The organism is Micromonospora sp. NPDC049203 (genome assembly GCF_043197215.1).
Taxonomy (GTDB): Bacteria; Actinomycetota; Actinomycetes; order Mycobacteriales; family Micromonosporaceae; genus Micromonospora.
In genome coordinates this window covers 787,335-842,929 of record NZ_JBICSV010000002.1, presented here as the reverse complement: position 1 = coordinate 842,929, position 55,595 = coordinate 787,335, and the positions used below count along the sequence as shown (strand labels likewise).

The 55,595-nt window shown below is 72.8% G+C and carries 57 protein-coding genes and 1 pseudogene (2 of these 58 cut by a window edge); 35 read left to right on the top strand and 23 right to left on the bottom strand.

Features of this window, described 5'->3' with window-relative positions; genetic code table 11:
* Together secG and ACGFIA_RS08225 are read left to right on the top strand one after the other, a co-directional pair.
* Nucleotides 1-17, top strand: the 3' portion of a protein-coding gene (gene secG / locus ACGFIA_RS08230; RefSeq protein ID WP_091420428.1) for a preprotein translocase subunit SecG. The gene continues 244 nt to the left of window position 1, outside the view; only the last 17 of its 261 coding nucleotides appear in the window; its start codon lies beyond the left edge, outside the window; its stop codon occupies nt 15-17.
* A gap of 130 nt (nt 18-147) precedes the next feature.
* The gene (locus ACGFIA_RS08225) at nt 148-492 is read left to right on the top strand and encodes an RNA polymerase-binding protein RbpA (RefSeq protein ID WP_018788218.1); all 345 of its coding nucleotides are present in this window, start codon (nt 148-150) and stop codon (nt 490-492) included.
* A 65-nt stretch (nt 493-557) separates the two neighbouring features.
* Here the strand turns inward: ACGFIA_RS08225 and pgl are convergent, their stop codons facing one another.
* From pgl to tkt, 6 genes are all read right to left on the bottom strand, one after another.
* Nucleotides 558-1,328: a 6-phosphogluconolactonase gene (gene pgl, locus ACGFIA_RS08220; RefSeq protein ID WP_357381026.1), complete on the bottom strand. Its 771-nt coding sequence runs from the start codon at nt 1,326-1,328 to the stop codon at nt 558-560.
* Between the two features lie 69 nt (nt 1,329-1,397).
* Nucleotides 1,398-2,414 (bottom strand): glucose-6-phosphate dehydrogenase assembly protein OpcA, encoded by a 1,017-nt coding sequence (locus tag ACGFIA_RS08215; protein WP_357381028.1) that lies wholly within the window; start codon nt 2,412-2,414, stop codon nt 1,398-1,400.
* Nucleotides 2,411-3,925 carry a glucose-6-phosphate dehydrogenase gene (gene zwf / locus ACGFIA_RS08210; protein WP_357476893.1) on the bottom strand — a complete coding sequence of 505 codons (1,515 nt, stop codon included), beginning with the start codon at nt 3,923-3,925 and terminating at the stop codon, nt 2,411-2,413. Before zwf ends, ACGFIA_RS08215 begins: the two co-directional genes overlap by 4 nt.
* Before the next feature lie 50 nt (nt 3,926-3,975).
* Nucleotides 3,976-4,251 carry a hypothetical protein gene (locus ACGFIA_RS08205; protein WP_393259193.1) on the bottom strand — a complete coding sequence of 92 codons (276 nt, stop codon included), beginning with the start codon at nt 4,249-4,251 and terminating at the stop codon, nt 3,976-3,978.
* 102 nt (nt 4,252-4,353) lie between these two features.
* Nucleotides 4,354-5,532, bottom strand: coding sequence for a transaldolase (gene tal, locus ACGFIA_RS08200; protein ID WP_357476896.1), 1,179 nt, complete (start codon nt 5,530-5,532; stop codon nt 4,354-4,356).
* 16 nt (nt 5,533-5,548) lie between these two features.
* Nucleotides 5,549-7,687: a transketolase gene (tkt, locus tag ACGFIA_RS08195; RefSeq protein WP_393259191.1), complete on the bottom strand. Its 2,139-nt coding sequence runs from the start codon at nt 7,685-7,687 to the stop codon at nt 5,549-5,551.
* Nucleotides 7,688-7,950: 263 nt separating this feature from the next.
* Between tkt and ACGFIA_RS08190 the strand changes: the two genes are divergently transcribed.
* The 3 genes from ACGFIA_RS08190 (at nt 7,951) to ACGFIA_RS08180 (ending at nt 10,387) form a co-directional block, all read left to right on the top strand.
* On the top strand, nt 7,951-8,910 hold the full coding sequence (locus ACGFIA_RS08190) for a heme o synthase (RefSeq protein WP_357381036.1): 960 nt from the start codon (nt 7,951-7,953) through the stop codon (nt 8,908-8,910).
* A 219-nt stretch (nt 8,911-9,129) separates the two neighbouring features.
* On the top strand, nt 9,130-9,462 hold the full coding sequence (locus ACGFIA_RS08185) for a hypothetical protein (RefSeq protein ID WP_349876021.1): 333 nt from the start codon (nt 9,130-9,132) through the stop codon (nt 9,460-9,462).
* Between the two features lie 10 nt (nt 9,463-9,472).
* On the top strand, nt 9,473-10,387 hold the full coding sequence (locus tag ACGFIA_RS08180) for a RimK family alpha-L-glutamate ligase (RefSeq protein WP_393259189.1): 915 nt from the start codon (nt 9,473-9,475) through the stop codon (nt 10,385-10,387).
* 26 nt (nt 10,388-10,413) lie between these two features.
* Here the strand turns inward: ACGFIA_RS08180 and ACGFIA_RS08175 are convergent, their stop codons facing one another.
* Both ACGFIA_RS08175 and ACGFIA_RS08170 read right to left on the bottom strand, forming a co-directional pair.
* On the bottom strand, nt 10,414-12,081 hold the full coding sequence (locus tag ACGFIA_RS08175; RefSeq protein ID WP_393259187.1) for a right-handed parallel beta-helix repeat-containing protein: 1,668 nt from the start codon (nt 12,079-12,081) through the stop codon (nt 10,414-10,416).
* A 72-nt stretch (nt 12,082-12,153) separates the two neighbouring features.
* On the bottom strand, nt 12,154-13,116 hold the full coding sequence (locus ACGFIA_RS08170) for a COX15/CtaA family protein (protein WP_357476911.1): 963 nt from the start codon (nt 13,114-13,116) through the stop codon (nt 12,154-12,156).
* A gap of 98 nt (nt 13,117-13,214) precedes the next feature.
* Between ACGFIA_RS08170 and ACGFIA_RS08165 the strand changes: the two genes are divergently transcribed.
* The 12 genes and pseudogenes from ACGFIA_RS08165 to ACGFIA_RS08110 all read left to right on the top strand — a co-directional run bounded on the left by ACGFIA_RS08165 (nt 13,215) and on the right by ACGFIA_RS08110 (nt 27,264).
* Nucleotides 13,215-13,991 (top strand): metalloregulator ArsR/SmtB family transcription factor, encoded by a 777-nt coding sequence (locus tag ACGFIA_RS08165; RefSeq protein ID WP_091420402.1) that lies wholly within the window; start codon nt 13,215-13,217, stop codon nt 13,989-13,991.
* The gene (sufB, locus tag ACGFIA_RS08160) at nt 13,988-15,418 is read left to right on the top strand and encodes a Fe-S cluster assembly protein SufB (protein WP_013287447.1); all 1,431 of its coding nucleotides are present in this window, start codon (nt 13,988-13,990) and stop codon (nt 15,416-15,418) included. The genes ACGFIA_RS08165 and sufB overlap by 4 nt, the downstream gene beginning before the upstream one ends.
* 60 nt (nt 15,419-15,478) lie before the next feature.
* Nucleotides 15,479-16,621 (top strand): Fe-S cluster assembly protein SufD, encoded by a 1,143-nt coding sequence (gene sufD, locus ACGFIA_RS08155; RefSeq protein WP_357381048.1) that lies wholly within the window; start codon nt 15,479-15,481, stop codon nt 16,619-16,621.
* Nucleotides 16,621-16,965: a non-heme iron oxygenase ferredoxin subunit gene (locus ACGFIA_RS08150; RefSeq protein ID WP_013475890.1), complete on the top strand. Its 345-nt coding sequence runs from the start codon at nt 16,621-16,623 to the stop codon at nt 16,963-16,965. Before sufD ends, ACGFIA_RS08150 begins: the two co-directional genes overlap by 1 nt.
* Nucleotides 16,965-17,738, top strand: a complete 774-nt coding sequence (gene sufC, locus ACGFIA_RS08145; RefSeq protein ID WP_018788235.1) for a Fe-S cluster assembly ATPase SufC — start codon at nt 16,965-16,967, stop codon at nt 17,736-17,738. The genes ACGFIA_RS08150 and sufC overlap by 1 nt, the downstream gene beginning before the upstream one ends.
* 8 nt (nt 17,739-17,746) lie before the next feature.
* Nucleotides 17,747-19,051: a cysteine desulfurase gene (locus ACGFIA_RS08140; RefSeq protein WP_357476918.1), complete on the top strand. Its 1,305-nt coding sequence runs from the start codon at nt 17,747-17,749 to the stop codon at nt 19,049-19,051.
* Entirely contained in the window at nt 19,051-19,524 is a 474-nt protein-coding gene (gene sufU, locus ACGFIA_RS08135; RefSeq protein ID WP_073831445.1) for a Fe-S cluster assembly sulfur transfer protein SufU, read from the top strand. The genes ACGFIA_RS08140 and sufU overlap by 1 nt, the downstream gene beginning before the upstream one ends.
* Complete coding sequence (locus ACGFIA_RS08130) at nt 19,521-19,976, top strand: metal-sulfur cluster assembly factor (RefSeq protein ID WP_393259184.1); 456 nt, start codon at nt 19,521-19,523, stop codon at nt 19,974-19,976. Before sufU ends, ACGFIA_RS08130 begins: the two co-directional genes overlap by 4 nt.
* Nucleotides 19,977-20,485: 509 nt before the next feature.
* Nucleotides 20,486-21,111 (top strand): annotated as a pseudogene (locus ACGFIA_RS08125) (LysE/ArgO family amino acid transporter).
* 351 nt (nt 21,112-21,462) lie between these two features.
* The gene (locus ACGFIA_RS08120) at nt 21,463-25,167 is read left to right on the top strand and encodes a M12 family metallo-peptidase (RefSeq protein ID WP_393259182.1); all 3,705 of its coding nucleotides are present in this window, start codon (nt 21,463-21,465) and stop codon (nt 25,165-25,167) included.
* A gap of 84 nt (nt 25,168-25,251) precedes the next feature.
* On the top strand, nt 25,252-25,890 hold the full coding sequence (locus ACGFIA_RS08115; protein ID WP_357381057.1) for an acVLRF1 family peptidyl-tRNA hydrolase: 639 nt from the start codon (nt 25,252-25,254) through the stop codon (nt 25,888-25,890).
* A gap of 162 nt (nt 25,891-26,052) precedes the next feature.
* A complete protein-coding gene (locus ACGFIA_RS08110) occupies nt 26,053-27,264 on the top strand; it encodes a hypothetical protein (protein WP_357381059.1) in 1,212 nt (403 codons plus the stop codon).
* 67 nt (nt 27,265-27,331) lie between these two features.
* Here ACGFIA_RS08110 and ACGFIA_RS08105 read toward each other — a convergent pair whose 3' ends face one another.
* Nucleotides 27,332-28,246 (bottom strand): neutral zinc metallopeptidase, encoded by a 915-nt coding sequence (locus tag ACGFIA_RS08105; protein WP_357381185.1) that lies wholly within the window; start codon nt 28,244-28,246, stop codon nt 27,332-27,334.
* A 247-nt stretch (nt 28,247-28,493) separates the two neighbouring features.
* On the opposite strand from ACGFIA_RS08105, the gene ACGFIA_RS08100 reads away from it, so the two are divergent.
* Entirely contained in the window at nt 28,494-30,101 is a 1,608-nt protein-coding gene (locus tag ACGFIA_RS08100; protein WP_357381061.1) for an ABC-F family ATP-binding cassette domain-containing protein, read from the top strand.
* Between the two features lie 117 nt (nt 30,102-30,218).
* Here ACGFIA_RS08100 and ACGFIA_RS08095 read toward each other — a convergent pair whose 3' ends face one another.
* On the bottom strand, nt 30,219-30,812 hold the full coding sequence (locus tag ACGFIA_RS08095) for a cadmium resistance transporter (protein WP_357474531.1): 594 nt from the start codon (nt 30,810-30,812) through the stop codon (nt 30,219-30,221).
* Nucleotides 30,813-31,295: 483 nt separating this feature from the next.
* On the opposite strand from ACGFIA_RS08095, the gene ACGFIA_RS08090 reads away from it, so the two are divergent.
* The 3 genes from ACGFIA_RS08090 (at nt 31,296) to ACGFIA_RS08080 (ending at nt 34,449) form a co-directional block, all read left to right on the top strand.
* Nucleotides 31,296-31,523, top strand: a complete 228-nt coding sequence (locus ACGFIA_RS08090; RefSeq protein ID WP_007072022.1) for a helix-turn-helix domain-containing protein — start codon at nt 31,296-31,298, stop codon at nt 31,521-31,523.
* Between the two features lie 43 nt (nt 31,524-31,566).
* On the top strand, nt 31,567-32,334 hold the full coding sequence (locus ACGFIA_RS08085; RefSeq protein WP_357381065.1) for an enoyl-CoA hydratase/isomerase family protein: 768 nt from the start codon (nt 31,567-31,569) through the stop codon (nt 32,332-32,334).
* Nucleotides 32,335-32,466: 132 nt separating this feature from the next.
* Nucleotides 32,467-34,449 carry an ABC transporter ATP-binding protein gene (locus ACGFIA_RS08080; RefSeq protein ID WP_357381187.1) on the top strand — a complete coding sequence of 661 codons (1,983 nt, stop codon included), beginning with the start codon at nt 32,467-32,469 and terminating at the stop codon, nt 34,447-34,449.
* Here the strand turns inward: ACGFIA_RS08080 and mug are convergent.
* From mug to ACGFIA_RS08050, 6 genes are all read right to left on the bottom strand, one after another.
* Nucleotides 34,446-35,066 carry a G/U mismatch-specific DNA glycosylase gene (mug, locus tag ACGFIA_RS08075; protein ID WP_357381067.1) on the bottom strand — a complete coding sequence of 207 codons (621 nt, stop codon included), beginning with the start codon at nt 35,064-35,066 and terminating at the stop codon, nt 34,446-34,448. The genes ACGFIA_RS08080 and mug overlap by 4 nt on opposite strands.
* A 94-nt stretch (nt 35,067-35,160) precedes the next feature.
* Nucleotides 35,161-35,922, bottom strand: coding sequence for an SDR family oxidoreductase (locus ACGFIA_RS08070; protein ID WP_357381069.1), 762 nt, complete (start codon nt 35,920-35,922; stop codon nt 35,161-35,163).
* Nucleotides 35,923-35,953: 31 nt separating this feature from the next.
* The gene (locus tag ACGFIA_RS08065; protein ID WP_357381071.1) at nt 35,954-36,400 is read right to left on the bottom strand and encodes a hypothetical protein; all 447 of its coding nucleotides are present in this window, start codon (nt 36,398-36,400) and stop codon (nt 35,954-35,956) included.
* The gene (locus ACGFIA_RS08060) at nt 36,397-37,215 is read right to left on the bottom strand and encodes a DUF692 domain-containing protein (RefSeq protein ID WP_357381073.1); all 819 of its coding nucleotides are present in this window, start codon (nt 37,213-37,215) and stop codon (nt 36,397-36,399) included. The genes ACGFIA_RS08065 and ACGFIA_RS08060 overlap by 4 nt, the downstream gene beginning before the upstream one ends.
* Nucleotides 37,212-38,126 (bottom strand): TIGR04222 domain-containing membrane protein, encoded by a 915-nt coding sequence (locus ACGFIA_RS08055; RefSeq protein WP_393259177.1) that lies wholly within the window; start codon nt 38,124-38,126, stop codon nt 37,212-37,214. Before ACGFIA_RS08055 ends, ACGFIA_RS08060 begins: the two co-directional genes overlap by 4 nt.
* A 103-nt stretch (nt 38,127-38,229) precedes the next feature.
* Nucleotides 38,230-38,802: a TetR/AcrR family transcriptional regulator gene (locus tag ACGFIA_RS08050; protein ID WP_194803152.1), complete on the bottom strand. Its 573-nt coding sequence runs from the start codon at nt 38,800-38,802 to the stop codon at nt 38,230-38,232.
* Between the two features lie 105 nt (nt 38,803-38,907).
* On the opposite strand from ACGFIA_RS08050, the gene ACGFIA_RS08045 reads away from it, so the two are divergent.
* The 3 genes from ACGFIA_RS08045 (at nt 38,908) to ACGFIA_RS08035 (ending at nt 41,577) form a co-directional block, all read left to right on the top strand.
* Nucleotides 38,908-39,753 carry a carbon-nitrogen hydrolase family protein gene (locus ACGFIA_RS08045; RefSeq protein ID WP_357474521.1) on the top strand — a complete coding sequence of 282 codons (846 nt, stop codon included), beginning with the start codon at nt 38,908-38,910 and terminating at the stop codon, nt 39,751-39,753.
* 59 nt (nt 39,754-39,812) lie between these two features.
* Nucleotides 39,813-40,457: an HAD family hydrolase gene (locus tag ACGFIA_RS08040; protein WP_357381080.1), complete on the top strand. Its 645-nt coding sequence runs from the start codon at nt 39,813-39,815 to the stop codon at nt 40,455-40,457.
* Between the two features lie 193 nt (nt 40,458-40,650).
* Complete coding sequence (locus ACGFIA_RS08035; protein ID WP_393259174.1) at nt 40,651-41,577, top strand: serine protein kinase RIO; 927 nt, start codon at nt 40,651-40,653, stop codon at nt 41,575-41,577.
* Between the two features lie 46 nt (nt 41,578-41,623).
* Here ACGFIA_RS08035 and ACGFIA_RS08030 read toward each other — a convergent pair whose 3' ends face one another.
* Entirely contained in the window at nt 41,624-41,872 is a 249-nt protein-coding gene (locus ACGFIA_RS08030; protein ID WP_357381084.1) for a DUF2630 family protein, read from the bottom strand.
* Nucleotides 41,873-42,173: 301 nt separating this feature from the next.
* Here ACGFIA_RS08030 and ACGFIA_RS08025 point away from each other — a divergent pair, with 301 nt between their 5' ends.
* The 8 genes from ACGFIA_RS08025 to ACGFIA_RS07990 all read left to right on the top strand — a co-directional run bounded on the left by ACGFIA_RS08025 (nt 42,174) and on the right by ACGFIA_RS07990 (nt 50,476).
* Complete coding sequence (locus tag ACGFIA_RS08025) at nt 42,174-43,511, top strand: cytochrome P450 (RefSeq protein WP_357381189.1); 1,338 nt, start codon at nt 42,174-42,176, stop codon at nt 43,509-43,511.
* Nucleotides 43,508-44,383, top strand: a complete 876-nt coding sequence (locus ACGFIA_RS08020) for a terpene synthase family protein (protein WP_393259171.1) — start codon at nt 43,508-43,510, stop codon at nt 44,381-44,383. The genes ACGFIA_RS08025 and ACGFIA_RS08020 overlap by 4 nt, the downstream gene beginning before the upstream one ends.
* Complete coding sequence (locus tag ACGFIA_RS08015; protein WP_393259169.1) at nt 44,380-45,939, top strand: prenyltransferase/squalene oxidase repeat-containing protein; 1,560 nt, start codon at nt 44,380-44,382, stop codon at nt 45,937-45,939. Before ACGFIA_RS08020 ends, ACGFIA_RS08015 begins: the two co-directional genes overlap by 4 nt.
* An 80-nt stretch (nt 45,940-46,019) precedes the next feature.
* The gene (locus ACGFIA_RS08010) at nt 46,020-48,503 is read left to right on the top strand and encodes a nitrate- and nitrite sensing domain-containing protein (RefSeq protein ID WP_393259167.1); all 2,484 of its coding nucleotides are present in this window, start codon (nt 46,020-46,022) and stop codon (nt 48,501-48,503) included.
* A gap of 64 nt (nt 48,504-48,567) precedes the next feature.
* Nucleotides 48,568-48,993: a roadblock/LC7 domain-containing protein gene (locus ACGFIA_RS08005; RefSeq protein WP_357381092.1), complete on the top strand. Its 426-nt coding sequence runs from the start codon at nt 48,568-48,570 to the stop codon at nt 48,991-48,993.
* Complete coding sequence (locus ACGFIA_RS08000) at nt 48,990-49,379, top strand: DUF742 domain-containing protein (RefSeq protein ID WP_357381094.1); 390 nt, start codon at nt 48,990-48,992, stop codon at nt 49,377-49,379. The genes ACGFIA_RS08005 and ACGFIA_RS08000 overlap by 4 nt, the downstream gene beginning before the upstream one ends.
* Nucleotides 49,360-49,968, top strand: a complete 609-nt coding sequence (locus ACGFIA_RS07995) for an ATP/GTP-binding protein (protein ID WP_357381096.1) — start codon at nt 49,360-49,362, stop codon at nt 49,966-49,968. Before ACGFIA_RS08000 ends, ACGFIA_RS07995 begins: the two co-directional genes overlap by 20 nt.
* Nucleotides 49,969-49,996: 28 nt before the next feature.
* Nucleotides 49,997-50,476 carry a GNAT family N-acetyltransferase gene (locus ACGFIA_RS07990; RefSeq protein WP_393259164.1) on the top strand — a complete coding sequence of 160 codons (480 nt, stop codon included), beginning with the start codon at nt 49,997-49,999 and terminating at the stop codon, nt 50,474-50,476.
* Between the two features lie 9 nt (nt 50,477-50,485).
* Here the strand turns inward: ACGFIA_RS07990 and ACGFIA_RS07985 are convergent, their stop codons facing one another.
* Nucleotides 50,486-51,334 carry a LysR family transcriptional regulator gene (locus ACGFIA_RS07985; RefSeq protein WP_357381099.1) on the bottom strand — a complete coding sequence of 283 codons (849 nt, stop codon included), beginning with the start codon at nt 51,332-51,334 and terminating at the stop codon, nt 50,486-50,488.
* Nucleotides 51,335-51,429: 95 nt separating this feature from the next.
* Between ACGFIA_RS07985 and ACGFIA_RS07980 the strand changes: the two genes are divergently transcribed.
* Nucleotides 51,430-52,161 (top strand): SDR family oxidoreductase, encoded by a 732-nt coding sequence (locus tag ACGFIA_RS07980; protein WP_357381101.1) that lies wholly within the window; start codon nt 51,430-51,432, stop codon nt 52,159-52,161.
* 10 nt (nt 52,162-52,171) lie between these two features.
* Here the strand turns inward: ACGFIA_RS07980 and ACGFIA_RS07975 are convergent, their stop codons facing one another.
* Together ACGFIA_RS07975 and ACGFIA_RS07970 are read right to left on the bottom strand one after the other, a co-directional pair.
* Entirely contained in the window at nt 52,172-52,948 is a 777-nt protein-coding gene (locus ACGFIA_RS07975; RefSeq protein ID WP_357381103.1) for a hypothetical protein, read from the bottom strand.
* Nucleotides 52,949-52,975: 27 nt separating this feature from the next.
* Nucleotides 52,976-53,452 carry a YfbM family protein gene (locus ACGFIA_RS07970; RefSeq protein ID WP_357381105.1) on the bottom strand — a complete coding sequence of 159 codons (477 nt, stop codon included), beginning with the start codon at nt 53,450-53,452 and terminating at the stop codon, nt 52,976-52,978.
* An 80-nt stretch (nt 53,453-53,532) separates the two neighbouring features.
* On the opposite strand from ACGFIA_RS07970, the gene ACGFIA_RS07965 reads away from it, so the two are divergent.
* Nucleotides 53,533-53,937, top strand: coding sequence for an SRPBCC family protein (locus ACGFIA_RS07965; RefSeq protein ID WP_357381107.1), 405 nt, complete (start codon nt 53,533-53,535; stop codon nt 53,935-53,937).
* On the opposite strand, the gene ACGFIA_RS07960 is transcribed toward ACGFIA_RS07965, so the two are convergent.
* Nucleotides 53,906-54,652, bottom strand: coding sequence for a TetR/AcrR family transcriptional regulator C-terminal domain-containing protein (locus ACGFIA_RS07960; protein ID WP_357381109.1), 747 nt, complete (start codon nt 54,650-54,652; stop codon nt 53,906-53,908). The two genes, ACGFIA_RS07965 and ACGFIA_RS07960, sit on opposite strands and share 32 nt — an antisense overlap.
* Before the next feature lie 96 nt (nt 54,653-54,748).
* Between ACGFIA_RS07960 and ACGFIA_RS07955 the strand changes: the two genes are divergently transcribed.
* Nucleotides 54,749-54,979 (top strand): hypothetical protein, encoded by a 231-nt coding sequence (locus ACGFIA_RS07955; protein ID WP_357381111.1) that lies wholly within the window; start codon nt 54,749-54,751, stop codon nt 54,977-54,979.
* A gap of 143 nt (nt 54,980-55,122) precedes the next feature.
* Here the strand turns inward: ACGFIA_RS07955 and ACGFIA_RS07950 are convergent, their stop codons facing one another.
* Nucleotides 55,123-55,329, bottom strand: coding sequence for a hypothetical protein (locus tag ACGFIA_RS07950; RefSeq protein WP_357381113.1), 207 nt, complete (start codon nt 55,327-55,329; stop codon nt 55,123-55,125).
* A gap of 83 nt (nt 55,330-55,412) precedes the next feature.
* Nucleotides 55,413-55,595 carry the final stretch of a trypsin-like serine peptidase gene (locus ACGFIA_RS07945; protein ID WP_393259159.1) on the bottom strand. It continues 783 nt past the right edge of the window, so only the last 183 of its 966 coding nucleotides appear in the window; its start codon lies off the right edge, out of view; the stop codon is at nt 55,413-55,415.

The window sequence follows — 55,595 nt, the reverse complement described above, 5'->3', positions numbered from 1 at the left end:
TGGCCAGCGGCACCTGAGTCGGCGCTGAGAAGCGTACAATCTGCGCGCGGTCCGTCACGGACCGCGCGCAGTTTTGTTTCTCCGCGCGTCGCCCGTCGCCCACCCCCTCCGGCGGCGGTCCCCTCCGACGACAGGGAGCGAGCAACAGTGCCCAGCAACAACGTCATCCGCGGCACCCGCATCGGGTCCGCCCCCGAGCGGTTCGACCAGCGGGTCGAGCCCGCGCCGCGCCGCCCGGTCGTCTACTGGTGCCGCCACGGGCACCGGGTCGAGTTCCTGATCGCCGCCGAGGCGGAGACGCCCGCCACCTGGGAGTGCCCGCGCTGCGGCGAGCCCGCCGGCCCCGACCCGGGCGACCCGCCGGGCCGCCAGCGCGCCGAGCCGTACAAGACCCATCTGGCGTACGTGCAGGAGCGGCGGACGCCGGAGGAGGGTGAGGCACTGCTCGCCGAGGCGCTCGACGCGCTGCGGCGTCGCCGCGGCCGGGCCTGACCCGAGGTGTTAAGAAGGGGCCCCTTCTCTACCGGAGACGTTAAGAAGGGGCCCTTCCTTACACCTCAGCGGAGACTGCGCAGGCGGGGCGGCACGTTGGCCGCCGCGGCCCGGTCGAGCAGCCAGAGGGTACGGGAGACGCCCCGCACCCCGGCGGCCGGCAGCTGCACCGGCCCCGCCCCGGCCAGCGCCATGCCGACCGCGCGGGCCTTGTCCGCCCCGGCGGCGATCAGCCACACCTCCTCGGCCGTGTTGATCGTCGGCAGGGTCAGCGTGGTCCGCACCGGCGGCGGCTTCGGGCTGCCCCGCACCGCGCTGACCGGCCGGTTGTCGTGGTGCACCGGGTGCTCGGGGAACACCGACGCCACGTGCCCGTCCTCGCCGACGCCGAGCATCAGCACGTCGAAGTGCGGCACGAGCGCGTTCCCGGGCCGGGCCGCCGTCGCGAGTTCCCGCGCGTACCCGGCCGCTGCCGCCTCCGGGTCGTCGCCGGCCGGGCCGTCCGACGCCGGCATCGGGTGCACCCGGGCCGGGTCCAGCGGCACCGAGTCCAGCAGCGCCGCCCGCGCCTGCGTCTCGTTGCGTTCCGGGTCGCCGGCCGGCAGGAACCGCTCGTCGCCCCACCACACGTCGACCCGGGACCAGTCGACCGCGTCCCGGGCGGGCAGCTGCCCGACCGCCCGGTACACCGCCGCGGCGATCCGCCCGCCGGTCAGCACCACCGACGCCTGGCCACGCTCGGCCTGCGCGTCGAGCAGCTTCACCACCAACCGGGCCGCCACCGCCTGCGCGAGCAGGTCGGGGCCGGCGTGTACGGCGACACTCGCCTCAGTCATCCGTCGTGCCCTCGTGTTCCGACCGCCCACCGGCGGTCTCCTGTGCCTTCGACCGCCCGGTCCGGGCGGTCACTCGTTAGCTGTCGCGCCCGCGTGCGCGGTCACGCCGGCCTCGGCCCGCCGGGCGGTCGCCGGATCCTTCCACACGTGCACCCGCTGGGCCGGACGCTGGTCGAGCCCGGTGATCCCGGCCGCGGCGCCGAGCGCCTCCGCGTACACCTGGTCGGCGTCCAGACGGCGCAGCTCCTCGGCCAGTTCGTCGCCGAGCGGCCGGCGGACCAGCGGCAGCGTGCGGTCCTCCTGGCCGGTACGCCGGAACACCGCGATGCTGTCGTCCCGGGTCAGCGTCAGCTCGTCGCCGTTGGCGCAGCGCAACTGCACCTGGCGCATCCGCGGGAACTCCTCGGTGGCGGTCATGACCGGGTCGATGCCGAGCCGGGCGTTGAGCCAGCCGCGCATCAGCGCCGCCGTCGGGTCCGACGGGGGCGCCACCACGCTCGCCTCGGTGACCCGGGCCTGGGTGGTGTCGAACGCGCCCGCCACGAGCGTGCGCCACGGGGTGATCCGGGTCCACGCCAGGTCGGTGTCGCCGGGAGCGTAGTCGTGCGCCCGCTGCCGCAGCGCGGCGATCGGGTCGGCTGCCTGCGCCGCGTCGGTGATCCGCCGGTCCGCGACCACGCCGAGGAAGTCGGTGGAGATCTCCGCCGGCGGTTCGCCGTGCCACCACGTCACCACCGGTACGTCCGGCACCAGCAGTGGCATCACCACCGACTCGGCGTGCAGCGCGAGCCGCCCGTACATCCGGGTCACCACCGCCTCGCACGGCCCGAGCCGGCCACCCACGACGATCTCCGCGTCCAGCCGGTTGCGGTCCCGCTCCACGTCGGAGCGCACCACCACGAGCAGGCGGCACGGATGCGCCGCCGCGGCGATGGTGGCCGCCGCCTCGGCCTCGCGTACCCGCTTCTCGTCCACCACCACGATCAGCGTGAGCGCCATGCCGCTGGCCACCCCGCCCGCGCTGCGCCGTTCCGCGGCCAGCGCCTTGACCACCTCGTTGCCGGTGGTGTCCCACAGCCCGATCATGCTCTTCTCCAAGCCCGGCCCTCGCGGGCCAGCATCTCGTCGGCGGCGCGCGGCCCCCACTCGCCGGCCCGGTACGGCTCGGGTGTGGTGCCCGCCCAGGCGTGCTCCAGCGGGTCGACGACCTGCCAGCTCTGCTCCACCTCGGCGGCGTCCGGGAACAGCGTCCGGTCGCCGATCAGCACGTCCAGCACCAGCCGCTCGTACGCCTCGGGGCTGGACTCGGTGAACGCCTCGCCGTACTGGAAGTCCATCGCGATGTCGCGGACCTCCATCGTGGTGCCCGGCACCTTGGAGCCGAACTTCAGCACCACGCCCTCGTCCGGCTGCACCCGGATGACCAGCTGGTTGGGGCCGAGGGACTCCATGTCGGCGGCGTTGAACGGCAGGTGCGGCGCCTTCTTGAACATGATGGCCACCTCGGTGACCCGCCGGGGCAGCCGCTTGCCGGCCCGGATGTAGAACGGCACCCCGGCCCAGCGGCGGTTCTGGATGCCCAGCTTCACCGCCACGTACGTCTCGGTGGTGGAGCCCTCCGGGACGCCCTCCTCCTCCAGGTAGCCCTTGGCGCGCTCGCCACCCACCCAGCCGGGCAGGTACTGGCCGCGCACGGTGTCCTCGGCGACGTCCCGCGGCACGGTGATCGCCTTCAGCACCTTGAGCTTCTCGGCCCGGATCTCGTCGGCGTCGAAGCTCGTCGGCTCCTCCATGGCGACCAGGGCGAGCAGCTGGAGCAGGTGGTTCTGGAGCACGTCGCGGGCGGTGCCGACGGAGTCGTAGAAGGCCGCGCGGGTGCCGATGCCGACGTCCTCGGCCATGGTGATCTGCACCGAGTCGACGTACTTGGAGTTCCACAGCGGCTCGAACAGGTTGTTCGCGAAGCGCAGCGCCAGGATGTTCTGGACCGTCTCCTTGCCCAGGTAGTGGTCGATCCGGAACACGTCCTGGCTGGTGAAGACGTCGTCGACGAGGTCGTTGAGCGCCTTGGCCGAGGGCAGGTCGTTGCCGAACGGCTTCTCCACCACCACCCGTCGCCAGCCGCCGGACTTGGCGTTGTCCGCCATGCCGGTGCGGGCGAGCTGCTTGAGCACCACCGGGAAGGCCGCCGGGGGGATGGAGAAGTAGAAGGCGGCGTTACCGGGGATGCCGTGCGAGTCGCGCAGCTCGTCGAGCGTGGCGGCGAGATGGTCGAACGCCGCGTCGTCGTCGAACGAGCCGCCGACGAACTTGATGTTGCCGGCCAGCCGGGCCCACACCTCCTCCCGCCACGGGGTACGGGCGTGCTTCTTGGCCGCCTCGTGCGCCACCGACTCGAAGTCGCCGTCGCCCCAGTCCCGGCGGGCGAAGCCCAGGACCACGAAGCCGGGCGGCAGGAGCCCCCGGTTGGCCAGGTCGTAGACCGCCGGCAGCAGTTTCTTGCGGGCCAGGTCGCCGGTCACCCCGAAGATCACCAGGGCACACGGCTCGGGGATCCGGGGCAGCCGCCGGTCCTGCGGATCGCGCAGCGGGTTCACCGGGCCACCTCCTCCTGCGTCTCGGTCCGCTGATTCCAGGTCATTGATCGTCACGTGCGTGTCCGTCCGGCCGTGTGAAGGAGCGGGGCGGCACCCGCCGCCCGCTCGGTCAGGTGCAGCACCTGGCGCTCCCGGCCGGCCAGGGCCCGCCGGTCGCCGGCGGCCCGGGCCGCCTGGAGCTGCGCGAAGGTGTACGGACGGCCGGGCCCGCCCAGATCATCGGTGACCGCACCGGTGATCTGGAGGCGCCGGCCGTGCGGGTCGGTGTGTGCCGGCCGGCGCGGTCCGCGGCCGGCGGTGACCGGCCGTCCGGCGGCCGGGGTCACGGCGTCACCTCGGGCTCGCTCACCGGCAACCACCTCACCCGTTCCACGGTACGGCGCGACGCGTCCCGGGGCCCGGCCCCGGGACGCGTCGGACGCCGTCGGTCACGCGTTGCCGCCGGCCTGCTGGGCCGCCTGCGCGTTCTTCCCGGCGGCCCGGTGCGGGCTACCCGAGCCCTTGGCCGCCTCGGCGAGGGACTTCTTGACCCCCTCCAGCAGCTCCACCCAGCTCGCCTCGAACTTCTCCACGCCCTCGCGCTCCAGCGTGGCGATCACGTCGGACAGGTCCACGCCCACCGCCAGCAGGTCGTCGAAGACCCGGCGGGCGTCGTCGTACGCGACGGTGACGGTGTCCGCCTTCGTCTCGCCGTGCTCGGCGTACGCGTGGACGACCGGTTCCGGCATGGTGTTGACGGTGCCGGGCGCGATCAGCTCCTCGACGTAGATGACGTCCCGGTAGTCCGGGTTCTTCGTCGAGGTGGAGGCCCACAGCGGGCGCTGCGGGTGGGCGCCCGCGTCGGCCAGCTTCTGCCAGCGCGCCGAGGAGAACACCTCGCCGTAGCGCTCGTACGCCAGCCGGGCGTTGGCCACCGCGGCCTTGCCGCGCAGCGCCTTGGCCTGGTCCGAGCCGATCTTCTCCAGCCGCTTGTCCACCTCGGTGTCGACCCGGGAGACGAAGAACGAGGCGACCGAGCCGATCTTCGACAGGTCGTGCCCGTTGGCCTTCGCCTGCTCCAGGCCGGCCAGGAAGGCCTCCATCACCTGCGAGTAGCGGTCCAGGCCGAAGATCAGCGTGACGTTGACGCTGATCCCCTCGGCGAGCGTCGCGGTGATCGCCGGCAGGCCCTCCTCGGTGGCCGGGATCTTGATGAACAGGTTCGGCCGGTCGACAAGCCACCACAGCGCCTTGGCCTCGGCGACGGTCTTCGCCGCGTCGTGCGCCGAGCGCGGGTCCACCTCGATCGACACCCGCCCGTCCACGCCGCCGCTGGCCTCGTACGACGGGCGCATCACGTCGCACGCCCACCGCACGTCGTACGTGGTGAGCATGCGGACCGCCTCCTCGACGTCCACGCCGCGTACGGCGAGGTCGCGAAGCTGCCAGTCGTACTCGTCGGCGTCGCTCAGCGCCTTGGCGAAGATCGTCGGGTTGGTGGTCACCCCGGCCACGTGGGACTCCCGGCGCAGCTTGTCCAGCCCGCCGGAGGTCAGCCGTACCCGGGAGAGATCGTCGAGCCAGATCGCCACCCCGGCGCCCTGGAGCTCCTTCAGCCTGTCGGTCATGACGCCCACGCTCCCCTCAGTTGCCGGTCGTGAAACCGGTGATGTCGCCCACCCGGGTCAGCGCCGCGTGCGCGGCGGCCACGATCCGGTCGGGGGTGAACCCGAACTGCTCGAAGAGCACGGTGTGCGGCGCGCTGGCGCCGTAGTGCTCGATGCTCACGCTCTCGCCGCTGTCGCCGACGATCGCCCGCCACGACATCGCGATGCCCGCCTCCACGCTCACCCGTGCCTTTACCCCGCGCGGCAGCACCGACTCCCGGTACGCCTCGTCCTGGGCGAAGAACCACTCCTGGCAGGGCATGGAGACGACCCGGGTGGGGGTGCCGTCGGCCTCCAGCCGCTCCCGCGCGGTGAGGCAGAGCTGCACCTCGGAGCCGGTGCCGACGATGATCACCTGCGGCTTGCCGTTCGACGCCTCGGCCAGCACGTACCCGCCCTTGGCCACGCCCTCGGCGCCGGCCAGCTCGGTGCGGTCGAGCGTCGGCAGCGCCTGCCGGCTGAGCGCCAGCGCGGTCGGCCGGTCGGTGTGCTCCAGCGCCTGCCGCCAGGCCCAGACCGTCTCGTTGGCGTCGGCCGGGCGGACCACGTCCAGGCCGGGAATGGCCCGCAGCGCGGTCAGGTGCTCGATCGGCTGGTGCGTCGGGCCGTCCTCGCCGAGGCCGATCGAGTCGTGCGTCCAGACGTAGGTCACCGGCAGCTTCATCAGCGCGGCCAGCCGTACCGCCGGGCGCATGTAGTCGCTGAACACCAGGAACGTGCCGCCGTAGGGGCGGGTGCCGCCGTGCAGGGCGATGCCGTTGAGGATCGAGCCCATGGCGTGCTCACGGATGCCGAAGTGCAGCGTGCGGCCGTACTCGTCGCCGGGGAAGTCCTTGGTGGCGTGCGTCGCCGGGACGAATGACGGCTCGCCCTTCATGGTGGTGTTGTTGCTCTCGGCCAGGTCGGCCGAGCCGCCCCACAGCTCCGGCAGCACCGGCGCCAGGGCCTCCAGGACCTTGCCGGAGGCGGCCCGGGTGGCGACGCCCTTGGCGTCCGCCGGGAAGGTGGGCAGCGCGTCGGTCCAGCCGGTCGGCAGCGTACGGGTGGCCATCCGCTCCCACAGCGCCTTGCGCTCCGGGTTTGCCTGCGCCCAGGCGTCGAACCGGGTGGTCCACTCGGCCTGCGCCTGCGCGCCGCGCTCCAGCACCTGACGGGCGTGCTTGAGCACCTCCTCGTCGACCTCGAAGGTGCGCTGCGGGTCGAAGCCGAGGATCTCCTTGGTGGCCTTGACCTCGTCCGCGCCGAGCGCCGAGCCGTGGATCTTGCCGGTGTTCTGCTTGTTCGGCGCGGGCCAGCCGATGATGGTGCGCAGCGCGATGAAGGACGGCCGGTCGGCCTCCGCCTTGGCGGCCAGCAGCGCCTGGTAAAGCGCCTCCACGTCCTCGTGGTAGTCGCCCTGGTCGGCGTCGCCGCTGCGCCAGTCGACGGTCTGCACGTGCCAGCCGTACGCCTCGTAGCGGGCCGCCACGTCCTCGCTCTTGGCGATGCGGGTGTCGTCCTCGATCGAGATCTCGTTGTCGTCGTAGATAACGCAGAGGTTGCCGAGCTGCTGGTGGCCGGCGAGCGCGCTGGCCTCGTGGGTGATGCCCTCCTCGATGTCACCGTCGGAGGCGATGCACCAGATGTCGTGCCGGAACGGCGAGTCGGCGCGGTCCGGCTCCGGGTCGAACAGGCCGCGCTCGCGGCGGGCCGCCATGGCCATGCCGACCGCGTTGCCGAGGCCCTGACCGAGCGGGCCGGTGGTGGTCTCCACACCCGGGGTGTGGCCGTGCTCCGGGTGGCCCGGGGTGAGCGAGCCCCACTGGCGCAGCGCCTTGAGGTCGTCCAGCGACAGCGGGTAGCCGGACAGGAAGAGCTGGATGTAGAGCGTCAGGCTGGAGTGGCCGGCGGAGAGCACGAACCGGTCGCGTCCGGCCCAGTTCGGGTCGGCGGGGTTGTGCCGCATGACCCGGTTGAAGAGCAGGTACGCCGCGGGGGCGAGGCTCATCGCCGTCCCCGGGTGGCCGTTGCCGGATTTCTCCACGGCGTCCATGGCCAGCACGCGGACCGTGTCGACGGCCCTGCGGTCGAGGTCGGACCAGTTGAGAGCGGGAAGCTCGGGTCGGTTGGCAGCCACGATGGTTGTGCTCCTCGGCAGATGGGCGGAACCCTCACTGATGACCCTATCGAGCGGTGCTAAACGTCCGCCCGGGGATCTCAGCATGCTGTTCTGTACGGATCGCGGACGTTCGGTCGTTCAACCCCAGGTGTGACGGCTCGCACCGTTGCCGGGTCCACGGGGCAGCGAAAACGACGCCGCGTAGTGTGTGGGGCGGTGTGTGGACCTCGAAGGGTCCGGGCCGAACGACCTCCCCCGCCGATGCCGGAAGGTGGCAATCCGTGAGCACGATCACCGAGCGCCCCGTCAGCAATCCTGCCGGGCAGCCGCCGGTGGGCACGGTGGCGGAGGCGCCGGCGAGCGGCCGGCGGGACGTACGCGCCGTGGTGGCGGCGTACGTGACGCTGACCAAGCCGCGGATCGTCGAGCTGCTGCTGGTCACCACCGTGCCGGCGATGATGCTGGCCCACGGCGGGATGCCGTCGCTGTGGCTGGTCGCCGTGGTGCTTGTCGGCGGGTCGCTCGCGGCCGGCGCGGCGAGCGTCATCAACTGCTACATCGACCGCGACATCGACCAGCTCATGCGGCGCACCAAGCGCCGCCCGCTGCCCGCGCACACCGTGTCGCCGCGCAGCGCGCTGATCTTCGGCCTGGTGCTGGCCGCCGTGTCGGTGGCGTTGATGGCGGTGGCGACGAACTGGCTGGCGACGGTGCTGACGGTGGCCGCGATCGCCTACTACGACCTGGTCTACACGCTGTGGCTGAAGCGCACGACGGCGGCCAACACGTTCTGGGGCGGCATCTGCGGCGCCGCGCCGGTGCTGATCGGCTGGGCCGCTGTCACCGGCTCGCTGGCGCCGGCCGCGTGGGGCCTGTTCGCCGTGGTCTTCTTCTGGCAGATGCCGCACTTCTACGCGCTGGCCATCAAGTACAAGGCCGACTACGCCCGCGCCGGGGTGCCGATGCTGCCGGTGGTGGCCTCGGTGCGGCGGGTCAACGCCGAGATCATCGGCTTCTCGTGGCTCACGGTGCTCTCCTCGCTGGCGGTCTGGCCGCTGGGGATGAGCCCGATCTACGGGGTGACGGCGCTCGTGGTCGGCGGGATCTTCCTGGTCGAGGCGCACAAGCTGTGCCGGCGCGCGACGCGCGGCGAGGCGGTCAAGCCGATGCGGCTGTTCCACTGGTCGACCACGTACCTGACCATCCTGTTCGCCGCCGTCGCGCTCGACGCGCTCCTCTGACCCGCCCGTCCGGCGGTTCATCAGAAATTTTTTTCGGGCATCCTCGGACGGGTGCAACCTGGACAGATTGTGACGATCCTGCCTGCCTGTTTTGCCCGCCTATAAGCGACATGTACGGGCAAATTACCTGTGCTTCTTCTTAAACCGATGGGTAATTGGCATCACATTCAGTTCATGGTTCTCGCACATCCGGGTGGAACTCTGCTTAGGCTTCGCGTCATGGCAGATGGTTCCGATACGACGCTGACGGCTGACAAGACCGCCGAGCAGGCCCCCAACGGCCTGGTCGCGGGCATCAAGTCGTTCGCCGCCGGGCACGGCGGCGCGAAGGCGGTCATCGAGTACGTCGGCAAGCGCGGCGCACGGATCGTCCTCGTGGGTTCCGACGGGGCATGGGCAGACCAGTTCGCCGACGGCACCGACGTCGCGCGGCAGGCCTGCGCCAAGGCCGGGGTCGACGTGGAGAACGCCTGGGAGCGTGAACTGATGGACCAGATGCGTCCGAGCAACGACCTGTGGCGGTCGATGGCCCGGCGCACGATGGCCCGTTGACATACACCGAATGACCAACCACCACCAGTCGACCCGGGGGAGACCCCGGGTCGCTTTCGTCACCTGCGCCGAGCTGCCCGACCTCGACCCGGACGACCGGCTCGCGCTCGGCCCGCTCGCCGCCCGCGGCGTCACCACCGAGATCGCGGTCTGGGACGACCCGGCAGTCGACTGGTCCGGGTACGACCTCGTCGTGCTCCGCTCCCCGTGGGACTACGCGCGGCGGCGGGACGAGTTCGTGGCCTGGGCGCGTACCGTGCCGGCCCTGGTCAACCCGGCCGACGTGGTCGCCTGGAACACCGACAAGCGCTACCTGTCCGAGCTGTCCGCCGCCGGAGCGCCCACCGTCCCGACGGAATGGGTCGAGCCGGGCCGGGTGTGGGCGCCACCGGCCGGGGGCGAGTACGTGATCAAGCCGGCGGTCAGCGCGGGCAGCCAGGACACCGGCCGCTACGACCTGACCGACGCGCAGCACCGCGAGCTGGCGGTGGCCCACGTGCGGCGGCTCTCCGACGCCGGGCGGGTCGCCATGGTCCAGCCGTACCTCGACGCGGTGGACACCGCCGGGGAGACCGCGTTGCTGTTCCTGGCCGGCCCCAGCGGCCTGGCGTTCAGCCACGCGATCCGCAAGGGCCCGATGCTGACCGGGCCGGACCTCGGCGAGGCCGCGCTCTACAAGGAGGAGCGGATCGACGCCCGCGCCGCCACGGCGGAGCAGCGCGCGGTGGCCGAGAAGGTGCTCGCGGTGGTGCCCGGCGGCCCGGAGCGGCTGCTCTACGCCCGCGTCGACCTGATCCCCGGTCCCGGCGGCGAGCCCGTGCTGGTCGAGCTGGAGCTGACCGAGCCGAGCCTGTTCGTCGGGTACGCCGCCGGCGCCCCGGACCGCCTCGCCGACGCGGTGCTCACCCACCTGGCCCGCCGCTGAGGCCGCCGGCCGGCTGACCGCGACGCTCAGTCGCGGTCGCTGTGGTTACGGGCCCAGCGGCCGCCGATCGGCGGCGTGTCCAGCCGCAGCGCGGCCTCGGTGCCGGCCAGGTCGTTGTCCTCGAACGCGCAGGAGACGCAACTGCCCGCCTCGGTGACCCAGATGCCGTACGCCTGGGTGTCGGCGTCCCGGTGCCAGATCCGGTTGCCGCGCACGGTGGCCGAGTCGAACGGCGCGGCGATCGTGATGCCGCCGCACGCCGGCGGAGCATCAGGCAGCTCGTACGCCGTGCCGGGCCCCGGCGTGGCCGCGCTCCAGCCGGTGGAGCCGTCCGGGCGTACCTCGGCCAGGGAGAGCCGGTCGGCGCTGTTGTCGGACACCACGGCGTCGCGGGAGCCGACCCGGACCACCTTTCCCCGGTGACCGCCGGGCGGCCAGTGCGCGTTGCCGTCGGTGACCTCGCGCGGGCCGTAGCGGACCGCGTCGCCGGAGCCGGAGCAGCCCGGCGCGGACCGGCGGCCGTTGTCCCGGATCCGGTTGCCGACGATCGACGTGTCCAGCATCGGCCTGTCGATCCGGATGCCGTCCAGCGCGTTCTCGCGGATGTCGTTGTCCTGGATCACCACGTCGGCCGCCGCGCCCCGGTAGCCGTGGCCCAGGTCGTGCTCGTGGTAGCCGAAGCCGCCGTTGCGGCTGATCCGGTTGCCCTGCACCGCGTACGGGCCGGGGGTGTTGCCCATGCTGATGCCGTCACCGACGTTGGAGTCGATCACGCAGCCGGTGAGCAGGCCACCGCGCCCGGCCACCCCGGCGGTGCCGTTGCCGGACACGTCGAAGCCGGCCTCCAGGTTGTTGGTCATGGTGCAACCGGAGACGATCAGCCCGTCCGCGCCCCAGTCGGAGATGCCGAACCGGTTGGCCTGGCTGTGGCAGCCGATGATCCGGATGCCGCGCGGCGGGGTCCAGTAGTCCTTCTGCAGCTCCAGGAAGATGCCGTTGGTGCCGTTGCCGATTGTGGTGCAGTTGGTGATGGTGAGGCGTTCCACGTCGCCCCAGCCGCCGATGCCGACGCCGATCCCGGCGCCGCCCATCTGGTCCTCGTTGTCCAGCCGGCCGCAGCCCACCGCGACCACGCCGTCGATCAGGCTGTCCTGGAGGAAGTCGCAGCCCAGCCCGGTCGCCCCGGTGTGGTGGATGTAGAGGTTGCGGAACACGCCGCGCACCACGTACTGCAGGCCCAGCCCCTTGGCCAGGTAGTCGTACGCGGTCTGGGCGACGCCGGAGCCGTCGATCTCGAAGTCGGCGAACGTGCAGTCGGTGATGTGCCGGTCCCGCTCCGCGCCGTGCTGCACGGTGGTCCAGAACGCGAGCGGGACCGGCGCGCTGCGGTTGCCCTCGTTGCTGAGCAGGAAGCGGGTCGCCGCCGGTCCGGCGCCGAGCAGCGAGACCCCGCTGCGCCAGACGGTGCCGGCGTCGCGGATCGAGTACAGGCCGGGCGGGCAGTAGATCACCCGCGCGCGGCCGTCGGCGTCGTAGCCGGTGCCGAGGTGGTCCACCAGCGCCGCCAGTGCGGGCTGGTCGTTCGTGACCCCGTCGCCGGTGAGGCCGTGCTCGCGGGCGTCGCACCACAGCGGCGCCCCGGCGACCGGGGTCAGCCGCTGCGGGGCGGTGGTGGCGAGGCTCTTGCGCGACACGGGGAGCTCCCCTCGGGCGGGCGGTCGGTGGCCCGGACCGCTTTCCCGCTCCCGCCGCGCGGTAACGCCCGCTCAGGCGGCGGCGCCCACCCGTTCGGCGACCGGCTCGGCCGGGGCCTGCGGGGCGGCCGGCAGCCGCTCGCGGGTCGACCAGAGCACGCCCAGCGTGGCCAGCAGCACCAGGCAGGAGCCGAGCATGTGCGCGCCGACCAGCACGGCGGGCAGGTGGGTGAAGTACTGGACGAAGCCGATCACGCCCTGGCCCAGCTCGACCGCGATCAGCACCGCGGCGGCCCGCGCCGCCCGCGCCGCGCCGACCGCCCGGAACGCGAAGTACAGCGCCACCGACAGGCCGATCAGCAGGAAGACGCTGTCGGCGTGCACCTGGGAGATCGCCGCCGGGTCCAGGCCGTTGCGAGCCGCGCCGTGGTCTCCGGCGTGCGGTCCGCTGCCTGTCACCCACGTGCCGACCACCAGCACCGAGGCGCTGACCACGGTGGTGATCCAGGCGAGGGTACGCAGCGGTCCCGGCACCGTCGGCGCCACCGGCCCGTCCGGGTCCTTGATCCGCCGCCAGAGCGCGTACGCGGCGGCGATCACCGCCATCGAGGCGAGGAAGTGCAGCCCGACCACCCACGGGTTGAGGTTGGTGAGCACCGTGATGCCGCCGATGACCGCCTGGGCCGGGATGCCGAACAGCACGCCCAGCGCGAGCGGGAGCAGCCCGCGGCGGCGGGGGCGGTGGGCCAGCACGGCCAGCACCACGGCGAGCGCGATGATGCCCACCGCGAACGTGAGCAGCCGGTTGCCGAACTCGATCACCCCGTACACGCCCATCTCGGGCGTGGTGACGTACGAGTCCTCGGTGCACCGCGGCCAGGTGGGGCAGCCGAGGCCGGACGCGGTGAGCCGGACGGCCCCGCCGGTGACCACGATCGCGACGTTCGCGATGATCGAGGCGAGCGCGAGGCGGCGCAACAGCGTGGCGGAGACCGGAAACCGGACGGATCGCTTCACGTAGCGAATCCTACGCACCGTAGTTGATCCCGATCGGGTGACTCCGGCACCCCGGTGGTCGGAATCACCGGACCCCGGGTTTGCGGGCCCTCGGCGAATTACGTAACGTTGGCGTTGTGAAAAACGCGGCGGCGCTCTCCCGAACGCCGGTGACCGGTCCGGTCGCCGGTGGTTCGCGCGCACGTCGCGGCGTACGGCCCGGCGAGCGGGAGACCGCTCCGGCCGACCTGTCGACCCGCGACCGGGTCACCCAGTTGCTGCTGGAGCGTGGTCCCACCACCGCCGCGCAGCTCGGCACGGCGCTCGGTCTGAGCCCGGCCGCGATCCGCCGCCACCTCGACGCGATGCTCGCCGACGGTGACGTGGTCGCCCGCGACCAGACCGTCCGCGGCAGTCGCGGGCGCGGTCGCCCGGCCAAGGTCTTCGCGCTCACCGAGGCGGGCCGCGGTCGCTGCGGCACCCACCACTACGACAACATGGCCACCGCCGCGCTGCGGTGGATCGCCCGCACCGGCGGCACCGAGGCGGTCGCGGCGTTCGCGGCCGAGCAGGTCTCCGCGCTGGAGACCCGCTGCCGGGCGGCCATGGAGGACGCCGGAGACGCCCCGCTCGCGCGGGCGGAGGCACTCGCCGGTGCGCTGACCGCCGAGGGTTACGCTGCCAACGCGTCCACGATCGCCTCCGGCGGCCAGCTCTGCCAGCACCACTGCCCGGTGGCGCACGTGGCCGCCGAGTTCCCTCAGCTGTGCGAGGCCGAGACCGAAGTGATCTCCCGTCTGGTCGGCACTCACGTACAGCGCCTGGCCACCATCGCGCACGGCGACGGCGTGTGCACCACGCACATTCCCGCCCAGTCCGGTTCCACCGTCACCACTGTGAGGACAGATAGATGACCGAGCAGATCGTTCAGCCCCTGACCCAGGAGGAGCAGCTCGCCGCCCTCGGTCGTTACGAGTACGGCTGGGCCGACCCCGACGTCGCCGGGGCGTCCGCCCAGCGTGGCCTCAGCGAGGCGGTGGTGCGCGACATCTCGGCCAAGAAGAACGAGCCGGCCTGGATGCTCGACCTGCGGCTCAAGGGCCTGCGGCTGTTCGGCCGCAAGCCGATGCCGAACTGGGGCGCCGACCTCACCGGGATCGACTTCGACAACATCAAGTACTTCGTGCGGTCCACCGAGAAGCAGGCCACCTCCTGGGAGGACCTGCCCGAGGACATCAAGAACACCTACGACAAGCTCGGCATCCCCGAGGCGGAGAAGCAGCGCCTGGTCGCCGGTGTCGCCGCGCAGTACGAGTCCGAGGTCGTCTACCACCAGATCCGTGAGGACCTGGAGGAGCAGGGCGTCGTCTTCCTGGACACCGACACCGCGCTCAAGGAGCACGAGGACCTGTTCAAGGAGTACTTCGGCACTGTCATCCCGGTCGGCGACAACAAGTTCGCCGCGCTGAACACCTCCGTCTGGTCCGGTGGCTCGTTCATCTACGTGCCGAAGGGCGTGCACGTGGACATCCCGCTGCAGGCCTACTTCCGGATCAACACGGAGAACATGGGCCAGTTCGAGCGGACGCTGATCATCGTCGACGAGGGCGCGTACGTGCACTACGTCGAGGGCTGCACCGCGCCCATCTACTCCTCCGACTCGCTGCACAGCGCCGTCGTGGAGATCATCGTCAAGAAGAACGCCCGGTGCCGGTACACGACCATCCAGAACTGGTCGAACAACGTTTACAACCTGGTCACCAAGCGCGCCGTGTGCCACGAGGGCGCGACCATGGAGTGGGTCGACGGCAACATCGGCTCCAAGGTCACCATGAAGTACCCGGCGGTCTACATGACCGGCGAGCACGCCAAGGGCGAGGTGCTCTCGGTGGCGATGGCCGGCGAGGGCCAGCACCAGGACGCCGGCGCCAAGATGGTGCACGCCGCGCCGCACACCTCCTCGACCATCGTGTCGAAGTCGATCGCCCGGGGCGGCGGCCGCACCTCGTACCGCGGTCTGGTGCAGGTGCTGGAGGGCTCGACCAGCAGCAAGAGCACCGTCAAGTGCGACGCGCTCCTGGTCGACACGATCTCCCGCTCCGACACCTACCCGTACGTCGACATCCGCGAGGACGACGTGTCGATGGGGCACGAGGCGACCGTCTCCAAGGTCAGCGAGGACCAGCTCTTCTACCTGATGAGCCGGGGCCTGAGCGAGGACGAGGCGATGGCGATGATCGTGCGCGGCTTCATCGAGCCGATCGCCAAGGAGCTCCCGATGGAGTACGCGCTGGAGCTCAACCGCCTGATCGAGCTGCAGATGGAGGGCGCGGTCGGCTGACGCCGGCTGCCCGCCCTCCGCCTCACCTGACACCTCGTCGTAGAACAGACCAAGGAAGAGATGACTACCCAGGCTTCCGCGCCGCCCACGACCAAGTCGCAGGCGCTCCGCTCGTACGACGTCGCCGACTTCCCGGCCCTCACCGGCCTGGAGGAGGAGTGGCGCTTCACCCCGCTCAAGCGCCTGCGTGGCCTGGCCACGTCGGCGCAGGGCGCGACCGGCGCGGTCCGGCACGAGTACGGCGACCTGCCCGAGGGCGTCACCGTCGACCGGATCGGCCGGGACGACCCCCGGGTGGGCAGCGTGCTCACCCCGTTCGACCGGATCAGCGCGCTGGCGTACGGCGGGGCCGACGGCGCGCTGCTGGTGCGCGTCGACCGCGACGCGGTGGTGGAGGCGCCGGTGCGCCTGCGGGTGGTCGGCGAGAACGCCGACGCGCTCGCCTTCGGGCACACGTTCGTCGAGGTGGACCGGTTCGCCGAGGCCACAGTGGTGATCGAGCACGTCGGCTCGGCCACGCTGGCCGACAACGTCGAGGTGACTGTGGGCGACGGGGCGAAGCTGACCCTGGTTACGGTCGCCGACTGGGCCGACGACGCGGTGCAGGCGCAGCACCTCAAGGTGCGGCTGGGCCGTGACGCCCGGATCCTGCACGTGCAGGTCAGCCTCGGCGGCGACCTGGTCCGGCAGTACACGTCGGTGGAGTACACCCAGCGCGGCGGCGAGGCCGAGCTGTACGGCGTCTACTTCGCCGACTCCGGCCAGCACCTGGAGCACCGGCAGCTGGTCGACCACACCGTGCCGGACTGCCGCAGCAACGTCGGCTACCGGGGCGCGCTGCAGGGCGACGACGCGCACACGGTCTGGGTCGGCGACGTGCTGATCCGCGCCGAGGCGACAGGCACCGACACGTACGAGATCAACCGGAACCTGCTGCTCACCGACGGCGCGCGGGCCGACTCCGTACCCAACCTGGAGATCGAGACCGGCGAGATCGCCGGCGCCGGGCATGCCAGCGCGACCGGCCGGTTCGACGACGAGCAGCTGTTCTACCTGATGGCCCGGGGCATCCCGGAGGCCGAGGCGCGGCGCCTGGTGGTGCGCGGCTTCTTCGCCGAGCTGATCAACAAGATCCCGGTCGAGGACCTGCGCGAGCGCCTCGGCGACGCCATCGAGGCGCGGCTGGCCAAGGCGGGCGCCTGATGCTCAAGATCTGCTCCACCGAGGACGTGCCGAAGGGCACCGCGATCAGCGCCGACGTGGACGGCGTGCAGGTCGCGATCGTGCACGGCGAGGACGACGTGTTCTACGCGGTGCACGACGAGTGCTCGCACGCGGCGGTGGCGCTGTCCGAGGGCGAGGTCGAGGGCTGCACGCTGGAATGCTGGCTGCACGGATCCCGTTTCGACCTGCGTACCGGTGAGCCCACCGGCCTGCCCGCCACCGAACCCGTACCCGTCTATCCCGTCGAAGTCCGCGACGGCGACATCTACCTTTCCGTGGACGGCGACGGCCGTCCGCTGCCGAGCAATGGAGTGACCCGCTGATGAGCACCCTGGAGATCCGCGACCTGAAGGTGTCGGTCAAGCTGCCCGAGGGTGAGCTCAAGCCGATCCTGCACGGGGTCGACCTGACCGTGCGCTCCGGCGAGACGCACGCCATCATGGGCCCGAACGGCTCCGGCAAGTCCACGCTGGCGTACTCGATCGCCGGCCACCCGAAGTACGAGATCACCGGCGGTGAGGTGACCCTCGACGGCGAGGACGTGCTGTCCATGTCCGTCGACGAGCGGGCCCGCGCCGGTCTCTTCCTGGCCATGCAGTACCCGGTCGAGGTCCCCGGCGTGTCGGTGGCCAACTTCCTGCGTACCGCCAAGACCGCCCTCGACGGCGAGGCGCCGAAGCTGCGCACCTGGGCCGGCGAGCTGCGCGGCGCCATGGAGAAGCTCCAGATGGACCCGGCGTTCGCCCAGCGCAACGTCAACGAGGGCTTCTCCGGCGGCGAGAAGAAGCGGCACGAGATCGTGCAGCTGGAGCTGCTCAAGCCGAAGATGGCCATCCTCGACGAGACCGACTCCGGCCTGGACGTGGACGCGCTGCGCGTGGTCAGCGAGGGCGTGAACCGGGTGCGCGACACCGGTGACACCGGCCTGCTGCTGATCACCCACTACACCCGCATCCTGCGCTACATCAAGCCCGACTTCGTGCACGTCTTCGTGGCCGGCCGGATCGTCGAGCAGGGCGGCCGGGAACTGGCCGACAAGCTCGAGGAAGAGGGCTACGAGCGGTACGTCGCCGGAGCCGGCGCGGCGCGGGCCTGAGACTCGACATGACCTCGATGGCCATCCCGGCGGGCATGCCGCAGTACGACGACGTGCCGCGCTTCGACGTGGCGAAGGTGCGGGCCGACTTCCCGATCCTCGACCGGGAGGTCAACGGCCACCCGCTGGTCTACCTGGACAGCGCCAACACCTCGCACAAGCCGCGGCAGGTGCTCGACGTGCTCGCCGAGCACTACGCGCTGCACAACGCCAACGTGTCGCGCTCGGTGCACACGCTGGGCACCGAGGCCACCGAGGCGTACGAGGGCGCGCGGGCGAAGATCGCTGCGTTCATCAACGCGCCGAGCGTCGACGAGGTGGTGTTCACCAAGAACTCCACCGAGGCGATCAACCTGGTGGCGTACGCGTTCTCCAACGCCTCGCTGCGCGCGGACGCCGACCCGCGGTTCCGGCTGGGCCCCGGCGACGAGATCGTGATCTCCGAGATGGAGCACCACTCGAACATCGTCCCGTGGCAGTTGCTGGCCGAGCGTACCGGCGCGACGCTGCGCTGGTTCCCGGTCACCGACCAGGGCCGGCTCGACGAGTCCGGCCTGGACGACCTGGTCACCGAGCGGACGAAGATCGTGTCGCTGGTGCACATGTCGAACATCCTCGGCACCGTCAACGCCACCGCGCGGATCACCGCGCGGGTCCGTGAGGTCGGCGCGCTGCTGCTGCTTGACTGCTCGCAGTCGGTGCCGCACATGCCGATGGACGTGGTCCAGTACGACGCGGACTTCATCGTCTTCACCGGGCACAAGATGTGCGGTCCGACCGGCGTCGGCGTGCTCTGGGGCCGGGGCGAGCTGCTCGCCGCGATGCCCCCGGTGATGGGCGGCGGCTCGATGATCGAGACGGTGACGATGGCCGGCTCGACGTTCGCCGCGCCGCCGGCCCGGTTCGAGGCGGGCACGCCGCCGATCGCCGAGGCGGTGGCGCTCGGCGCGGCGGTGGACTACCTCACCGCGATCGGCATGCCGGCCATCCAGTGGCACGAGAAGGAGCTGACGGCGTACGCGCTCGACGCCCTCGCCACGGTGCCGGGCCTGCGGATCTTCGGTCCGACCGTGCCGGTCGGCCGGGGCGGGACGATCTCGTTCGCGCTCGGTGACGTGCACCCACACGACGTCGGGCAGGTGCTCGACTCGCTCGGCGTGCAGGTGCGGGTGGGACACCACTGCGCCAAGCCGGTGTGCACCCGCTTCGGGGTGCCGGCCACGACGCGGGCGTCGTTCTACCTCTACACCACCACCGCGGAGATCGACGCCCTGGTGGCGGGTCTGGAGCGGGTGCGGAAGGTGTTCGAGTGATGCAGCTCGACCAGCTCTACCAGGAGATCATCCTGGATCACTACAAGCACCCGCACGGCCGCGGCCTGCGGGAGTCGGCGGACCCGGCGGCCCGGGTCGGCGAGGCGCACCACGTCAACCCGACCTGCGGCGACGAGATCACCGTGCGGGTGGCGACCGACGGCACGGTGTTCACCGACATCTCGTACGACGGGATGGGCTGCTCGATCAGCCAGGCGTCGGCGAGCATCCTGCACGAGTTGCTGCGCGGCCGGGCCGCGAGCGACGCCGCCGTGGTGCACGAGGCGTTCGTGCAGTTGATGTCCGGACGGGGCCAGGTCACGCCGGACGAGGACGTGCTCGGTGACGGGGTGGCGTTCGCGGGTGTCGCGCGCTACCCGGCCCGGGTCAAGTGCGCGCTGTTGTCGTGGATGGCGTTCAAGGACGCCGCGGCACGCGCCGGGGTGGGCGTGAGCCCGGAGGTGAAGGCATGAGCGACGAGACCAACATGACCTCGGAGACCGGCGCGGTGGCGACCGACGGCACGGTTGCCGGTGGCGCGGCCGTCAACGGGACTGTTGCTGACGGCGCGGCCGCGGGTGCGGTGGCGCCGGCCGGCAGCAAGGCCGCGGTCGGCGACATCGAAGAGGCGATGAAGGACGTCGTCGACCCCGAGCTGGGCATCAACGTGGTCGACCTGGGCCTGGTGTACGGCGTCCACGTCGACGACGACAACATCGCCACCCTGGACATGACGCTGACCTCGGCGGCCTGCCCGCTGACCGACGTGATCGAGGACCAGGCCCGGCAGGCGCTGACCACCGGTCCCGGCGGCGGCCTCGTGAACGACATCCGGATCAACTGGGTCTGGCTGCCGCCGTGGGGCCCCGACAAGATCACCGACGAGGGGCGCGACCAGCTCCGCTCGCTCGGCTTCAACGTCTGACCGTTCCCCGTTCCCCGTTCCCCGCTCACCGCCACGGGCGCGGCGCTCCTGCCAGAGGAGTGCCGCGCCTGCGGCGTCTCTCCAGCACCCTCACCGGCGCCCGCGCGTCGGCTCAGGTCGTAGATCTTGGAACGAAACGGCCCCCAGGGGGTCCCTTCGCTTCCAAGATCTCGCCCGTCTCCAATGCTGGGATTCATCTCCCTCATTCTGGGATGTCGCGATACGGCGACGAGATCTTGGTACGAAACGGCCCTCATAGGGGCAGCCCTCATAGGGGCCGTTTCGTACAAGATCTCCAGCCCAGCCCAGCCCAGCCCAGCCCAGCCCAGCCCAGCCCAGCCCAGCCCAGCCCAGCCCAGCCCGGGAAACGGGTGGCGGGGGTGGGGGAGCGGGGCGCAGGATGGGCCGGTGATCGAGGCGTACCCGAAGCAGGCTCCTGTCCGTGCGGCCACCGCCGTGCGCCGACAGCGCACCCTGCCGCCGGTCGCCTCGCCGCACCTTCCGTCGTCGTGACCGGGGCGTTCCTCGCCGGCCTGGTCGCTGGTTACGGCGTCGCCATCCCGGTCGGTGCGATCGCGATCCTCATCCTCGGGCTCAGCGCCCGTACCTCGTTCCGCGTCGGTGCGGGGGCGGCGCTCGGCGTGGCGAGCGCCGACGGTCTCTACGCGGCGGTCGCGGCTCTCGGCGGCACCGCGGTGGCGAGCGGCCTCGCGCCGTTCGCGGGTCCGCTGCGATTGCTCGCCGCGGGCGTGCTGCTGGTCCTCGCCGGCCTCACCGCCTGGCGCGCCCTGCGCCCGCCGGTCACGACCCCCGAGCCGAGCGTGCGGGGTGGCCTGGACACGCCGGTGCGGGCGTTCGGCGCGGTGCTCGCGTTGACCCTGCTCAACCCGGCCACAGTGGTCTACTTCGTGGCGCTCGTCCTCGGCCGGGGCGACGTGCTCGGCCCGGTCCGGTGGGCGCGGCCGTCTTCACGGCCGGGGTGTTCCTGGCCTCGGCCAGTTGGCAGTTGCTGATCGCCGGGGGCGGCTCGCTGATCGGCCGGGCCCTCACCGGGCCCCGCGCGCGGCGGGTCACCGCGCTGCTGTCCAGCGTCATCGTCGCGGGCCTCGCGGTCGCCACGCTGCTCGGTGTGTGACCGGCGTGGACATGCCCGTGTGTCAGCCGGATTGCGGACCGGTTCATGATCCGTTACCGGGGATCGGCCGAAACGGCAGTTCCGGACGGCGGAAAGATCCATTGATGGTCCCGCATCCGACCAAAGGTGTTCTCGACCGTCAGGTCGGCCGGCTCTGTCCTCGGAAGCGCGGATCCCGCGTGCCGGGACGACGCGGATCACCGTCCAGGTAGAACCGCATCCACCTTCCGGGTGATGTCCGCGGTCGCGGGTGGTCCTAGGGTCACGGAACAATCCGTGGGCCGTACACGTACGTCCGGTCATCCCCGCCGGTCGTACGGCAGTCCATACTCGACCCAGCAGGGAGAAGACTTGAGGATCACCCTGTGGCGTCCGCCGCGCGACCGGCAACTCGCCGGTCGGCCTCGGCGCGGACGGACCGCTGCCCTCCTCGTCGCCGCGCTCGCCGCGGCGACGCTTCCCGTTCTCGCGGCGCCCGCGCCCGCCTCCGCCGCACCCGGCGTCCACGGACCGTGGCAGAAGGTGGACGGCAAGCCGGCCGCCACCAAGGCGGGGCGCAAGGCCGCCGTCAAGGCCAAGCGGCTGGCCGCGTACAAGCTGGACCGCGGCACCATGAAGGGCCTGCTCGACAAGGCGCCCGCCGAGAAGCGCGTGGCGGTGGCCCGCGTGGCGAAGCAGGTCGTGTCGCTGCCCGCTCCGGACGGCACGTTCCAGCGTTTCGAGCTGGTCGACTCACCGGTCATGGAGGCCGGCCTGGCCGCCAAGCACCCGGAGATCACCACGTACGCCGGCAAGGGTCTGGACGACCCGGCGGCGACCATCCGCGCGGACCTCACCCCGCTCGGGTTCCACGCGTCGGTCCGGTCGGCCAAGGGCAACTGGTACATCGACCCGTACTACCAGCGCGACCAGAGCCTCTACGCGAGCTACTTCGCCCGCGACCTGGAGCACCCGGAGGGCGAGTTCGTCGAGCGTGAGGACGTCACGCAGGAGGCGCACGCGCTGGCCGGGGAGATCGCCGAGGCGGAGGTCCCGGCCGGGCCGCTGGTGAAGCTGCGCACCTACCGGGTGGCGCTGGTGACCGACCCGTCGTACGCCACCTACTTCGGCGCGGAGAACGTCACCGCCGCGAAGGTGACGCTGATGAACCGGGTCACCCAGATCTACGAGGACGAGACCGCGATCCGGCTCGTGCTGATCAACGACACCGACAAGACCAACCTGAACACGCCGGCCCTGGCCACCGAGCCGAACGGCCCGTGCGGCGCGGCGGCCTGCTTCACGCCGGCGCAGCTCACCTCGTGCGGCAGCGGCACGCTCAGCCGTAACCGGATCGTGCTCGGCCAGCTGGTCGGCGCGAGCAACTACGACGTGGGCCACATCGGCCTTGGCGTCAACGGCGGCGGCGTGGCCAGCCTCGGCGTGATCGGCGGCAACGGCAAGGCGCAGGGCTGCACCGGCCTGCCGACGCCGGTCGGCGACTTCTACGCGGTCGACTACGTCTCGCACGAGATGGGTCACCAGTTCGCCGGCAACCACACCTTCAACGGCACCCAGTACAACTGCTCGGGCGGCAACCGCAGCGCGGCCAACTCGTACGAGCCGGGCAGCGGCTCGTCGATCATGGCGTACGCGGGTATCTGCCAGCAGGACAACCTCCAGCCGCACAGCGACCCGTACTGGTCGCACCGCAGCTACACCGAGATCACCAACTACGTGACCTCGAACCGCCCGGCGATCAACGAGGTGCAGACCGTCTCGCTGTACGGGTTCGACGCCGACGGTGAGTCCTTCACCGTCCGCTACGCGGGCAACGACTCGGCGCCGATCGTGCGGGGCGTCAACTACACCACCGCCGGCATCAAGGCGGCCGTCGAGGGCATCGCCGGCTGGCCGGCCGGCGCGACCGTCACGGTGGCCGCGTTCGGTGGCAGCGGCGCGCTCAACGACAACGGCTTCCAGGTGACCTTCGGCGGCACGCTGGCGACCACGAACGTGGCGTCGCTGGAGCTGACGAACGTCTCCGGCGCCTCCGGCTTCGTCGGCGAGACGGCCAAGGGCGGCGCCATCGACAACGGCGGCTGGCTGGTCGAGGAGACCGGCAACCACGCCCCGGTGGTCACCGTGCCGGACACCGTCACCATCCCGGTGCGTACGCCGTTCGCGCTGACCGGCAGCGCCACCGACGCCGACGGCGACACCGTGACGTACCTGTGGGAGCAGAACGACAGGGGCGCCTCGGCCGGCACCGCGCTGGTGAACAACACGAAGGTGAACGGTCCGCTGTTCCGGGTGTTCGGCGAGGCGGCGATCGTGTCGCCGACCGACACGCTGAAGTACCACTCGCCGGGCCTGAACTCGGTCACCACCGACTCGACCCGGGTCTTCCCGGACATGCGGCAGATCCTGGCCGGCAACACCAACGCCGCGACCGGCGCCTGCCCGGCCGCTCCGGCGCCCCCGGCCACCGGTGGCGCGTCGAACGTGCCGGCCGAGCTGGTGGACTGCTACTCCGAGTTCCTGCCCACCCGCGACTGGGTCGGCATGGCCGGCGACCGGACCCTGCACTTCAAGCTCACCGCCCGGGACGGGCGGCTGGGTGGCGGCGGCATCGGCAGCGCCGACGTCGCCGTGGTGCTGGCGCCGGACGCGGGCCCGTTCCTGGTGACCTCGCAGGACACCGCCGCCGTCCTGGACGGCGGCTCGACCCAGACCGTGACGTGGGACGTCGCCGGCACCGACGTGGCGCCGGTGAACGCCGCGCAGGTGAAGATCTCGCTGTCCGCCGACGGCGGGCAGACCTTCCCGTACGTGCTGGCCGAGCAGACCGCCAACACCGGCACCGCGACCGTGTCGCTGCCGAACGTGGCCACCGAGAAGGCCCGGATCAAGATCGAGGCGGTCGGTAACGTCTTCTTCGACGTCAACGACGCCGACTTCACGATCCGGTCCGCCCCGGTCGTCACCAGCACCGCCCCCGACGGTGGTGTGAGCGTGCAGTACAGCGACGCGCTCTCGCCGGCCGTCACCGTCACCGCCAACGACGGCGACACCGCCGGCGCGGACCTGAGCGCTGCGGCCACCGGGCTGCCCGCCGGCCTGTCCCTGGCCGTCATGAACACCTCCGCGACCGACGCCCGCCCGGGTACGCGTACCTGGACGGTCGCCGGCACCACCACGGCGGCACCGGGTGACTACCCGGTCACCGTGACCGTGTCCGACGGCTCCGGGCTGACCGGCAGCACCTCGTTCACCGTCACCGTCGCCGCCGAGGACGCGGCGGTCAGCTGGGCCGGTGACACGCTGGTGAACACCGCGACCGGCGGCGCGTCCGGCACGGCGCTGCTGCGGGCCGTGGTCCGGGACGGCTCGGTGCTGCCCGGTGCCACGGACACCACGGCGGGCGACATCCGTACCGCCACCGTCACCTTCACCAAGGACGGCGTGACGCTCTGCACCGCCGCGCCGGCCCTGCTCGGCACGGCCACCACCAGCGCGTCCGCGGCGTGTGAGGCCACCCTGTCGAAGGGCACGCACACCGTCACCGCGACAGTGGGCGGCAACTACACGGGCAGCACCACCGCCCAGGTGACAGTGGCCGTCTCCGACGGTGGATTCCTCACCGGCGGCGGGGAGTTCACCGCCACCCGCTCGGCGGGAAGCTACCCGGCCGACGTGAACTCCACTGTCGAGGTGGAGCTGAACGCGAAGCCGGGCAAGGCGAACAAGGCCCCGTCGGGCAAGGCCGAGGTCGAGTTCCGCTCCGGTGGGAAGTCGTACACGGTCAAGGCCGACACTGTCGACGCGCTCGGCGTCACCTCGGCGGGCAAGGTCGCCCAGGTGCGCTACCAGGCCGCCCTGTACGACAGCAAGGGCAAGCTGGTGTCCTCCGGCCTGACCCTGGCCGTGACGGTGACCGACCGGGGCGCCCCCGGTAGGAACGACAGCGTCGGGCTCACCCTGTGGAAGGGTGGCGCCCTGCTCCTGTCGTCGGACTGGACGGGCGGCGCGACCGCCGAGGTCAAGCTGAAGGGCGGCAACCTCACCGTCCACTGATCCACGCGGTAGACGCGGGAGGGCGCCGGCACGGTGTCCTCCCGCGTCGCGTCTCCCGGCCCGTCGATGGCGTACCGTCGGGCCATGAGCAGCCGACCCGCCGCCGGGGGCGGCCGGTGGGTCGAGGTCGACCCCGGCCGCGTCGCCCGCTGGGTCGAGGGCTTCACCGACCGGCACGGCCCGCCGACCACGACAGTCCAGGAGTACGGGCTGCTGCTCACCGCCCCGGACGGCGCCACCGCCGAGCTGCACACCCCGCCCGGCGCGAGCGCGTCGGCGGACGTACCCGGATTCGTCGCCTCCGCCACGGCGGCCCGCCGGCTCGGTCTGCTGCTGGCCCGCAAGGGCGCGGTCGCCCTCGGCGTCGCCGACGGCGCCGACCTGGTGGTCTCCAAGGTGGACACCCGGTACGTGCAGGGCCGTACCGCGGCGGGTGGCTGGTCCCAGCAGCGGTTCGCCCGGCGGCGGGACAACCAGGCCAAGGCCGCCCTGGGCGACGCGGCGGAGCTGGCAGTGCGTCTGCTGTTGCCGGAGGTGGGCACGCTCGCGGCGCTGGTGTGCGGAGGTGACCGGCGCGCGGTGGACACGGTGCTTGCCGACCGGCGGCTGGCCCCGCTGACGGCGCTGCGCGCGCCGCGCCTGCTGGACGTGCCGGAGCCCCGGCACGCGGTGCTGGTGGCCGCGGTCGCCGCCGCCCGGGCGGTCCACATCCTGGTCCGCTGAACAGGAAAGATCACCTCAAGACGGCGCAATCCCGTTCCCCGATGGTGCATCGAATCGACTCGATGCCTATCGTCGGTGTCACGAAGCCGGGTCTCCGGGCGACCCGCAGGGCAGCTTCGCCTCCGCCATCACGCGCCGACATCGTTGGGAGAGAACAACTTCATGAGCGGATATCAGGACGGCCGGCTGCGGGCCCGGTGGCGCCGTGCGACGAGGCTCCTCGTCGCGGCGGCGGCGATGAGCGCCGGAAGCCTCGTGCTCACCGCCACGCTGACAGCCGGCACGGCCAACGCGGCTCCGGCGCGGGGCGCCGCGCTCGCCGCGCCCACTGTCACCAGCGTCACCGCGGGCGGCGCGCACACCTGCGCGATCAGCACCGACGGGGGACTGTGGTGCTGGGGCTCCAACTACGCCGGCCAGCTCGGCGACGGCACCACCACCAACCGCAGCGCCCCGGCGCGGGTCGGCACCGCCACCTGGACCGGTGTCGACGGCGGCTCCGGGCACACCTGCGCGGTCCGCACGGACGGGACGCTCTGGTGCTGGGGCTCGAACTTCCGGGGCCAGCTCGGCGACGGCACCACCACCAGCCGCAGCGCCCCGGTGCAGGTCGGCACCGCTACCACCTGGGCCCGGGTCGACGCCGGCCCCCAGCACACCTGCGCGATCCGCACCGACGGCACGCTCTGGTGCTGGGGCTTCAACCGGACCACCCAGCTGGGCGTCGGCGCCTCGCCGTACGTCGCGAACACCCCGCTGCAGGTCGGCACGGCCACCGACTGGGTGAGCGTCTCGACCGGCTACGGGCACACCTGCGGTGTCCGCACCGGCGGCACGCTCTGGTGCTGGGGGTCCAGCTCGGACGGCCAGCTCGGGCTCGGCAACCTGGCACCCCAGACCGCGCCCGCGCAGGTCGGCACCGCCACCGGGTGGACCGGCGTGGCGGCCGGATACGCCCACACCTGCGGGATCCGCTCCGGCGCGCTGTGGTGCTGGGGTGAGAACGGATACGGCCAGCTCGGCGTGAGCGGCACCTACCGGACCGCGCCGGTGCAGATCGGCACCGCCACCACCTGGAACCGGATCGCCGCGAGCAGCGACACGACGTGCGCGTCGCGTACCGACGGCACCCTGTGGTGCTGGGGCAAGAACTCGGCCGGGCAGGTGGGCGACGGCAGCACCACCCACCGGTCCGCGCCCGCCCAGGCCGGCACGGCCACCACCTGGACCGGCGAGGTAGCGGTGACCGACCACGGCTGCGGCATCCGTACCGACGGCGGCCTGTGGTGCTGGGGCGACAACAGCGGTGGTCAGCTCGGTGACGGGACGACTGTCAACCGGTCCACTCCGGCTCAGGTGACACTGCCGGCCTGACCGGCCCCGGAAACGACATCGGCCCGCACCACCGTCTGCGGTGGTGCGGGCCGATGCGCGGATCGGCTCAGGCCCCCGAACCGAAGGTGTCACAGGACTTCGGGTCGCCGGTGGTGAAGCCCTTGGTGAACCACTGCTTGCGCTGCTCGGAGCTGCCGTGGGTGAACTCGTCCGGGTTCACCGGCCGGCCGGAGCGCTGCTGGATGGCGTCGTCGCCGATCTTCTCGGCCGTGTCGATGGCCTGCGAGATGTCCTGCTCGGTGATGCTCTTGAAGATCTTCTGGCCCTGCTCGTCGGCGGTGCCGGTGGCGTTCTTCGCCCAGGCCCCGGCGTAGCAGTCGGCCTGCAGCTCCAGCTTCACCGAGAGCGCGTTCGCGCTCTGCGGGTCGCGCTGCTGCTGGCGGCGCATCTGCGCCTCGGTGCCGAGCAGGTCCTGCACGTGGTGGCCGTACTCGTGGGCAAGCACGTACGGCTGGGCGAACTCGCCCTCGGCGCCGAGCTGGTCGGCCAGCAGCTTGTAGAAGCTGAGGTCGATGTAGACCAGGTCGTCGGCCGGGCAGTAGAACGGGCCGACGCCGGAGTCGGCCGCGCCGCAGGCCGTGCTGACGTTCTGGCTGAAGAACACCGTCTTCGACGGCTTGTACTGCTCGCCGAACGCCTCCGGCATGGCGGTGCGCCAGTACGCCTGGATCGAGTTGACGTAGAGCGCGTTGCGGCAGTCGAGCTGCTTCAGCGCGTCCTGCGCCGAGCACTTCTGCTCCAGCGAGGTGTTGTCGCCCTGCTCGGAACCGCCGCCGTTGGTGGCGGCGTTGAGGCCGAAGCCGCCGCCCACCAGGGCGACGAGTACGGCGATGATGATGCCCACGATCCCGCCCCGGCCGCCGCCGATCGGGATCGGAATGCCCATCCCGCCGCCTCCGCCGGACCCTCGCCGGTCGTCCACCTGGCTGGTGTCGACCCGCGCGTTCTCGTTCAGCTCCATGTTGACCCCGATCACCGATGTGTCCGTATGTGGTGGTTGCGGTACCGGACCGGGTCCGGACGGCGGTTTCCGTACCCGATGATCTTGCACGGTAATCCGGGGGAGCGGGTCCGTGGGGCCCGGTACACTTGCCCCCGTGCTGCGCTGCGAAGGCTGAACGGCCCCGCGCCGACGGGAAATCACCACCCGCCGGCGCTTTCGCGTGCCCTGAGTCAGCCCTTCCGGACCCGAGAGCGAGTACTCCGAAATGATCACTGCCACCGGCCTGGAACTGCGTGCCGGTTCCCGGATCCTGCTGTCCGACACCACCCTGCGGGTGCAGCCGGGGGACCGGATCGGCCTGGTCGGCCGCAACGGCGCCGGCAAGACCACCACACTCAAGGTGCTCGCCGGTGAGGGCCAGCCGTACGCCGGCCAGATCGACCGGCGCAGCGCCATCGGCTACCTGCCGCAGGACCCGCGTACCGGTGACCTGGACGTCACCGGCCGGGACCGGGTGCTCTCCGCCCGCGGGCTGGACGTGCTCATGGCGCAGATGAAGGAGCTGGAGAACAAGCTCGCCGAGGGCGCCGACGACGAGCGGCTGGTCCGCCGCTACGGCGCGCTGGAGGACCAGTTCGCCTCGCTCGGCGGCTACGCGGCCGAGGCCGAGGCGGCCCGGATCTGCGCCAACCTCGGCCTGCCCGACCGGGCCCTGGCGCAGACCATCGGCACGCTCTCCGGCGGCCAGCGCCGCCGCATCGAGCTGGCCCGGATCCTGTTCCGCGACGCCGGGGAGAACGGCGGCGGCATCCTGCTGCTCGACGAGCCCACCAACCACCTCGACGCCGACTCGATCACCTGGCTGCGCGGCTTCCTCGGCAACCACAAGGGCGGCCTGATCGTGATCTCCCACGACGCCTCGCTGCTGGAGGCGGTGGTCAACAAGGTCTGGTTCCTGGACGCCACCCGGTCCGTGGTCGACACCTACAACCTGGGCTGGAAGGCGTACCTGGAGGCGCGGGAGACCGACGAGCGGCGCCGCCGCCGGGAGCGCGCAAACGCCGAGAAGAAGGCCGGCGCGCTGATGGCGCAGGCGGACAAGATGCGGGCCAAGGCCACCAAGACCGTCGCCGCGCAGAACATGGCCCGCCGCGCCGAGCGGCTGCTCTCCGGCCTGGACGAGGTCCGCGTCGCGGACAAGGTCGCCAAGGTACGGTTCCCGAGCCCCGCGCCGTGCGGCAAGACGCCGCTGACCGCGACCGGCCTGTCCAAGTCGTACGGGTCGCTGGAGATCTTCACCGACGTCAACGTGGCTGTGGACCGGGGCTCCCGGGTGGCCATCCTCGGCCTCAACGGCGCCGGCAAGACCACGCTGCTGCGGATGCTCGGCGGGCTGCTGGAGCCGGACACCGGCGAGGTGCGTCCCGGCCACGGGCTGCGGCTGGGCTACTACGCCCAGGAGCACGAGACGCTCGACGTGGACCGCACGATCCTGGAGCACATGCGCAGCGCCGCGTCCGACCAGACCGACACCGACCTGCGCAAGATCCTCGGCGCGTTCCTGTTCTCCGGCGAGGACGTGGACAAGCCGGCCGGTGTGCTCTCCGGCGGCGAGAAGACCCGGCTGGCGCTGGCCACGCTGGTCTGCTCGGGCGCCAACGTGCTGCTGCTGGACGAGCCGACGAACAACCTCGACCCGGTGAGCCGCGAGCAGGTGCTCGACGCGATCGCCCGCTACCCGGGCGCGATCGTGCTGGTCACGCACGACCCGGGCGCGGTCACCGCGCTCAAGCCGGATCGCGCCATCCTGCTGCCCGACGGCGACGAGGACGCCTGGTCCGACGACCTGCTGGAGCTGGTCGAGCTCGCCTGACCCCTTCCCGCGCCGCCTGCCCGCGCCCCTTGCCGGTTGATCATGAAGTTGACGGCACTCTTTGAGATCCAGATCGCCGTCAACTTCATGATCGACGGAGAAGACGGGCGGGGGCGGTCAGGCCAGGAGGGCGGCCAGGTGGGGGAGGACGCCGGAGGTGAGCAGGATGGTCGCGCCGATGGCGATGAAGATCGCCGGGACCAGCCAGTGGCCGGCGCGGCCGACCAGCGCCACCACCCGGGGGTGCCCGCCGAGCGCGGCGGCGACCGCGCACCACACGGCCACCAGCACGGCGAACACCAGCAGCCAGATCAGCCCGGTGAGCGGGTCGAGGGCGCGGAAGACCGGCACGTAGACGGCGATGTTGTCGGCGCCGTTGGCCACTGTGACCCCGGCGACGCCGGCCAGGCTGCCGACCACCGCCGGCGGCTCGTCGTCGTCGCGCCGGGCCGACAGCGCCCGGGCGCCCAGCCCGATCGGCAGCAGGCCGAGCAGACCCGGCCACGGGTCGGGCACCACGAGCAGCCCGGCGGCGGCCACCGCCGCGATCGCGACGAGCGCGCCGATGCCCGCGTACTGCCCGGCGACGATCTGCCACGGCCGGGGACGCCCGGTGTGCCGGGCGGCCACGAACAGCACCGTGAGCACGACGATGTCGTCGAGGTTGGTGGCGGCGAAGACGCCTGCGGCACCCGCCGCGGCCGTGATCATGTCAATCACCCCGGGCACGATACGGCCCGTCGCACCCGCGCACCCACCGCCGGCATGATCCATGCCGGCGCGCCGACGCGCAGGCGTCCGGAGCGCGGCGAGGCGGTCCCGTCGAAAGTGGTGCCGATCAGGCGGGAGGATGCCGCCAGTTCGTCGAACCGGCGCGGAACGAATCGTCGTCAGTCGATCGACGGACCGATTGGCGGCGCCTCTCGTGCTCTCGCCGACATGGACGGGCCGACCACGGAGAGGGCGTTGGCTCGTCCATCCACTGAGATGCCGCCACCTTGCCGAACCTGGGGCGACGGGCTCGTCCGGCGGGCCGGTACGGATCAGCCGGCCGGAAGGATCACTCTATCGGGAAGCTGACATTGCGTAGCGTGTCGGTTGGCGAATAGTTGATATCTGGCGCATGATCGTCCGAGGCGGTCTAATAGGTGGGACCGTATCCGAACCGCACAGTCTGGGACGTGAGGAATCAGCATGGCAGCCACTGGCACAGCCACCAGCACTGAGAAGGGTCGCCGGATCGTCGGGGCCGAGCGTCAGACGCTCGCCAAAGACCTGGTAAAGCGGTACACCGGCGGAGAGAGCATTCGTGCTCTGGCGGCCTCGACCGGCCGTTCCTACGGGTTCATCCACCGGGTGCTCACCGAATCCGGGGTGCAGCTGCGGCAGCGCGGCGGCGCCCGGCGCCGGAAGAAGGCGTGATCCGCCCCCCAGCGTCGTCCACCCGCGCGTTCCGGGGCGTCCGGTGACCGCCGAGACGACCGGAGTGCGCTTCGACTGCGACGGGCCGGTCGCGACGGTGACGTTGTGCCGGCCCGACGTGCTGAACGCCCAGACTCCCGCGATGTGGCGCGCGATGAGCGACTTCTCCCGCGACCTGCCGGGCGACGTGCGCGTCGTCGTCGTACGCGGGGAGGGGCGTGCCTTCTCCGCGGGCCTGGACCTGGCGGTCGCCGGCGCGACCGGGCCGGGCTCCTTCGCCGAGCTGGCCGCGATGCCGGCGGCCGAGTGCGCCGACCGGATCGCCGAGTACCAGGGCGGTTTCACCTGGCTGCACCGGCCGGACGTGGTGTCGATCGCCGCGGTGCAGGGCCACGCCATCGGCGCCGGCTTCCAGCTGGCTCTCGCCTGCGACATGCGGGTCCTCGCCGCCGACGCCAGGCTCTCCATGGCCGAGGTGACGCTCGGGCTGGTCCCCGACCTGGCTGGTACGCGCCGCCTGGTCGAGCTGGTCGGCTACTCCCGGGCGCTGGAGATCTGCGCCACCGGCCGGCGGATGGACGCCACCGAGGCGGACCGTATCGGCCTGGCCACGCTCGTGGTGCCGAACGACGAGCTGGACGGCGCCGTGCGTGACCTGTCCGCCGGGCTGCTGGCGAACAACCGGGACGCGATCATCGAGATCAAGGCGCTGCTCGCGGGCGCGGCCGGGCGCTCGCATGCCGAGCAGCAGCGCGCCGAGCGGGAGGCGCAGACCCGGCGGATCCGGGACCTGGCCGGGCGGGGCGAATAGCCGGTACGGCGATTTCGTAAGGACCGTTCGGGAAGATCTGGGTTACTCGCGAGGTTGTCACAGGCGTCGGGAGAATGGACTCCGACGGTTCCTGCTGCCCTGACGACCCGGAGGTGACGAGTGTCCCACCCGATGGCCGGCGGCGGCATGGGCGGCTGGAGCATGCTCCGGTCGCTGCGCAACCGTGACGAGGTCTCCGCCCACGAGCTCAAGCGCGGCACCGCCCGGCGGATCGTCGCGTTCGCCCAGCCCTACCGGCGCGACATCATCGTCTTCCTGATCACCGTGATCGTCGCCGCGGTGATCGGTGTGGCCACGCCGCTGCTCGCCGGTGACGTCATCGACGCGATCGCCGGCGCCGGCCCGGACGCCCGCTCGACAGTCGTCCGGCTCGCCCTGATCATCGCCGCGCTGGCCGTGGCCGACGCCCTGTTCTCCCTGGTCCAGCGGTGGTATTCGGCCCGCATCGGCGAGGGCATCATCCTCGACCTGCGCACCCGGGTGTACGACCACGTCCAGCGGATGCCGTTGCAGTTCTTCACCCGCACCCAGACCGGCGCGCTGGTCAGCCGGCTCAACAACGACGTGCTCGGCGCCCAGCGCGCGTTCACCTCGACGCTGTCCGGCGTGGTCAGCAACGTCATCCAGCTCGTGCTGACCGCCGGGGCGATGCTCGTGCTGTCCTGGCAGATCACCGTGCTGGCGCTGGTGCTGCTGCCGATCTTCATCATCCCGGCCCGCCGGGTCGGCCGGCGGCTGGCCGAGATCACCCGCGAGTCGTACAACCTCGACGCCAAGATGAACGCGACGATGACCGAGCGCTTCGGTGTGGCGGGCGCGCTCCTGGTCAAGCTGTTCGGCGCACCGGAGGTGGAGGCCGACCGGTTCGCCCGCCGGGCCGAGCGGGTGCGCGACATCGGCATCCAGTCCGCGATGTACTCGCGGACGTTCTTCGTCGCGATGCTGCTCGTCGCGTCCCTGGCCCAGGCCCTGACGTACGGCGTCGGCGGCTGGCTGGCGGTCACCGGCGCGGTCAGCGCCGGCACAGTGGTCAAGCTGGCGCTGCTGCTGACCCGCCTCTACGGCCCGCTGACCGCGCTGTCGAACGTCCGGGTCGACGTGATGAGCGCGCTCGTCTCGTTCGACCGGGTCTTCGAGGTGCTCGACCTGCGCCCGACCATCGCCGAGAAGCCCGAGGCGGTGCCGGTGCCGCGGGGCAGCGGCCGGGTCGAGTTCCGCGACGTACGCTTCCGCTACCCGAGCGCCGCGGAGGTGTCGCTGGCCTCCCTGGAGGAGGTGTCGACGCTCGACCGGACGGTCAACGAGCCGGTGCTCAAGGGCGTGTCGTTCGCCGTCGAGCCGGGGCAGATGGTGGCCCTGGTCGGCCCCTCCGGCGCGGGCAAGTCGACGCTGTCCATGCTGATCTCCCGGATTTACGACGTCAGCGACGGCCAGGTGCTTGTCGGTGGCGTCGACGTACGGGACGCCACGCTCGCCTCGCTGCGCGACGAGATCGGCGTGGTCACCCAGGACTCGCACCTGTTCCACGAGACGATCCGGGAGAACCTGCGCTACGCCAAGCCGGACGCCACCGACGACGAGATCTGGGCGGCGCTGGCCGGCGCACAGGTCGCCGACCTGGTCCGGGCTCTGCCGGACGGGCTCGACACGACTGTCGGTGAGCGGGGCTACCGCTTCTCCGGCGGCGAGAAGCAGCGCATCGCCATCGCCCGCCTGCTGCTCAAGGCCCCGTCGATCGTGATCCTCGACGAGGCCACCGCGCATCTGGACTCGGAGAGCGAGGCAGCAGTGCAGCGGGCGCTGTCGGTGGCGCTGACCGGGCGTACCGCGCTGGTCATCGCGCACCGGCTCTCCACGGTGCGCGACGCCGACCAGATTCTCGTGCTCGACGAGGGCCGGATCGTGGAGCGCGGCCGGCACGACGAGCTGGTGGCCGTCGGCGGCCTGTACGCCGAGCTGTACCGCACCCAGTTCGCGATCACCGACTCGCCCGCGCCGCACGCCGAGGCCGAGCAGCCCGAGCCCGTGGTGACCACGGTGCCGATGGGCACCTACGTCGCCCACGAGGCCATGCCCCCGGCCGCGGCCAACTAGCCCGCGACGACAGCGGCACGCAGCTCGGCGAAGGCGGCACCAAGCGTCTCCGGGGTGAAGTGGGCGTTCAGGCCGCTCGGGTTGGGCAGCACCCAGAGCCGGGCCGCCGCCAGCGTTTCCGGCTGCGGCCCGAATCCGGCCTTCGGCCGGGCGAACCCGATCCGGTACGCGGTCACCCCGACCACCGCCACCCAGCGCGGCCGGTAGCCCTCGACCTTGGCGGTGAGCGTGGCGGCGCCGTCGACGAGTTCCGCGGGGGTGAGTTCGTCGGCGCGGGCGCTGGCCCGGGCCACCATGTTGGTGATGCCGAGGCCCAGCGCCGGGAGCGTGTCCTGCTCGCTGGGGTGCAGCAGGCGCGGCGTGAAGCCGCCCCGGTGCAGGGCGGGCCAGAAGCGGTTGCCGGGGCGGGCGAAGTGCCAGCCGGTGGCCGCCGACCACAGGCCCGGGTTGATGCCGACGAACAGCACGTCCAGGCCGGGCGCGATCACGTCGGGCAGCAGCCGGTCGGCCGCCGCGGCGAGCTGTTCCCGGCTGGGCCGGGGGTGGCTTCGGGCGGGTGTGCCCGGGCCGGGCGCGGCCTCGGGCCGCCCACCGGCCGGACGCCGTCGATCGCTCACCGTCCCTCCGCCCCGGGTGCCCGGCCCGCCGCGACCACCCGCACCCGGCTCACCAGAGCAGCCGCCACGGGAAGCCCAGCCACCGCGCCCACCGTCACAGCCCGCGCAGCGCGCCGCCGTCGACCGGCACGGTCACCCCGGTGACGTACCCGGCGGCGGGGGAGAGCAGGAACGCGGCCACCCTGCCGAACTCCGCCGGGTCGCCGATGCGCCCGAGCGGGATCGCCGCCTCGGCCTGCGCGCGGGCCCGCTCCGGATCGCCGGAGCCGGCCAGCAGCTCCCGGTTGCGGTCGGTCATGATCCGTCCCGGCAGCAGGCTGATCACGCGTACGCCGCGCGGGCCGAACTCGTCGGCCATGTCCTTCGCCACGCCGGCGAGGCCCGGCCGCAAACCGTTGGAGATGCCGAGGCCGGCCAGCGGTCCGCGTACCGAGGTGGACAGCACCAGCCCGATCGCGCCGCCGTCGGTGAGCGCGCCGGCCACCGTCCGGGCGAGCCGGACGCTGCCCAGGAAGACCGTCTCGAACGACTCGCGCCACTGCTCGTCGGTGACGGAGGCGGCGGTGCCGGGAGGCGGGCCGCCGACCGAGATCAGCGCGCCGTCGAGACGGCCGAAGTGTTCGCGGGCGGCCGCGACGAGCCGCTGCGGCGTGGCGGGGTCGGTGAGGTCGGCGGTCAGCCCGATCGCCTGCCGTGGATCGCCGAGCGCCTCGATCGCGGCGGCCACCCGTTCCGGGGTACGCGCCGAGATGACCACCCGGGCGCCGTCGGCGACGAGTTGCTCGGCGGTGGCGAGGCCGAGGCCGGCGGAGGCGCCGGTGAGCACGTACACCCGATCGGCGAGTCCGAGATCCATACCCCGATCCTGCCGTACCGGCGGGTGCCTGTCAGCGCGGGGCGGGCCGCACCAGGCGTACCCGGCCGGCGACCTGAACCGCGACGGCGCCGCCGGCCCGGGCGAGGGCCGGCCACCGGCGAGGCCGGGGCGGGTGGTGGCCGTCGTAGCGGCTCGCGGCCTCCCGCTCGGCCAGCTCGTCCGCGCCCAGCGGCGGCAACGCGTCCCGCTCGCGCAGGTCGCGGGCCAGGTCCCAGCCGTCGCGCAGCGAACCGTTGGTGGGACGGCCGTCGGCCCACGCGGTGAACGTGGCCGGCCAGCCGGGCCCGAGCCCGGCGGCGAGCAGCGGCCAGTGCCGGGCCACGTCGCCGGCCCGCTTGCGCAGCAGCGCCCGGCGGGCCGCCTCGACCGGGGCCGGGGCGAAGCCGGGCGGCAGCGGCCCACCGGCGACGAGCGCGGCGACCAGCTCGGCCTGCCGGGCCGCGAGGTCGCCGCTCACGTGACCACCGGGTGGCCGGACGCGGCGGCCAGCGCGTCCAGCTCGCCGCGCAGCTCGGCGGCGGGCGGATAGTGCCCGTCGCGTTCCAGCAGCAGCGCGGGCGGCCGGCGCCGGGCGCACAGCTCGCGGACCAGGTCCAGCACGGCGGCGGGCACCGGGTCGGTGTGCGTGTCGTGGTAGAAGCCGCCGTGTTCGGCGCCGCCCGCCACGTGCGCGTAGGCGATGCGCTCCAGCGGCAGCCGGTTCAGCAGCGCCGCCGGGTCGCCGCCCCGGTTGCGGGCGTTGGCGTGCACGTTCGCGATGTCGAGCAGCAGCAGCGCGCCGGTGGCGTCGAGGATCTCGGTGAGGAAGTCCGCCTCGTCCAGCTCGTCGTCGGGCCAGTCGAAGAGCGCGGCGATCGGCTCCAGGGCCAGCGGCACCGGCAGCTCCGCCTGCGTCCGCCGGACGTTCGCCACCACCGCCGCGACCGCCTCGCGGGTGCGCGGCAGCGGCAGCAGGTGACCGGCCTCCAGGCCGCCGGCCCGCACGAACGCGATGTGCTCGCTCACCAGCGGCGCGTCCAGGGCCGCGGCCACAGCGGCCAGGTGCGCCACCCGGGCCGGGTCCACCGGTTCCGCGCCGCCGAGGGACAGCCGCACCCCGTGGGGTACGACGTCGACGCCGCGTCCGCGCAGCTCGGCGAGCCCGTCCGGGAGCGGCCCGGCCGGTGCGACCGCCTCCGCGACCACCTCGACGAAGCGCAGCCCCGGCAGCCCGGCGACGAAGCCGGCGATCTCGGGGCGCCAGCCGATGCCGACGCCGGACGGGCCGGTCATCCGCCGCACCCGCCTCCGCCGCAGCCACCGCCTCCGCCGCAGGAGCTGCCGCCGCCGCACGAACTGCCGCCGGCAGTCGCCCCTCCGCCGCAGGAGGTGCCGGAGCTGGCGGCGCCGGTGCTGCCCATCGCCTGCCGCTGGATCTCGGCCTGCTCGGCGAAGCCGGGGTCCATGGTCCAGAGCGTCGCGGTGCCGAACAGCGCCACGCCCAGCGCCACCTCGGCCGGGCCGTACGTGGTGTACGCGGGTCCGGCGGCCGGGCGCAGCCAGGCGTGCCGGCGGCGCATGTCGTCGAGCGCCGCGGTGGCCGCCCGGGTGCGCCACGGCACGCGGTTGAGCAGCACGAACGCGAGGCCGAGCGGGAACAGGCTGAGCAGCAGCCAGCCCGTGGGCCGGTCGTTGAACAGCCCGGAGACCGCGCGCACGATGCCGATCACCAGCAGGAACCCGATCAGCAGCGCGCCGCGCCGCAGCGTCCGGCGCCGCTCCTGGTCCAGGGCCAGGCCCCGGCGTACCAGGCCGTCGCGCAGCTCGTCGAGCGCACGCCGCACCCACTCGTCGGCGGCCAGCTCCCGGGTCCGCAGACCTCGGCTCGCCGCGTGGTGGACCGCCTGGTCCAGCGGGGTGGCCCCGGCCGGCAGCGGACCGCCGGTGGTGAGCCGCCGGTCCGGCCGTACGCCGACCGCGCCCGCGTGGCGCAGCCCGCCCAGCGCGGCCCAGACGGCGAGCTGGTCACCACCGTTGAGGTAGGCGACCTGCTGCGGCCCCAGGTTGCCGTGAACGCTCACCGGCGTGCCCGCGAGCATGCGCCGCCGGTACACGATCGCACCGACGACCAGGACGACGGCGAGCAGGAGGTACCAGCGCAGGAATACGGGGCCGGGGATGCCCCAGGTGTCGGAGGGGGTCATCGTCTGCTCCTGTCGCGAGGAGGGGTCGCGGCTCATTGTGGAGCAGGCGCGCCAGAGTCGATCTCCTCGGGCGGGGTAGTTACCGGACCGAGACCGGCACGGTTCAGTGCCGGCGGACGGCCTCCTCGACCAGGTCGAGCACGCGGGCCAGGTCGCCGGCCGGCCGGCCCATCGCCAGGTGCAGTACCAGCCCGTCGTAGGCCAGCTCCAGGAACTGGGCGAGCACGTCGATCGGCACGTCGTCGCGGAGCACGCCGGCCTCGCGCTGGCGCAGCAGGCGTTCCCGGGTGGCCGCGGCGATGGCCTCGGAACGTTCCGCCCAGCGCTTGGCGAAGGCGGGGTCGGTGCGCAGCCGGCGGGAGACCTCCAGCTGGCTGCCGAGCCAGCCGGTGGTGTCCGGCGAGACGGCCCGGGCCAGCAGGTCGCGCATCACCTGCACCAGGCCGTTGCGGGCGACGGTCTCCACCATGGCGGCGGCGTCGTCCTCGGCCACGGCGAGGAAGAGGGAGTCCTTGTCCCGGAAGTGGTGGAAGATCGCGCCCCGGGACAGGCCGGTGGCCTCCTCCAGCCGCCGCACGGTGGCGCCCTCGTAGCCGTGCCGGGCGAAACAAGCCCGCGCCGCCGCGAGGATCTCCTGCCGGCGCGCGTCGAGCTGGTCCTGACTTACTCTGGGCACGAACGGATCGTCGCAGGTGGAACCGTCCGATGCAAACCGTACGTACGGCTTGAGATCCGGTGACGGATGATCATCTGCCGTCGCCGGGGTGGTTACCATCGGCGGGTGACCGCCCTCCCCGCGCGCCCGCTCACCGTCGCCGCCGTCCAGGCCCAGCCCGTCCCGGGCGACGTGGCCGGCAACGCCCGCACCGCCGCCCGTCTCGTGGGCCGGGCCGAGGGCGCCCGCGTCGTCGTGCTGCCCGAGCTGTTCCTGCCGGCGTACCACCCGCCGACGCTCGGCGCGGATCCGGACGCCACGGACGTGGCCGCCGACGCCGACGGCCGGGTGACCGACGCCCGGCTGGACCCGCTGCGCGCCGCCGCCGTCGAAGCGGGCGCCGCGGTGGTGATCGGCGCCGCCGTGCGCCACCCCGACCGGCGGCGCACGATCTCCTCGCTCGTGGTGGACCCGGCCGGCGTGGTCACCGCCGCGTACGACAAGCAGCAGCTCTGGAGCGGCGAGCGGGAGCTGTTCGACGCCGGCGTCCGGGGCGCCACGATCGAGGTCGACACGTGGCGGCTGGGTCTGGGCGTCTGCTACGACGGCTGTTTCCCGGAGCACGCGCGGGCCGCCGCCGGCGACGGCGCGCACGGCTACCTCTGCCCGAGCGGCTACCTGGCCGGCTCGGCGCACCGCCGCGACCTCTACTACGCCGCCCGCGCGCTGGACAACACGATGTACGTGGTGTTCGCCAACTCGGTCGACGGCGCCGATCCATGGCGGTTCAACGGCGGCGCGGCGGTGTACGACCCGGAGGGCCGGCCGCTGGCCCGGGGCGCCGACACCGGCGAGGACGTGCTGGTGGCCACGCTGGACCCGGACGCGCTGGCCGCCACCCGCGCGGCACACACGATGCTGCGGGACCGCCCGCTCGACGCCGGGGCGGCCCGCGCCGTGCTCGTCGCCTGAGCGCCGCGCCGGGGCCCTCGGCCCTGTCGGTGCTCCGGTGTGTCCCGTAGGGTGCCCAGGTGCCGTTGCTCCTGCTCGATCTGGACAACACTCTGCTGGACCGCGACGGGCCGTTCCGTGTCTGGGGAGAACGCTTCCTGGCGGGCATCGGCGCGCCGCCGGCCGACCTCGACTGGTTGGTGTCCGTGGACGCGGACGGGCTGACCAACCGCTGGGACGTGGCGGACGCGATCCGCGAGCGGTACGCGCTGCGCATCCCCTCGATCGACCTGGTAGACGAGCTGCACGACGGCGTGGTGGCGCACATGCGGCTGGATCCGCTTGTCGCGTGCGCGTTGCGGATCGCGGCGGACGCGGGCTGGGTGCCGGTGGTGGTCACGAACGGCGCGGCCCGCCAGCAGGACGCCAAGATCCGTACGACCGGCCTGGACCGGTACGTCGCCGACTGGGTGATCTCCGAGGAGGCGGGCGTCAGCAAGCCGAACCCGAGGATCTTCGCGCTCGCCGCCCAGCGGGCCCGGATGCCGCTGCGCGGCGCGTGGGTGATCGGCGACAGCCCGGAGGCGGACATCGGCGGGGCGACGGCGGTGGGCCTGCCCAGCGTCTGGCTGCACCGGGGACGCCGCTGGTCCGACCCGAGGTACGCGCCGACCCGGATCGAGGACGGGCTGATCGCGGCCGTGGCGGCCGTGCTGGCCGGCTGACGGCGGCAGCGGCGCGGCGGGCCGGCGGCGGCGCGGTAAATCCGTTGACCCGAGCCGGACGGGGCACGAGCATGGTGCCGCGCGAGTGCGCAGCCGGGGGTCGCCCGGTCGAGGAGAGGAGGTCGGTCATGGCCGTCTTCGCAGGGTCGTTCCACCTGCCTCCACCAGCCTCGATCGAAGGACAGATCCACCCGTGCGCGATCACGACTTCCCGGCGCCGCAGCGCCGTGGCCGCGGCAAGAGCCGCTTCGACGACGACGAACCCGACTTCCTGAAGCGGGGGCGGCGCACGCCGGCCCTCGCCGACCCGGACGCCGAGCCCGACGTGGAGGACGCCTGGTCCTCCTGGGACCAGGCCGTCCACGGCCCCGAGCCGCATCCGGAGTGGCTGGTCACCGAACTGGCCGCCCGGGACACCGAGCTCGGGGTGCTCAAGACCGGCAAGGAGGCGGACGTCCACCTGGTCCGCCGCGCGGTGCCGGGTACCGACCGCGGCTGCCTGCTGGCGGTGAAGCGCTACCGCGACGCCCAGCACCGGCTGTTCCACCGCGACGCCGGTTACCTGGAGGGCCGCCGGGTACGCCGGTCCCGCGAGATGCGGGCGATGACCGGCCGCACCGCGTTCGGCCGGCAGATGATCGCCGGGCAGTGGGCGGCGGCCGAGTTCGCCGCGTTGTCCCGGCTCTGGGAGATCGGGGCCGCCTCCGGGCGGATCGCGGTGCCCTACCCGGTGCAGCTGCTCGGCACCGAGCTGATGCTGGAGTTCGTCGGCGACGCCGGGGCGGGGGAGGCCGCGCCGCGGCTGGCCCAGGTCCGGCCCGACGACGACGAGCTGCGCGACCTGTGGGACCAGCTCGTCGAGGCGCTGACGGTGCTCGCCCGGGCCGGGTACGCGCACGGCGACCTGTCCCCGTACAACCTGCTGGTGCACGCGGGCCGGCTGGTGCTGATCGACCTGCCGCAGGTGGTCGACGTGGTGGCGAACCTGCAGGGGGCCGAGTTCCTGGCCCGCGACGTGCGGGTGGTGGCCGCCTGGTTCACCGCCCGTGGGATGCCGGCGACGGTGACCGACCCGGCGGCGCTGACCGAGGCGCTGCTGCGGGAGGCGGGCATCCGCTGACCGGCCGGCGTCCCGGGCGGGAGACCGCCCGGGACGCCGGACCGGATCACTGGAGGTAGCGCTCGACCTCCGGCACCGGGCGCTCGCCCTGGGCGTCCGGGTCGCCGTGGGCCTGGCGGGCGGCCCGGCGGCGACGCAGCAGGTCCCAGCACTGGTCCAGGGACTCCTCCAGCGCGCGCAGCCGCTCCCGCGCCTCGTCGTCGGTGCCGGCCTCGTTCTGCTGCGCGCCGGCACGCAGCCGGTGCTCCTCGTCGACGAGTTCCGAGATCCGGCTCAGGATGGTCTTGTCGTCCATGCCCGAAGCTTGGCACAGCGGACGGTGCCGCGCCCGCGGCACCGGATAGGTGAGCCGTCCTCGCGCTCCGCGGCGGCCACTGTGTACGCGAGTGACGCACGTCCCACGGCTTCCATTCTCGACAAAGAGATTGTTGTTACGTGAAATATCCTCCGACCTGCCTTTTGATCTGCGGCTCGTGATGGCATGCTCGCGGGCAACATCACGGGTCGGTACGGGGTCGCGACCCTGAGTCAACCGAGGGAGCGTTCAGGTGCCCGAAACGACGGACACACCGAGGCCCACCGGCCGACCCCGAATCGTGCCACTGCGGCAGATCCTGCCCGCGGTGCTGCGCGACCCCGCCCGGGCCCTCATCGACATCGGTAACCGTACCGAAGGCGAACTGGTCCGGCTCAACCTCGGCTCCTTCCGCCCCTACCTGGTCACCCACCCCAAGCACGTGCAGCACGTCCTGCGCGACCGGGCGGACAACTACGACCGCGCCGGTGACGGGCTGTTCTGGCGCCCGGTGAAGCGGCTGTTCGGCGAGGGGATCCTCGGCGAGGGGCAGATCTGGTCGGCCAGCCGGCGCATGCTCCAGCCGATGTTCACCGCGAAGCGGGTGGAGGCGCTCGTCGACGGGATGGCCGACGCGATCCGTGACGCGGTCGCTGAACTGGACGAGCCGGCCCGTGCCGGGCAGCCGGTCGACATCGGCGTGGAGCAGGCGCGCATCGTCAGCCGGGCGATCATGAAGGTGCTCTTCGCCGACCGGATCTCGGTGCCGGACGCGATGCGGGTGATCGAGGCGCAGGACCGGATCGCGACCGCCGTCATCCCGCGCATCATCGTGCCGTTCGCGCCGCTGTCGCTGCCGATGCCGGGCGACCGCACGTTCGCCCGCGCCGTACGCGTCGTCGACGACGTGCTGGTGCCGATCGTCCGCGAGACACGGGAGTCCGCCGAGCAGGGCGACGACGTCATCTCGACGCTCTGGCAGGCCCGCACCGACGACGGGCGGCAGCTCGACGAGCGGCAGGTCCGCAACGACACGGTGGCGATGTTCGCCGCCACCACGGAGACCACCATCAACGTGCTGACCTGGGCCTGGCCCCACCTGGACCAGCATCCCGAGGTGGCCGAGCGCCTCTACGCCGAGATCGACGAGGTGGTCGGCGGCGAGCCGGTACGCCGCGAGCACCTGAGCCGGCTCACGTACACCCGGATGGTGCTGGACGAGCTGCTGCGGCTCTACCCGATCGGGTGGATCATCCCGCGCCGCGCGGTCGCCGGGGACGTCATCGACGGTGTGCCGATCGAGCCCGGCGCGACGATGGCGGTCAGCCCGCTGATCACCCAGCGGATGCGGCAGTTCTGGGATCGCCCGGACGAGTTCGACCCGGAACGCTTCCGCCCCGAGCGGGTCCGCGCCCGGCACCGCTACGCCCACTTCCCGTTCGGCGGCGGGCCGCACCAGTGCCTGGGCATGTACCTGTTCTATCTGGAGGCCCAGCTCATCCTCGCCACCATGCTCAGCCGCTACCGGTTCCGGCTGCACCGCCCCGGCGTACCCGGGTTGCGGCTGGCCGCGGCGCTGCGGCCGCGCGAACGGGTGGAGCTGACACTCGTCGCCGCCGGGCGGACGGAGGGGGCATGACCGACGGCGCGACACCGGATCCGCTCGTCGTCGCCGCCGAACAGGGCCGGGTCTGCGCGCTGGCCGCGCAGGGCCAGCGTGGCCTGCGCAGAGCCGCCGCCGCGCACCCCGAGCTGTTCCCCGGCGACCCGTTCGACGCGACGCTGTTCAGCAGCATCGCGCAGGCGATGGCGTTCAGCGCCCCCTGGCACAGCGCCGCCGAGCTCGCCGTGACCAACCGCGCGGTGCTGTGGGGCTTCGCCGTGGACTGGCTGGTCGACCACCAGGCCACCAGCCGGGCCGAGGTGGACCGGATCGCCGGCGTCTGCCTGGACGTGCTCGACGGCGCCGACTCCGCCGACCCGCTGGGCCGGTTCCTCGCCGAGCTGCGCGACGACGTCGCCGCCGCGCCGGCCTATCCGGCGCTGCGCGACCACTGGCGGGACACGATGGCCCGTATGCTCGACGCGATGGCCCGCGAGTGGGACTGGCGGCGCACCGGCCGCCCCACGCTCGCCGACTACCTGGCAAACGCCGACAACCTCGCCGCGACTGTCGTGAACGTCGCGCACTGGATCCACACCGGATCGGTGTCCGAGGCCGGCACGCTGGCGCGGCTGATCGAGGTCGGTGACGAGGTCCAGCGGGCCCTGCGCCTGGTGAACGACCTCGGCACCCACCGCCGCGACGCCGAGTCCGGCGACCTCAACGCGCTGCTGCTGGTGGACGACCCGACCGAGGTGGAGCGGCACTTCGCCGAGCAGGTCGACCACTGCCGCGTCCTGCTGGCGAAGCTGGCCGGCGAGGTGCCGCGGGAGGCCGACTTCCTGTCCCGGCAGCTCGGTTTCACCACCGGCTTCTACCGGAACACCGACTTCTGGGGCGTGCGGTGACGCTGACCGCCGGACCGGTGCACGCCACCCGGCCCGGGACCGCGCGCGACCTGATCGCCGCGCTCGGCGGCGAGCCGGAGGGGCAGACCTCACCGTCGGTCTACGAGACCGGACGGCTGATCGCGCTCGCGCCCTGGCTCGACGGCCACGACCGGCGCCTGGCCTGGCTGCTGGACCGGCAGCGTCCGGACGGCGGCTGGGGCGGCCCCGGCGGCTACGCGCTGGTGCCGACGCTGAGCGCGGTGGAGGCGTTGCTGGCCGTGCTGCACCGCGACGGGCCGGCCGCCGCGCCCGCCGCCGCCGCGCACCGGGGGCTGGCCTACCTGGCCGGCGCGTTGCGCGCGGGCGCCCCGCCGGACCTGCCGGCCACCGACCTGATCGTGCCGGCGTTGCTGGCCGCCGTGGACCGGCACCTCGACGGTCCGGCCGGGCCGCCCCCCGGCCTGGCCGAGTGGGCCGGCCGGCCCCGCCTGCCGCTGCCGGCCGGTCTCGACCCGGCCCGGCTGACCCGGGTACGCGGACTGCTCGCCACCGGGCGGCCGGTGCCGGAGAAGCTGGCGCACGCGCTGGAGGTGGCGGGCGAGCTGGCGTACCGCGCGCCCGGGGTGCGTCAGTCGGCCAGCGGCGCGGTCGGCGCCTCACCGGCCGCCACCGCCGCCTGGCTGGGCGGGCCGGAGCCCGGACCCGCGCTTGACTACCTGAACGCTGTCGCCCGGCATGGCCCGGTGCCCTGCGCGAGCCCGATCACCGTGTTCGAGCGGGCCTGGGTGCTCGGCATCCTGGTCCGGGCCGGCGTGCCGGTCGGCACGCCCGAGCCGGTGCTGACCGAGCTGCGCGCCGCGGTCGGGCCGTCCGGCGCGGCCACCGCGCCCGGCCTGCCCGCCGACGCGGACACCACAGCTGTCACGCTCTACGCGCTGGCCCGGCTGGGCCGCGCGCCGGGCGTCTCACCGCTGGCCGGGTTCGACACCGGACGGCACTTCTGCACCTGGCCGGGGGAGGACGGGGCGTCGCTGACCACGAACGCGCACGTGCTCGACGCGCTCGGCGAGCACCCGAGCGGGCCCGGCGTCACCGGCGCCCGCCGCCGGGTCACCGAGTGGCTGCTGGACCGGCAGGAGCCGGACGGGCGGTGGGAGGACCGCTGGCACGCCTCGCCGTACTACGCCACCTACGCGGTGCTGCTGGCGCTGGCCGACCACGCGCCGGACGGCGCGGCGCGTACCGCCGTCGATCGGGGCGTGGCCTGGCTGCTGGCCACGCAGCGCCGGGACGGCTCCTGGGGACGGTGGGACGGTACCGCCGAGGAGACCGCGTACGCGGTGCTCGCGCTGGCCGACGCGGGCCGGCCCGGCGACGCCCGGGTCACGTCGGCGCTGGCGCGGGGACGCCGTCGACTGTCCGAGCTGGACGGATCCGACGGTGAACCGGCACTATGGCACGACAAGGACCTCTACCGCCCGACGCGGATCGTCCGCGCCGCGGTGCTGGCGGCCTCCGGCCGCGCCGGGGCGGCCCGGACGGAGGCCGCACCCACCATGATCAGGATCGCTTGAATGAGGTTCACGACGGCTGCTAGCGTGCGCCGGAGTCGATCGGATTTCGGACCGACCGAAGACCGGGCCAGGACGGTGTGATGGGTTCCCGCAGTACGAATCTCCGTACGAAGATCATCGCGCTGCTGCTGTCGCTGACCGCGCTCTGGGCGTTCGCCGCGTGGGTGACCGTACGGGACGGGTTCAACCTGCTCGGCGTGCAGACGCTCAACGCGCGCGTGTTCGAGCCGAGCGACCCGCTGCTGCAGGAGCTGCAGGCCGAGCGCCGGCTGTCGCTGCGCTACCTCGGTGAGGCCGACCCGAGCCGGCTGCGGGAGCTGGAGGCCCAGCGGGCCCGCACCGACGAGACCGCCACCGCCCTGTGGCGCTCGGTACGGGACTGGCGCACCGAGATCCCGGCCAGCGAGGAGCTGATGCGGCGGCTCGACGAGCTGAAGACCGAACTGGACCAGCTCGGTCAGGTGCGCGCCGACGTCAGCCGCAAGACCATCGACCGGACCAGCACGCTCATCGCGTACGACGAGGCGGTCGACGGGATCTTCGCGGTCTTCGACGCCCTCGGCGGCCTCGACGACGACGAGATCGCCAAGGACACCGCGGCGCTCATCGACCTCAACCGGTCCCGGGAACTGCTGTCCCAACAGGACGCCCTGCTCACCGGCGCGATAGCGGCCAACCGGATCACGGTGGGCGAGCAGACCGCGTTCGCCCGCCTGGTCGGCGCGCAGTGGTTCCTGGCCGACCGCACCGCCCGGGAACTCGCCCCCGGCGACCGCGTCCGCTTCGAACGGATGGTCGAGGGCGAGGCGTTCCAGCAGCTCCGCACACTTCAGGACCAGGTGCTCGCGGCCAAGGGCGCCGAGGTGCGCCCGCCGGTGACCGTCGCGGCGTGGCAGGCCGCCGCCGAGAAGGCGATGGCCGACCTGCGCGAGGTGATCCTGGCCGGCGGTGAGGACATCGTCTCCCGGGCCATGCCCGTCGCGATCGGCGTCATCGTGCGGCTGGTGCTCGCCGCCGGACTCGGTCTGATCGCCGTCATCGCCTCCGTGGTCGTCTCGATCACCACGGCGCGGGCGCTCGTACGCCAGCTCGAACGGCTCCGCGAGGCCGCCTTCAAGCTGGCCCACGAGCGGCTGCCGAGCGTGGTGGAACGGCTGGGCCGCGGCGAGGAGGTGGACGTCGCCCGCGAGGCGCCACCCTTGCAGTTCGGCGACGACGAGATCGGCCAGGTGGGCAAGGCGTTCAACGTCGTGCAGGAGACCGCCGTCCGCACCGCGGTCGAGCAGGCCGAACTGCGCCGCAGCGTACGCGACGTGTTCCTCAGCCTGGCCCGGCGCACCCAGGCGCTCGTGCACCGGCAGCTCACGCTGCTGGACGCGATGGAGCGGCGGGAACACGACGCCGAGGAACTGGAGGACCTGTTCCGGGTCGACCACCTGGCCACCCGGATGCGGCGCAACGCGGAGAACCTGATCGTGCTCTCCGGCTCGACGCCGGGCCGGGCCTGGCGGCGCAACGTGCCGATGGTCGACGTGGTGCGCGGCGCGGTCGCCGAGGTCGAGGACTACACCCGGGTCACCGTGCGCCCGCTCGGCGACGTGTCGCTGACCGGCCGCGCCGTCGGTGACGTGATCCACCTGCTGGCCGAGCTGATCGAGAACGGACTCTCTTTCTCGCCGCCGCAGACCACCGTGGAGGTCCGGGGTCAGCTCGTGGCGAACGGCTTCGCCATCGAGATCGAGGACCGCGGCCTCGGGATGAGCGCCGACGAGCTGGCCGCCGCCAACGCGCGCATCGTCGACCGCTCCGAGCTGAACCTGGCCGACGCGGCCCGGCTCGGCCTGTTCGTGGTCAGCCGGCTCACCGAGCGGCACGGCGTCAAGGTGCAGCTCAAGGAGTCCGCGTACGGCGGGACGACAGCTGTGGTGCTGATCCCGCGTGAGCTGATCGCGGCCGCCGGCGCGCCCGACGACCTGCCCGCCCCCGGGACGCCCCTGCCGGTGACGCCGGTGCCGGATCCGGCGGGAGGCACGCCGCCCGGCGACGTGTCCGAGCCGGCGACCCCGTCCGGCCCGGACGGCGGCCCCGAGCCGGAGCAGCCGTCCGAACCCGCCCCGCAGGTGTCGGAGCCGGTGGCGCAGGCGCCCCGGTTGACCCCCTCCGGGCTGCCGGCGCGTACCCGCAAGCGGCAGTCCGCGGTGGCGGCGCCCACCACGGAGCTGGCGGTGGTGGAACGCCGGCCCGCCGCCCCGACGGACGTGGCCGAGGCTTCCCCGGCGCAGGCGCAGGAGCCGGCATCCGAGCCGGAGTCGGCGCCCGTCACCGATGTGGGGCTGCCGGTCCGGGTACGCCAGGCCAGCATCGTGCCGGAGCTGCGGCACGACCAGACCGGGGCGGACGACGACGACGCCGACGACACGGCGCGTGCACCGGAGCAGGTGCGCCGGATGATGAGTTCCTACCAGAGCGGCACGCGACGCGGCCGTACCGATGCCGCGCGCTTGCTCGGCGGAGCGCGGGAGGCCGGCGGTGCGCCGGCCGACGCGGACGAGCAGGTTACCTGACCGGGACGTCGACGCGACGGGACCGGAAGCTGACGGCACACAGCCGGGAAGATGAGGACGACGAGTGGCGCAGAAGACGGCTTCGAGCGCGGATCTGACGTGGCTGCTGGATGACCTGGTCGGCCGGGTCAAGCAGGCGGAGCACGCCGTGGCGCTCTCCACCGACGGACTGTTGATGGCCTCGTCCCGCGGATTGAGCCGCGACGACGGTGAGCACCTGGCGGCCATGGCGGCGGGCATCCAGAGCCTGGCCCGTGGTGCGGGCAAACGGTTCGGTGGCGGGCACGTACAGCAGACCATCATCGAGATGCAGTCCTCCTTCCTGTTCGTCACAGCGGCCGGGCGTAACGCCTGCCTGGCGGTGCTGGCCACGGAGGACGCGGACGTGGGCCTGATCGCGTACGAGATGGCCATGCTCGTCACCCGGGTCGGCCGGTTCGTCGCGTCACCCACCCGGGAACAGCCCCTCGGCGAGAACGCGGCACGATGACCGGCCGGAGGGACTCCGCGGAGCAGGAGTGGGTCGACGACCACGCCGGCCCGGTGGTGCGCCCGTACGCGGTGACCGGAGGCCGGGCCCGCCCGGTCACCGGCACGTTCGACCTGATCTCGCTGGTCACCTCGACCCGCACCGATGTCGGGTCGGAGTCCGGGCTGGGCCCGGAGCACGTGGCGATAGTCGGCCTCTGCCAGCGGATCCTCTCCGTGGCCGAGATCGCCGCCCATCTCGACCTGCCGGTGGGCACGGTCCGGGTCCTCCTCGGAGACCTGGCCGCCCGCAGCCTGGTACAGGTACGCGAGCCGCGCGCGACCCCCGCCGGCCTTCCCGACGAGCATGTTTTCGAGGCGGTTATCAATGGACTACGGGCGCTCTGAGCGGCCGGCGGGCGCCGCGCCGCTGCCCACCGCGATCAAGATCCTGATCGCGGGCGGGTTCGGCGTCGGCAAGACCACAATGGTCGGCGCGGTGAGCGAGACCAAGCCGCTGCGCACCGAGGAGGTGCTGACCGAGACCGGCATCGGCATCGACGACCTGTCCGGCATCGAGGAGAAGTCGACCACCACCGTGGCGATGGACTTCGGCCGCATCACCATCAGCGACGACCTGGTGCTCTACCTGTTCGGCACGCCCGGGCAGGACCGCTTCTGGTTCGTCTGGGACGAGCTGGCGCTCGGCGCGCTCGGCGCGGTGGTGCTCGCCGACACCCGCCGGCTGGCCGACTGCTTCCCGTCGATCGACTACTTCGAGGGGCGCGGCACGCCGTTCGTGGTGGCGGTCAACTGCTTCGAGGGCGCCAAGCAGTTCCGTCTCGACGAGGTGCAGGCCGCGCTGGATCTGGACCCGGGCGTACCGGTGGTGCTGTGCGACGCGCGCAAGCGGGAGTCGGCCAAGGAGGTGCTGATCACGCTGCTGGAGCACGCCATGAAGCTGCGCGAGGCACGCCGCCGCGCCGCCGAGGACTGATCGGTCACACATCGACGGGGGAGTGGCGATGACCGAGGTGACCGTCCGGGCGATGACTCCGGACGAGTTCGACAGCTGGCAGGAGGCGCTGGCCGCCGGGTACGCACGAGAGCACGTCACGGCCGGCAACTGGACGGCCGAGGAGGCGCTCGACCGGGCCCGGGAGGCCACCGCCGGCTTCCTGCCGCAGGGCATGGCCACGCCCGGCATGCTGTTCCTGGTCGGCGAGCTGCCTGACGGCTCACCGGCCGGCTGGCTGTGGATCGGCCTGACCCACCCGCGCGGTGTCGCCGGCTGCGCGTTCCTCTACGACATCGAGGTCGCCGCCGGGCACCGGGGCCGGGGCCTCGGGCGGGCGCTGCTCGCGGCCGGCGAGCGGGCGGCCCGGGAGCACGGCGCCCGGGCGCTGGAGCTGAACGTCTTCGGCACCAACGAGACGGCACGCGGGCTGTACGAGACGTCCGGCTACCGGGTGGTCACCCAGCAGATGCGCAAGGACCTGTCGTAGCGCCGGTTCCTACAGGCGGGTGGCGGTGCGGACCAGCGCGGCCAGCGCCCGCGACCGGCTGTGCGGCGGCCACGCGATGACCGTGGTGACCGTCGGGGCGTCCGGCACCGGCACGGCGACCATGTCCGGCCACAGCAACGACCGGCACGACTCCGGCAGCACCACAGCGGTACGCCCGAGCGCCACCAGTTGGAGCAACTGGGAGTGGTCCCGGACCTCGGGGCCCGGCCCGTCGGGGTAGGTGCCGTCGTGCAGCGGCCAGCGCGGCAGCGGCAGGTCGGGCAGCGCCTCGACGTCGGCCATCCGCAGCTGGGCCCGACCGGCCAGCGGGTGCGTCGCCGGTAGCACCATGACCTGCTGTTCGGTCACCAGCTCCTCGGTGTCCAACCCGGTGATCGAGTCGAACGGCAGGTGCAGCAACGCCACGTCGGCCCGCCCGTCGCGCAGCAGCCGTTCCTGCTCGCCGATGCCGGACAGCAGCACCTCCACCCGTACCGAGTCCGGCTCGGCGGCGTACGCGTCGAGCAGTTTCGGCAGCAGCTCGCTCGACGCCCCCGCCTTCGTGACCAGCACCAGCCCGGCGCCGCCGTGCGCGGCCTCGCCGGCACGGCGGGTGCGGCGGTCGGCGGCGTCCACCGCGTCCAGGGCCGCCCGGCCCTCGCGGAGCAGCACCGACCCGGCCGCGGTGAGCGCGACACGGCGGCTGTCCCGTTCCAGCAGCGTCACGCCGAGGCGCCGTTCGAGCTGACGGATCGCCCGCGACAGCGGCGGCTGGGCGATGCCGATGCGGCGCGCGGCGCGGCCGAAGTGCAGTTCCTCGGCGACCGCGACGAAGTAGCGAAGCTCCCGCGTCTCCATCCCGCCACCGTACCGCCGGATCGATACCCGCCGGGTATCGCCCGCTACCGAAGTGGTGTTGGAGGCCCGGCCGCCGCGCGGACAGGATCGAGACCATGAGCGAACGGACGATCGCGCTGGTGACCGGCGCGAACAAGGGAATCGGGTACGAGATCGCGGCCGGCCTGGGGGCGCTCGGCTGGCGGGTGGGCGTCGGCGCCCGGGACGAGCAGCGGCTCGCCGAGGCGGTCGCGAAGCTGCGCGCGGGCGGTGTGGACGCGTTCGGCGTACCGCTGGACGTGACCGACGACGCGAGCGTGACCGCCGCCGCCCGGCTGCTGGAGACGGAGGCCGGCGGTCTGGACGTGCTGGTCAACAACGCGGGCGTGACAGGTGGCGTGCCGCAGCACCCGGGTGACGTCGACCTCGCGACCATCCGGACCGCCGTCGAGGTGAACGTGATCGGGGTGGTCCGGGTGACCGAGGCGATGCTGCCCCTGCTGCGCCGCTCGGCCTCGCCGCGGATCGTCAACATGTCCAGCGGCGTCGGCTCGCTGACCCGGCAGAGCGCCTCCACCGGAGAGGAGCAGACCGGCCCGCTGTCGGTGGCGTACTCGCCGTCGAAGAGCATGCTCAACGCGGTGACCATTCAGTACGCGCGGGCGCTCGCCGGCACGAACATCCTGATCAACGCCGCCTGCCCGGGGTTCACCGCGACCGACCTGAACGGCTTCCGGGGCGTGCGGACGCCGCAGCAGGGCGCGGCGATCGGAATCCGGCTCGCGACGCTGCCGGACGACGGGCCGACCGGCGGCTACTTCGAGGACGCGGGCGTCATCCCGTGGTGAGCGCGGCTCGTCAGCACCACATGACCGGGTTGCCGGTCGCGACCGACGCCGCGCAGAGCCGGCGCAGCGGCTCCACGACGTAGGCGAAGTCGTCGCCCGACCGGCTGCGGGTCCGGACCGCGAGCCGCTCGGGCGGCGGCTCACCGTAATCGCTCACCGGCCGCATCGCCACCACCGTCCGCGTACCGCCGACCGAGAACTCCACCCGGTCGCCGGGTAGCGGCCGCTGCCCGCACCGCACGGCCCGGAACAGCGTCACCGGCGGGTCGGCGCGGTCCTGTACGAAGAAGCCGTCCGGATCGACGCCGGCCTGGAAGCCCGGGCCGTACATGAACACCCCGCGGTAGACCTCGACGTACGGCATGAGCACCCGGCCGGTCGCCTCGTCGACGAGCTCCACCTCGTCGATGACCCGGTCGGTGCGCACGAACGCGTCCAGCTCGGCGAGCGCGACCGCCGCCCGGTCGGCCGGCAGGGGGCCGTCGCCGACGTCCGGCAGCGCGGCGGCGAGCGTCGGGAAGCGATGCTCGCCCGCCGCGCGCAACGCCTGCTGGAACAGGCGTACGCCGGACCAGTTGGACACGTGCTCGTTCACCAGACCCATGGTCTCGTGCGGACAGGCGCTGTCCACCCAGGCGAGGAACGTGTCGTGTGCGGCCTCGTTGCCCTCCCACGGCCGCAACAGCGTGAGCACGCCGTTCTCGTCGTATCCGACCGGCCCGATCGGGCAGGGCGCGGCGAGGCCGTCCTGCCAGCAGCGGCAGGACACGTACGCGTCGAGCCCCACGCCGGCACGCTACCGGTTTCCGGCGGCTCAGGTGATGGCGAGCAGCACGGCCTCTCCGCGCGCCGCCGCGTCGCGGTAGAAGGTGCACAGCGCGGCGAAGTTCGGCAGCAGGTAGCTGTCGAACTCGTCGTCGCCGTCGTCCCAGATGTGCGGGTAGATCTCGGCCTCGGACATGGCCGCCGGGTCGAAGCGGGCCCGCAGCGTCGCGTCGTCCACCGCGTCGAGCCCGGCGGCCACGGTGCGCACGGCGTCGGGCATGAGCAGCCGGGCCGGGCCCATGCCGAGGTCCGGCCCGATCGGGTCGCCGCCGACGATCGCCGGCCCGGCGTCGCCGCGGACCTCGTACGTGGTGCCGTTGAGCAGGTAGTGCAAGCCGTGCCACGCCTTGTCGAGGTCGAGTTCGTCGGGGCCGCCGTCGAGCAGTGTGCCGACCGTCTCCGGGTCGGCCAGCACCGTCGCCAGTTGCTCGCCGGACAGCCGGCGTGCGGTGAACACCATGCCCATGTGGTCGTCTCCCAGGGGTGGTCTGTCGCGATTCGCGGCAGCTTAGCGTGCGCGTCGGACACCCGTGCCATCATCGGCGGGTGGTGAGTGAATCCCGGCATCTCAGCGTCCACATCGACCGTCCGGTGGCGGAGGTCTACGCCTTCGCCGCCGACCCGGCGAACCTGCCCCGCTGGGCGCCGGGCCTCGGCGGCTCGGTGGCCCGGGTCGGCGGTCAGTGGTTCGTGGACACTCCCGAAGGGCGGGCGCGGCTGACGTTCGCTCCCGCGAACGAGTACGGCGTGCTCGACCACGAGGTGCTGACGCCGTCCGGCGAGACGGTGTACGTGCCGCTGCGCGCCATCGCCGACGGCGACGCGACCGAGGTGGTGTTCAGCCTGCGGCGGTCGTCCGGCATGAGCGACGCGGACTTCGACCGGGACACCGCGCTGGTCGAGGCGGACCTGGCCCGGCTCAAGGCCGTGCTGGAGAGCGCCGCCGGCTGATCGGCGCCCGTTGTCGTTCCGGCGTCCCCGTCCGTGCTGCCGCCCGGACGACGACGTCGAGGCCCTCCTCGAACAGCAGGTCGTCGTCCCAACGGGTGTCGTCGAGATGGCCGGAGGCGCTGAGGGTCGGGTAGGTGTCGGCGCTCGCGGCGATGTGGTCGCGGGCTGCGGCTCTCGCGCCCGGGTCCGCGCTCCGGCGCCACGTGGCCTCCGTGAGTGAGGCGCCGATGACGTAGTTGGCCAGCATTCTCGTGGCGACCGCGAGGTGCAGACCGTGACAGCCGCCCCGCACGAGCGCCGACTGCAGGAACTCGGTACGGGCCAGGACGTTGGGCCCGAGCATCGGACGTCCGACCAGCCCGGGCGCCCAAGGATGGCGCAGCATCGCGTCGCGCCATGCCCGGACGAGGACGCGGATGTCCTCCATCCAGTCGTCGCCGGCGTCCGGAATCGGCACGTCGCCGAAGATGCGGTCGACGGCCAGATCCAGGACGTCGTCCTTCGTCTTCACGTGCCAGTAGAGCGCGGTGGCAGTCACGTCGAGTCGCTGGGCGAGGTGGCGCATCGTCAGGCCCTCGACGCCGTGTTCGTCCAGCGTTGTCACCGCGCGTTCCACGATGCGCTCGAGGGTCAGCGGCGGCTTACGCCGCGCCCGCGGCTGCTCTGACCGCAGCCACACCGGTGTCGTCGCCGCACCGGGCTCGGTCGTGGTCATGGAGCCACTCTAGTTCACTGGACAGGTAGCTTAACAACGGTAAGCTGATTGAACAGACGAAAGTCCGGTCTCGACAGTGGGCAAGAAGGGCGTGCCGTGCCCCTGCTGCGGATCCACCTCGACAGCGACCCCACCACCGCCCGCCGCGTCCTCCACCTGCATCGCGAGGGCGGCGTCCATCACGAGTCGCGGGAAGCGGCCCGGGAACAGGTGTGGCGCCAGGGCCGCACCCCGGCCGGTGACCCGGTCTTCGTCGGCATCACCAACGGCCGCCGCAACGTGCGACTGCTCTACGACGTCGAGGTATACTCCGACACCGTTTCGTGAGGACTCGCCGGCACTCACGCCGCGCGGGAATGGGAATTGCGCCTCGAGCTCGGCGGGTTATCGTGAGTGGGAAGGGATTCTGCGGCCCGGTGCGCCGGCATTCGAGTCGGCGAACGCAAATCCGGCGGACGCAATTCGGTGATTCAGTCGCCGATGGCGTCCCGCATTCTTTCCCTGGTCCAGTATTCGGCGGGGTCGGTGGCGCCGGGGCTCGGATTGTGCGTCGCGACCACCGGGCCGGGCGGCGCGGGTCGCCCTGCGTCGCCGTCGCGCGTCGCGAGGACCACGACGGCCGCGGCGACGGCGAGCGCCGCGACGGCGGCCGCGCCGAGCAGCACACGATGGGACATGTCGCCTCCTCCGGGGCCGGGTGCCGGTCCGCCGGGTGCCGGTCCGCCTGGCGCGCCGGGTGGCACACCAGGCGGACCGCCGGTCACCAGGTGTCGTTCGCGTACGTGTTGTAGAGCGTCCCCACCACGGCGGCGGAGAAATACGGCGAGCCGTTCGTGTTCGAGCCGCTCGAGTAGCTCATCACCCCGTGCACGTCACCACGTCTGGTGGTGTTGTCGTAGCTGTAGTACCACGGGCCGCCGCTCGAACCGCCCCCGAAGCCGCA

Coding starts and splice junctions, on each gene's coding strand:
- pgl (WP_357381026.1), bottom strand. CDS start 1,328: ATGACTGAGGCGAGTGTCGCCGTACACGCCGGCCCCGACCTGCTCGCG.
- ACGFIA_RS08215 (WP_357381028.1), bottom strand. CDS start 2,414: ATGATCGGGCTGTGGGACACCACCGGCAACGAGGTGGTCAAGGCGCTG.
- tal (WP_357476896.1), bottom strand. CDS start 5,532: ATGACCGACAGGCTGAAGGAGCTCCAGGGCGCCGGGGTGGCGATCTGG.
- ACGFIA_RS08185 (WP_349876021.1), top strand. CDS start 9,130: ATGGCAGATGGTTCCGATACGACGCTGACGGCTGACAAGACCGCCGAG.
- ACGFIA_RS08180 (WP_393259189.1), top strand. CDS start 9,473: ATGACCAACCACCACCAGTCGACCCGGGGGAGACCCCGGGTCGCTTTC.
- sufB (WP_013287447.1), top strand. CDS start 13,988: ATGACCGAGCAGATCGTTCAGCCCCTGACCCAGGAGGAGCAGCTCGCC.
- sufD (WP_357381048.1), top strand. CDS start 15,479: ATGACTACCCAGGCTTCCGCGCCGCCCACGACCAAGTCGCAGGCGCTC.
- ACGFIA_RS08150 (WP_013475890.1), top strand. CDS start 16,621: ATGCTCAAGATCTGCTCCACCGAGGACGTGCCGAAGGGCACCGCGATC.
- sufC (WP_018788235.1), top strand. CDS start 16,965: ATGAGCACCCTGGAGATCCGCGACCTGAAGGTGTCGGTCAAGCTGCCC.
- ACGFIA_RS08140 (WP_357476918.1), top strand. CDS start 17,747: ATGACCTCGATGGCCATCCCGGCGGGCATGCCGCAGTACGACGACGTG.
- sufU (WP_073831445.1), top strand. CDS start 19,051: ATGCAGCTCGACCAGCTCTACCAGGAGATCATCCTGGATCACTACAAG.
- ACGFIA_RS08130 (WP_393259184.1), top strand. CDS start 19,521: ATGAGCGACGAGACCAACATGACCTCGGAGACCGGCGCGGTGGCGACC.
- ACGFIA_RS08115 (WP_357381057.1), top strand. CDS start 25,252: ATGAGCAGCCGACCCGCCGCCGGGGGCGGCCGGTGGGTCGAGGTCGAC.
- ACGFIA_RS08110 (WP_357381059.1), top strand. CDS start 26,053: ATGAGCGGATATCAGGACGGCCGGCTGCGGGCCCGGTGGCGCCGTGCG.
- ACGFIA_RS08105 (WP_357381185.1), bottom strand. CDS start 28,246: ATGGAGCTGAACGAGAACGCGCGGGTCGACACCAGCCAGGTGGACGAC.
- ACGFIA_RS08100 (WP_357381061.1), top strand. CDS start 28,494: ATGATCACTGCCACCGGCCTGGAACTGCGTGCCGGTTCCCGGATCCTG.
- ACGFIA_RS08095 (WP_357474531.1), bottom strand. CDS start 30,812: ATGATCACGGCCGCGGCGGGTGCCGCAGGCGTCTTCGCCGCCACCAAC.
- ACGFIA_RS08090 (WP_007072022.1), top strand. CDS start 31,296: ATGGCAGCCACTGGCACAGCCACCAGCACTGAGAAGGGTCGCCGGATC.
- ACGFIA_RS08080 (WP_357381187.1), top strand. CDS start 32,467: ATGGCCGGCGGCGGCATGGGCGGCTGGAGCATGCTCCGGTCGCTGCGC.
- ACGFIA_RS08070 (WP_357381069.1), bottom strand. CDS start 35,922: ATGGATCTCGGACTCGCCGATCGGGTGTACGTGCTCACCGGCGCCTCC.
- ACGFIA_RS08060 (WP_357381073.1), bottom strand. CDS start 37,215: ATGACCGGCCCGTCCGGCGTCGGCATCGGCTGGCGCCCCGAGATCGCC.
- ACGFIA_RS08055 (WP_393259177.1), bottom strand. CDS start 38,126: ATGACCCCCTCCGACACCTGGGGCATCCCCGGCCCCGTATTCCTGCGC.
- ACGFIA_RS08030 (WP_357381084.1), bottom strand. CDS start 41,872: ATGGACGACAAGACCATCCTGAGCCGGATCTCGGAACTCGTCGACGAG.
- ACGFIA_RS08020 (WP_393259171.1), top strand. CDS start 43,508: ATGACCGACGGCGCGACACCGGATCCGCTCGTCGTCGCCGCCGAACAG.
- ACGFIA_RS08010 (WP_393259167.1), top strand. CDS start 46,020: ATGGGTTCCCGCAGTACGAATCTCCGTACGAAGATCATCGCGCTGCTG.
- ACGFIA_RS08000 (WP_357381094.1), top strand. CDS start 48,990: ATGACCGGCCGGAGGGACTCCGCGGAGCAGGAGTGGGTCGACGACCAC.
- ACGFIA_RS07995 (WP_357381096.1), top strand. CDS start 49,360: ATGGACTACGGGCGCTCTGAGCGGCCGGCGGGCGCCGCGCCGCTGCCC.
- ACGFIA_RS07990 (WP_393259164.1), top strand. CDS start 49,997: ATGACCGAGGTGACCGTCCGGGCGATGACTCCGGACGAGTTCGACAGC.
- ACGFIA_RS07985 (WP_357381099.1), bottom strand. CDS start 51,334: ATGGAGACGCGGGAGCTTCGCTACTTCGTCGCGGTCGCCGAGGAACTG.
- ACGFIA_RS07980 (WP_357381101.1), top strand. CDS start 51,430: ATGAGCGAACGGACGATCGCGCTGGTGACCGGCGCGAACAAGGGAATC.
- ACGFIA_RS07970 (WP_357381105.1), bottom strand. CDS start 53,452: ATGGGCATGGTGTTCACCGCACGCCGGCTGTCCGGCGAGCAACTGGCG.
- ACGFIA_RS07960 (WP_357381109.1), bottom strand. CDS start 54,652: ATGACCACGACCGAGCCCGGTGCGGCGACGACACCGGTGTGGCTGCGG.
- ACGFIA_RS07950 (WP_357381113.1), bottom strand. CDS start 55,329: ATGTCCCATCGTGTGCTGCTCGGCGCGGCCGCCGTCGCGGCGCTCGCC.